The organism is Polyangiaceae bacterium, from assembly GCA_020633205.1.
Lineage (GTDB): Bacteria > Myxococcota_A > Polyangia > Polyangiales > Polyangiaceae > JAHBVY01.
This window is the reverse complement of sequence record JACKEB010000011.1, coordinates 1,027,843-1,085,513: the sequence shown is the minus strand read 5'-3', so window position 1 is coordinate 1,085,513 and position 57,671 is coordinate 1,027,843. Positions and strand designations below refer to the sequence as shown.

The window sequence follows — 57,671 nt, the reverse complement described above, 5'->3', positions numbered from 1 at the left end:
GCAAGCTCTCCGGCACGACTCAAGGAACTCACGAGCCAACGAGGCACCGATTTGCTCGGTGGCGCGACTCCCTGGGTCTCGAGCAGGCTGCTCACGAACTCGCGGAACACGACGGGAGCACCATCGGTCACGAAGTACACCTCGCCGCCGGCGCCTCGTTCGAGCGCTAGCTCGGCGGCGTGACACAGGTTGTCGATGTGCGTGGTCGAGGTGCGGTAGTTCCCACCATCGATCCACACCAATTTGCCGGTCTTCGCAGCGTCAATCAGCTGGGGTAGCGCGGTGGTGTCGTCGCGGCCCCAGACGAAGCGCGGGCGCAACACCACCACCTCGAAGCCGCCCACGCCTTGCGCCAGCGCGATTCGCTCGGCTTCGCCCTTGGTGCGTGAGTAGCCCCCTGCAGGGTGCTTCGGGAACGGGGTGCTCTCGTCTGCGTCAACCAAGGGGTGGCCGTCAAGAAGCACGGATTCTGTGCTGATGTGGAGTCCACGCTTCACGCCTGCCTCACGGGCACACCGGAAGACGTTTCGGGTACCCTGGAGGTTCACCCGCTCTTGCTCTGAGGTGCTCTCTCCGTGATTCGTGTCCGCCGCAGCGTGGATCATCCACTCACACCCTCGCATGGGCTGGCTCAGATCCGACTCGACCATATCCCCACGGAAGGGCTCTGCGCCGAGGCGCTCAACCACCTTGGCGGAGGCTTCGCTGCGCACCAGCGCCTTGACCGTTACTCCACGCTCAGTGAAGCAGCGAATCAAGTTGCGCCCGACATAGCCGCTGCCCCCGGTCAGGAACAGCTTCCCCTCGCCCCCGTTCTGTCCCCCCATGGGAGCTACTTGGTGCCGTACATGCGGTCGCCGGCGTCGCCGAGACCGGGCAGGATGTAGCCGTGATCGTTCAAGCGCTCGTCGATGGCGGGCGTGTAAATTGCCACGTCGGGGTGGTGCTCGTGGAAGGTCTTGATGCCCTCCGGGGCTGCTAGCAGGCAAGCGAACTTGATCGAGCGTGGCTTGGTCGCCTTGATGCGCTCCACGGCAGCAACCGCAGAGTTACCCGTGGCGAGCATCGGGTCCACGACGACGACGTCGCGGTCAGTCATTTCCGCAGGGACTTTGAAGTAGTACTCCACAGGCACCAGCGTCTTCGGATCGCGGTAGAGACCAATGTGGCCAACGCGCGCGGAGGGCACCGTCTCCAACATGCCATCGAGCATGCCGGTTCCGGCGCGCAACACCGAGACGAACACCAGCTTCTTTCCGTCGAGCACTGGCGACTGCATCTTCATCAGCGGCGTCTCGATCTCCTCCATCGTCGTCGCCATGTCTCGCGTCACTTCGTACGCCATCAACATCGAGAGCTCGCGGAGCAGCTGTCGGAACGAGCGCGTGCTCGTCTCCTTCTTTCTCATGATGGTGAGCTTGTGAAGGATCAGCGGGTGATTCAGTACGTTTACGTTTTCCATGTCAGCAGCTTTCAGTGGGTCTCACTCTACCTAAAAAACAGTTCCGTCACTCGCGAGGTTCAGCGGCGGCAGGCCTTGCCGCAGGTTCTGAGCTAGCCGACGCCCAGCCGCCCAGGTTCCTCCCTCGAGCACACACGGCAGCGGCAACTGTTCAGGAGTTACGCCCAGCTCCTCCCGTACGAGCTGCGCCACCTGATCGAGTAGGACGATGGTCGCGGCCCGCCACTCGATGATCAGCTCGCTGCCTGGCGCGTGGGCCTCTTTCAGGGCAGCGGGGTCACGCAACGACAGCACGCCGCCGTCAATGAAGAGCCCGCCGTTGCGGTACTCAGGCAGCCCGGTGAGGCGCTCAAGGGCTACGACCTGAACCCCGGCTCGCTCGAGAGGCACCACCAACGAGTAGCTCAGCCACTGGCTGAGCTTGTGGAAAGGAATGAGGCCATTCGCTGGATGAATGTGCTCGAGCGCTGGATGACGCCACACATCCCCAAGGGTCACTTCGCCAATGGACTCCCTCCCTGGCCAAATGCTCGAGAGCCCAGCCAGCACTGCCGCGAGGATCCGCTCTGCTGGTAGCTTGCCGTCTTCTGCCTGGGCGCGGAGGACGTCGAAGAGCCCACCCACGCGCCCCTCGGGGAAGAGCTCCGGGTGAGCTTCAACGGCACGCCCCAACGCATGCAGCAAACCGAGGCGACCGCCCACGCCCACCAGCGGATTCTCTGGACCAACCTGGAAGCCTTCTGTCAGCTGTGCTTCCGTAAGGTTTTGTAGGGCCCGCGCATCCGCGCGCTGCGGAGCGTCGGGGTTGAGGGAGAAGGCACCTGACGCAAACCAGTGCAGGCTCGCGATGGCCAAGCCCTCGGAGCGCGCGTACCGCTCGCCGCCCTCGGCGTCACCGAAGTCTGGCTCGAGATAGCTCCACTCGGGGCCAGCGCCGGCGTCGAGCAAAACGCTGGTCACGGTGAGATCGAACTCACGCCGCGCGCGCTCCTCCGGGCTCAGCTCCGCCGCGTCGAAGAGCCCTGAAAGGCGATCCCTCCCCCCCACCAAGAAATGATTCTCCCGCGCGTGATACGGGATCTTCAGGTCGGGGTAGTTGTCGCGGGTGACTTGCGCCACCAGACGCCCAACTGCTGGCAGCTTGTCTGGGTGGTACTCGAAGTGCTCCGAGTCACCGCGCGCCAGCCTGTCGAAGAGCAGGCCGGCGCGTTCGCGAATACTGCCGGGGTCGTTCAAGAAGCGGATGGCATCCGCGTCACTCGTCAAGCCCGCGCCCCTTGGCCTTGTTGAGCTCCGACTCGTCGGGCACTGTCGTCGGCGTGAAGTAGCCAGCCGCCATCTTCGCGTCCATCTCCACACGCGCATCCGCGGGGATCAGCTCGTCGGGGATGTTCACGCGCTCGGCGATCTGGATGCCGGTGTCGACAATCGCGTCGTACTTCATGTTGCTCATGGAGATGAAGCGTTGGATCTTCTTGATACCGAACCAGTGGAGTACGTCAGGCATCAGCTCCTGGAAGCGCATGTCCTGCACACCCGCGACGCACTCAGTGCGCTCGAAGTAGCGGGCGGCGTTGTCGCCGCCTTCCTGACGCTTACGCGCGTTGTAGACCAAGAACTTGGTCACCTCACCAAGGGCGCGCCCTTCCTTGCGGTAATACACCACGAGGCCGGTGCCGCCGGCTTGCGCCATGCGGATGGCCTCCTCGATACCGTGCGCGAGGTAGGGACGGCAGGTGCAGATGTCTGAACCAAACACGTCCGAGCCGTTGCACTCATCGTGCACACGGCACGCGAGGGGTACGCTGTCGTCGCTGAGCTTCTCCACGTCACCAAAGATGTATGCGGTCATGCCGCCAATCGGTGGCACGAAGACTTCGAGGTCGCCGCGAGTGACGAGTTCCGGGAACATGCCGCCGGTCTGCTCGAAGAGTGAACGGCGCAGATGCGCCTCGGTCACGCCAAAGCGCTCGGCGATACCCGGTAGGTACCAAACGGGCTCGAACGCCGCCTTGGTCACTGCGCAGTCACCGGCGCTCTTCAGCACCTTGCCGTCGGGCTTGAGCCGACCAGCGTCCACCGCCTCTTTGATCTCCGGCATGTGGAGGTGCGCCTTGGTCACCGCGATGGTGGGACGCACGTCGTAGCCTTCTTTGCGCTCGTCGGCGAACACCTCGGCGGCTAGCGCGCCCCAAGGGTCGATGGAGACGATCTTCTTTGGATCGCTCCACTGCGGATAGGGCCCGATGCGATCCGTTGGCGCGGTGTTGGTGAGGTCAGGCTGATGCTGCGGGTCGAGCGCGCCGGCGGCGACCGCTACCGCGCGGTAAATCGCATAGGCGCCGGAGTGGGTGCCGATCACGTTGCGCTTCGCCGGATCTGCCAGGCTCGCGTTGACGGGGCCGCGCTCTTTGGCGGTCGCTGCACCCCAGCTGATGGGCAACGGGGCCGGACCGTGGCTGTTCGGGTGCGAGGTGAGCTGAATGGGACGCATGTTCTTGGTCGTCATGATGTTCTTCTCTCTATTGCGGCGGTGAGTGACTGCGCGCTGCTGTTCTCAGCTCATCCAGTTGTGATCGGGCTGGAGCGCCCACTTGGTGGTGATCTTCTTGAGGCTCGTCCACAGCTCGACCCCGCCAGCGCCGGTGATATCGCCCTGGCCAAAGCGTGAAGCCTTGGTCCCGCCGAAGCTGAACGGCTCGCGAGGCACCGGCACGCCGATGTTTACGCCGATCATGCCCGTGGTCGCGCGTTCGGCGACGTAGCGAGCCACCGCGCCACGAGTCGTGAAGACACTGGTTGCGTTGCCGTACGGATTCTTGGCTTCGAGTTCCAGAGCCTCATCCAGGGTCTTGACCCGCACGATGGTCAGCACCGGGCCAAACAGCTCGGTCTCCGTGCACTCCTGCCCTGGTGTCGCGTGGTCGATGATCGTCGGACCGAGCCAGTAGCCGTTCGGGTACTCGCTCGGCGCCTTGATCCCGCGGCCGTCGAGGCGCAGCTTGGCGCCGTCGCTCTCGGCGCGACCGATGGCCTTGTTCAGGCGCTCCAGCGCGGCGCGGTCGATGATGGCGCCCATCTCCCGACCAAGCTCCAGACGCTTGGCGCGCTCGATGATCGCGTCGATCAGCTTGTCGACGTCACCCACCGCGACCATCACCGACGCAGCCATGCAGCGCTGACCAGCGCAACCCGTGAAGGAGCTGACGACGCCGTCGACGGTCACCGCGGGGTCGGCGTCCGGCACCACCAAGAGGTGATTCTTCGCGCCGCCGAGGCACAGAGCGCGTTTCCCCAGGGCAGTGGCCCGGGAGTAGACTGACTTGGCAACGCCGGAAGAGCCGACAAAGCCATAGGCCTTCACGTCGGGGTGATCTACCAGGGCCTCGACGGCGTCTCGGCCACCGTTGATCACGCTGTACACACCTGCAGGAAAGCCGGCTTCCACCATCAGCTCACCCATGCGCACTGCGGTGAGCGGCACCTTCTCGCTGGGCTTGTGCACGAAGCAGTTCCCCAGGGTAACGGCGATGGGGTACAGCCACATGGGCACCATCGCAGGGAAATTGAAGGGCGTGATGCCGGCAACCACGCCAAGAGGCTCGCGCCGAACCTCGCAAGTGACGCCTCGGCTCACCTCTTGAGCGCCGCCCAGGTCATTTTGCAGGCTGAGCGCGTACTCGAGCACCTCAACTCCCTTGAGCACTCCGGCACGACCTTCAGCCACCGTCTTGCCGCTCTCCAGGGCAGAGCGATTCGCAAGGTCATCGAGGTGCTTCAGTACGAGCTCGCGATAGCGGAACAGCAACGCCGTGCGTTCCTTGATCGGAGTGCGCGCCCAGTCGCTCGCCGCCGCCTTCGCGCCGGCGACTACCGCGTCGACTTCCCGTGCGGTAGACAGCGCAACTCGACCAACCGTCTGCGCGGTGTACGGACTTTCGACGTCCAGCCACTCCGTTTCAGGAGAGATCCAATGCCCTGCGACCAGGTTGCGGCACTCGATGGGAGATGCCGGCACCTGGACGCCCCAGTGCTTGTTATCGGTCATGCGTTGAGGCCTGTTGCTCCCACCCGCGGCTCAGGCCCGACGAGTGGGGAATCGGGGAGGCTTTCACGAGTCGTGTCCCATGTCGAGAAAGTGACGCCAGTTGGTCGCCGTCTACCCTTCGCCACCCCCACCCCCACGTGGGGCTTCTCCCTGCAATTTCAAGGCTTTTGAGAAGGTTTGCCGCAACGCAGCGCTGGCGTGAATGCGGTGTTCCGATGCGCGAGCGCCGCCTTTTCGGTCACGGGGCCCGCCCCGCTTCCCTCGCAGCGGAGCACCTCGAAGGCTCCCGTCTGTTTTTTTTGGGGGGGAGGCGCACTGCCTGCCGACAACAACAACCTCAAGGCGACGTCGCCCAAGCCTTCAGAGTCGCCAGGTGTCAATCGCGAGCACTCAAAGCTACAACGCGTCTTGCCGTGCGGAGTCGAAAGAGAAACCATGTCAGAGATGCGCCGTCTGCCCTTCGCCCTGCTGTTGATCACCTTGTCCCCAGCGTGCGGAGGCGCGAAGCCCCCCGCCAATTCACCCCAAGCCGCGGACGCACAGCCCGCAGTTCCGCACGGACCGGCCGGCAAGGGCACCAAGGACGACCCGGTTCAGCTCTGCCACATGAACGGCGGCCCCAGTCGTAGTGACTACCCGTATATCGCGAACTACCAGTGTGCTGACGGTTCGAAGCCCCTTGGCGGCGACTCAGGCGCCGGCGCAGAGGCTCGAGTAGGCAATGTGGGCCCCGGCCCCGACGGCCACATCATCGACCTCTATCGGGTTCCCTGCTCGGGCGCGCCGGTCGAGGTCTACGTGGACGCGTATCATTGCGGGCCTCACGTCAACGCGGAGGCCGGCGTGGATATCGATCACCTGTCTCGTGAGGAGCTCGCCGGCCTCGCGGCGTTGATTCGCCACTTGCACGAAGATCCCGTCAGCGAGAAGGCGAGCAACCGACGCAAGGCGGCTGCCGACTTCATCCTTGCCACCAACCAGCTGCACGTCGAACTCTGCGGTCCCTTGTTGCAGCTCCTGCCCCAGGAAGAGCGAGTTCCGTACTACGTCGGGGAGTTCCTGCTCTCGATGGGTGCCGCCGTGATCGAAGACGGGGGCGAGCATCCCGACCCGATAGAGATCAATATGCGTACCTTGGATGGTGTGCTCGTCTTCTATCAGGCCGTGTTGAAGCAAGTCGGTGAGGGCGAACGTCAGCCTTCCCTGGACGCCCTACTCGCCAAGTCGAAAGACCGCGCCGCCTTTCAGCAGTTCGTGACTGACACGCTGAACGGCTGTGGTGGCAGCAACCTGGGAGTGGAGCCGGGGAGCTGAGGGCTCAGCTCACGCGCTCTGCCAGGTAGACGATATCTTCACCGCGTTCGGCGCTGGGCGTCGGCAGAAGCAGATACGCCTCGCGTTCGATCACGATGGTCAAGCCAGGACCAGACCCGAGGCTCTCCCCAGCGCCCAGTCGCTCGAAGCTCGCGAAATCACGGGCCAGCTCGAAGTCATGAGTCGGCTTCACAACGCGCGCGAACAGCCTGAACACTTCGGCCTCGCTCGGCGGTAGCTCCCCGGCGAGTGACCCAATTGCCACCAGGAAACTGTCGAGGACGGCGTGAGCATACTCCATGGTGCTCGGCGCCTCGTGTTGCCCGCACTCGACAGAGACCGCAGGCTTGCCTTGGGAGACGAGCGAACCGATGCTGACTTGGTCCATCAACATCCCGGGCCCGTCCCAACCGTAGGTCACCTTGAAGCCTGTGGCTGCACCCAGACGCACCGCCTCCTTTGAGCCATCGCAGATGACGAACGGCGGCGTCGGCTGACTCGCCGAGTGGATGTCGAGCAGCGCGTCTGCACCGGTCACCAGTGGCTTGAGTTCTAGCGCTCGCTCGTGCTCGTACGTCCAGGCTTCACGAGCCAAGCTCTCTACGTATCCGTACGAAAACAAGCGATTGATATCCGTACCGCCGTCCGTGTAGCGCCGGCGCTGTTCGGTGGCACGCGGGTTACCATGCACGAACACCACGCTCCCAGAGAGCTGCCGCTCCACGAATGGAGATGGGTCACGACGCACGCTCTCGATCGCGGCGACGCCGCAGCGTTCGTTGCCGTGCAAGGCTGCGAGCACAACGGTGACCGGCGGCTCGAGCTCGCCGGAGCGACTCAGGATCCAAGCATCGGAGATTGTGGGGTGGGGACGAAACAAGGGAGCCTCGAGTGGGGAAGTCAGCGATCTAGCACGGAGCACGCGACGTCACACGTTGCGTTCGGCCTCGACGCAGAACCACCGCGCACGTCGGAGCGTGCCGTGTGCGTGAGCGCTAACCGCGCGTCTCGGCGTCGAGCACTGAGCGCACACGCTCCGCCCAACTTTCTGCTTCTGACGGCGTGCGGCCGACGCAAGTCATGCCGAGCTTTCCAAATTGCGACAGCGCGCCAAGCAAGTGGAAGATCGCTCCGGTCGCTTGCCCCGGCTCGAAATGGAGCTTGTGCTTCGATGCGATGTCTAACAAATCCGGAGGTAGGAGCCCCACGTACGCTGGTGACGTCAGGTTGTCGGTCGAGACGTAGTAGCGAGGCTCTCCACTAGGCGTGAGATAGAGCCCACTCTTCTGATCGTAGTCACCGTCGTTGGCGAGCTTGAGCAGCATGAACGGATGCGTCGTGCCAGTCATGCGTAGGTTGATCTCGATCGCGTAGTGCTTCCAGCGACCCGGCTCGGTCTCGACTGTGACGAAGTCCACGGCCACGCGCCCCACCACGCCGCGCTCGCGCAACACCGCGCCCACCTTGAGCGCGTCCTTCTGGATCCCGAGACGGTACGCCTCGCTCGCGGGAAAGATGCAGCCGAGGTACGTCTGACCGTCGACCGCCAGCTGCTGGTCGTGACTGCTCATCACCTCGAGATCGCCCTTGGGGTCGATGCGCAACTGCACGCTGGGGCTCTTCTTGTGGCGTCCCTCCACGTAGCCTTCGACGACGCCGCCAATCCGCTCCAGTGCCGAGAGGAAACGCGGCCAGGTTTCGTTGGCGCTGACGAACGTGAGCCGTTCCAGCGCTTCGCCCACTGCGTGCGCGCGCTCCTTGTGACTCGCGCCACCACTGCGCTTGGGCTTCACGTGGCCCAGCTCCTGGAGGCTCAGCGTCGCATTACCTTCGCCGCTGAAGCCGTCGTTCAGCTTCACCATCACCCGACGTGTAGTCGGGTGCTCTTCCCAGACACGCGAGACCGCCTCGGCGACTTCTTCCTGAGAGTGCAGGTTCTCTTCCCCGGGCGCCAAGGAGATCCCCGCCTCCTTGAAGATGCTGCGGGAGCCGCTCTTGGTCCCAAGCCAAAGCAACTTCGGGTCGACGCCGTAGAGCGGTATCCCGAGCCGCACGGCCAGCTCGCGCTCCGCGTCCGAGACGGCAAACGCGGTGAGGTGGGCACGCCCAGGATGAATCACCTGACGAATGCGCTCCATCATGCGCGGACGGGAGAGGATTTTTTGGGTGAGGGGAAGCGGCGTGGAGTCGTAGGTAGACAACATGGTGAGCCGCGCGCGGGCGTGCGCCGAGGGAATGCCGCCAACCAATCCCATGTGGTAATCAATAACCGCGGGGTGAATCGGCAGCGAGCTAACGAACACCATATGGGCCTCGGGGTGCCGCAGGAGCCCGAGGGTGAAGAGCATCCGCTCCTCGTAGTGGATCACGCCCTTGATCGTATCCAGCTGAAAGCCGTCGAGACTCAGAGACGGCACCACCACGATGTCACGAGGACCGCTGCCCCAGTCGTGCACGGTAAGCCAGCGCTCGGCCAGGGTCTGTTGCAGCTCGCCAAACCGCCGCTCGAAGTCTGGGCTCAAGCCACCAACTCGGGCGGCCTGATATTTTTCCACATGAGAATGCAGAGCACCTTCGCGAGTCTTGCCCTTGCGCGACGGTGCCTTGGCTTTGTCGGCTGGCTTGGGCCTCGGCTTGGCCTTCTCCCCTCGCTTGGCCGGAGCCTTAGCGGCTGGTTTCTTGTTGTTTGCCCTGCCTGCCTTCGGTCTCGCCCCCATGCAGCCTTCCACCATAGCAAAGCCGTTCGGGTTTCTATGCTGGAAAAGCCGAGGGCTTTCAGCTCGGTTCAAGCGCACGATGTGGGCAGACTTCTCACCTGCGCCTCTTTCGAGGTTTGGTCGATGGCAGGCGCTCCAGCACCTTGGCGGCCATCAGCTGGGCGCGTCCTTCGGTGATCTCTGGCGAGAGCTTCGCTAGGCGCTCGACCAGCGCGAGCCAGCGCGGCTCGGTCGCGATCAGCTGCTCCAGGTCGTCACGCTGGCTCAACGAGTGACACAGCACGAGCTCCCACTCGGTGCGTTGCTCTTCGTCGAACCCTGCCGTCGCTTCAGTAAACGTGGCGTGGCCGTGCTCCAGGTGCAGCACCGCCTGAGCCACGTGCTCGGCGTAGCCCGCTTTGATCGCACGCGGCAGATACGCTTCTGCCGCCTCGGCCACTTGGCATTTCGAGGCATATTCCCCAAGGATACGCGCTAGGTCCTCGGACTTCGCGCTGCCGGCGAGCTTGCCAAGCGCGGGCCAAACTTCGACGTCCTTGTGGGTCAGCAGCGAAAGGCAAAGGAGCTCGGCGAAGGCCAGCTCCGCAAAGCTCACTTGCTTCAGCTTTGCCAGCGGCTTCAATTCCTCGAGGATCAGTCGGTCTAGCCTCGGGGTCTCGAGTCGCCCAAGGCTCACTGCGCCCGCGGAGAACAGGTACTCATCCTCGGCGCTCATTCGCGTACCCTTTGGTTTGGCGGGGGCGAAGCGCTTCAAGCTGCCGAGGATGAGCTTCGCATCTTCTGGGTCGCTACTGAACGACAGCCCCCTCAGGGCGCTCTGCAGGCCAGCGTCATAGCGCCTGGCGCGACTGACCCAGCGACGGAGCAGTGGATAGGCGGCGTCGCGCAGCAGATCTCCGTATAGCTCCAGCGTCATTAGCTGCAGCTCTGTTTGATCGAACACGAGGCTGCTGCCTTTTGAGAGCGCCTCGAGCAGGGCGGCGCGCTTTGGGAACAGTTTCGCAAGGGTGCGCTGACCGCCTCGACTGGTCAGCACCTCGTAGTGATCCTTCGCGGTGACCTTGCGCAGCAGCGCTTCGTCGACCTCACTCACTTCGCGCAGCGCCTGATCGAAGTCTTTCAGCGCGGCTTTGCCCAGTGTCTTGCTCAGGCCACCGGTGGGGGCCTTGCGTTTCTCCGCGGCAACAGCGTCTTCCTGCGCTTGCATCACCTGGGGGAGCCGCCACCAGAGCTTCACTCTCGCCACTTCTACACGCTTCAGGCCGAAGCCATCCCCCGAGAGCACAGCCTCGAGCCCCCAAGGGTCAGGCCCGTGCTCCAACGTGACCAGGCCCCCGTCACCAAAGCCGCCAAACTTCCCCGCGCCGCGCATCAACGCGAAGATCCCTGCGCCAAACTCAGCGACCTGGCCCGCTTCGAGAACGCCGCGCCAGTGTATCTTCGAGGAAACGAACTCGCTGACGAAGAACAGCGATGTCTCACCCGACGCGAGCCAAGCCAGCGCCTCCGCCACGCTGCGTTCCCCAAACAGCTCCGGGTGCGGCGGCGCGAGCGGCTTTGGCCACTTTCCACCAGCGAGCAGCTCATTGGCGGAGGCCGCCTCCCAAAGTTGGCGTTTACGAGCGGGAAAGCTCAGCTTGGCGAACAGCGCGACGTCGTAGCTCACGCAGCGGAGGATACACCACCACGCAGCCTCCAAACGGGGCTTGGAACCGACAGATTGCCATCCCGAATATTTCCCTCATAATTGAGGGATGCGACTCGAAGCGACGATTCCTGATTCTCGTGGCAACGCGGTGCTCAAAGCGGCCGAAGAGCTGGGTCTGAGCCGTAGCCAATTGATCGACGAAGCACTCGCCCTGTTTCTCAAGGCCGTAACCGAAGCGAAGCGTGGGCGCCGCGTGGTCGTCGTGGACCCGGAGACGTCGGAGACCGTGATTGAATTATCGAGTCCAACCCTGACCGCCCTCGAATGGGCTCTGAATCCTCAGCCGCTCAAGCTCTCAGGAGCTGAGATCGCCAAGATGCAGGCCCTCGCAGAGTCGCCAGCGCCGCCGAATAAGCGGCTCAAGGCCGCAGGGAAGAGCTATGGCGCAGCGACCAAGCGCAAGCGACGCTCGGGATGACCTACGCCACCCGGCATATGGCGACAGCTGCCTACTCGCAGCGGCGCATCGGCACGCCGCGCTTTCCGATCCTCACGGGCAGATCCTTCAGCGTTCCGCCGACCCCGTTCAGAGGCGCCCAACCGAAGCTCAGCTCACCAGAGAGCTTGCCTTCATTGCCTTCGGTGGCTTCAACGTAGTCGGTGACGTGCAGCTTGAACCAGTAGGGCTCACCGGCTCTCCCGCCGTCGTCGTGCGCGTGTGCTGCGAGACGGGTGATGCAGGTGTCTGCCCCTAGCGGTGTCGTGAAGCGGATCCGTGTGGAGGTTCGCTGGTGATTCGAGAGCCGGAGCTCGTAGCCGGGGGGTCCTGCTTCGCTGAGATCAGGATACACCGCCAGCACGCTTGGCCGGTACCTCTCGGACCGACCGTTGATGAACCGGCTGAATCCGCGGGGTAGCGAACTCATGGGGTCGATGGGGGCTGTACACGGCTCCTCTCCCCCCCAATCCCCCACCTGAACCACCGTTTAGTTCCTCGTGGAAGTCGACCGGCACCAGGTACCCGTCCGCCATCAGGGACAGAGGCATGCAGGGTCCTACTCGCTCCAAACCCGTCCTAACGCCTGAGCCGCGCCTGCACGTCGCGCTGAGTTGGCAACCACAAGTCGCGCGCCAGGCCGAACAGCGCGAGCAAGCGACAGGTCGCGTAGGCCAAATCAACTTGAAACGGGAGCAGACCGCTCTTGATAGAGCGCGGAAACGCGTGGTGATTGTTGTGCCAAGCTTCGCCCAACGTCAGCGGAGCGAGCCACCAAGCGTTGGTGCTGTCGTCGCCGGTATCGAACGGCTGCGCACCGAAGCGATGCAGGACCGAATTCACACCATCGCCCGCGATGTAATACGTGAGCTGGGTGAGGTACAGGAACGGCAGCGCCCAGGCACCCCACAGGGCGTAGACGAAGAGCCAAGTGACCACCACATGGCCGATCACTAGCGCTGCGTACGGCGTCGGGCGGCCAAGCCAACGATAGTAGCCGTCGGCCTCGATGTCCCGCGCCAGGCGCACGTGCTCCTGATTGGTCTGGGGTCGCCAGAAGGCATCGAACAGCATGCGCAGCGGCCCAGCGAAACTGTACAGCACACACCACAGCAGGCGACTTGTGTAGATGTACCAGCCGGCGTGCGCGACCCACATCCCGTATTGCCGCGGGGAATGCGCATCTGCCGGTGCGTCCGTCACCGCGTGATGGTGGCGGTGGTTGCCAACCCACTGCACCGGGGTCCCAGCAGGCAAGGCTATCGTCACCAGCGGGTAGGCAACCCAGCGGCTGAGCTTCGCCGCGCGGTGAGTCAGCACGCGGTGGTAAACCAGGGTCACACCGAGCGCGACCCAATAGGTCATTACCCCGAGGAACAGCGCAAAGAAGCCCCAGTGCACCCCCAAGCCGGCTCGCGCTGTGTGCGCCGGCCAGAGCCACAGCCACAACAGCGCACCGAGCGAGACCCCCAGGTAGACCCCAGCGACCGCCGCCGGCCACACCCCAACGCCACTGAACCCGGCGCGCGCGGGCCAATCGGTGCCATGAGGCGGCGGCGGGTCGCTTGCTGGGCGTGACCACAGCGCCGCCTCCACGGGTGCAGGAGAGTACGTCTGCATGCTCACTCCGCTGCAGCCGGTGTCGAGGGCAACTCGGCGTCGAGGCGCTCGGTCTGCTTCGCCCTGGTGAGGGGAAACAGGCTCAGGAGCGCTGGGGTGAAGAGCAAATCGCAGAGCAACGCCAGGCCAATCAGCGACGCCCCGAGCACACCCAGCATGCGATTCATGTCGAAGCTCGAGAGGGTCAACGCCAAAAAGCCCACACCCAGCACGACGCTCGAGGTGACGAGCGCTCCGCCAAGCCCGTTCATCGCGCGCACCAGTGCATCACGCGGAGCGCCGCCGCGCTCCAATTCCTCGCGGTACCTTGCGAAGACGTGCACCGTGTCGTCCACACTCATGCCGAGTCCGATGCAGAAGGCCACGCCCGGCAGAGGATCGATCACGGCGCCCCGCAAGCTGTAGGCTGCGAGCACGCACACCGTGGGGATCACATTGGGCAAGATGCTGGCGAGGGCGATACGCGCGCTGCGGAACACCAAGCCAATGACCAGCACCACCGCAGCCAAGGCTCCGAGCACGCTCTCCATCAGTTCGCGGCTCAGCTTGTTCATCCCGTGATACGCGACGGGCGCCTCGCCCGTCATCGCGACCTCGATTCCGGTGCCGGAGAAGCGCTGCGCTGCCAGCCCCTCGATCTCCGACTGCAGCTGCACCACGTAGCGCGCCCCGCCATCCCGAGTGTTCGTGCGTAGCCGCACGTGACTGCAGTCGGCGCTGCCGAGCTCGCGCAGCAAGTCACCAGCATCGCTCGCTCCCGCATACTCGAAGAGCTGCTTCACTTCGGCTTCTCGCTTCGGGACGGCACGCTCACCCGTGGCGCGGAAGTTCAGCTCCTCGAGCGCCGCGCCCAAGCTGATCGCCTTGGGCATCTGGTACTTCTGCTCGAGGTCGTGTCCGAGCGCCGCCAGGCGGGCAAGGTTCTCCGGCTTCTCGAAGTCACCCTTGGCGCCGCGGAAGGATAGCTCGACGGGCACGATGCCTGCCATTCGCTCATCCAGCAGCTTGTTTCCGCGCGAAATAGGGTGCTCCGCGTTCAGGTTGTCGCTCAAGCGATAGTCGTACACCGCGCGACTGCTCGCTCCCGCCAGCACGACGAACGCCAGCGCGCCGGCCGCGGTGAAGTACCGCGCTCGCCGGGGCTCACTCACCCACTGCGTGGTGCGCCCAAGCCACGTGAGCGCCTTGTCCTCCTTGACCAAACGCGGCCGCACCATGCGATCGCCGAACAGACTCAGGCAAGCGGGCACCGCGGTCGATACCGCGAGGAACGAAATCATCACGCCCGCAGCCAAGTACAGTCCAAAACCGTGGAGCACCTTCACATCGGCGATCGCGAGCGACGCAAAGCCGATCGCGGTGGTCACGCTGGTGAGGAGCCCCGCCTGGGTCACGTGCAGGCTCGCCACCCGCGCGGCGTCATGCTGCTCGAGCCCCAGCGCGCGCTCGTGCTGAAAGCGATGATAGAGGTGCACCGCCGCGGCGACCGTCACCACCATCAACAGCACTGGGTAGATGATCGTGATCTGGTTCAGGTTGTCTCCGCACAGACCGATCACGCCAGCGGTCGCCACGATCGCGACGCCGATCGTCAGCTGCGCCACCACCACGCCGAGCACCCGGCGGAAGAAACCAAACAACAGCAGCGCCAGTGCGGCGGTCGTCAGCGGCGCCAGCTTCAAGAGGTCGCCCTGCATGCTGGCTATCGCACCCAAGCGAGTGAACGGGATCCCCGCGTAGCTGTGCTGCACGGGAATACCGGCGGCACGGATCGCTTCGTCCACATCCTCGCGGAATTGATCTGCCGGCCCGACCAGCTTCTCGTAGGAGTCGATCTCCGGGCGCAGCTCCGCGGCGATCACGAAATGCTTGCCGTCGCTGCTCATCAGTCGGCCGCCGCCGATCAACGACGCGTCCAGCGTCTTCACCCGCTCGTCGAAAGGCCTCTCCGGCGCGTTGGGACCCAACGCGGGGGCCAAGAAGGTCGAACCGAACTCGTCGCTCCAGATCACGGGCGTGACCGCGGCGGAGTCGACGCGCCGCATCTCCGCCTTGTTCGCTTCGCGCTCCGAGATCTCAGCTAGAAGCGTCCCAAACTTTGGGTCTTCTGGATGTTCGGGTGACAACACGACGAGCAACAGCCCGTCGTCAGCGCCAAACTGCTTGCGGTAGCTCTCGCGCAGCTCCGCTTCCGCACCATCCACGGAAAACAATTGAGCGAAGTTGTTGTCGATGCGGACATTGCGCGCGCAGTAGCCAAGCCCAACGGTGAACAGCAACACGAGCAGCAGCGCGTGCTTGGGGTAGCTGGTCGCCGCGGCGACGAAGCGTGCGACGAGGCCATTGCCCGCCACCTGATGTGCATCCAATCGACTCATAGCGTCCCCCTTGTTTGTGCAGGCACGCCGTCCCGCAGCTGACGCAAGCGGAAGTAGGCGTACTCATGAACCAGGATGTGCCAGTGCAAGTCACGCGGCGCGTCGCCCGTCGGCGAGCCAAGCCAAGTCGGGAAGCGGCACGGCACCCAGGAGCGGAACACCGGATCTCCAGTCAGGTTGGAGAGGATGCCCATCAGGCTCTCATCCAGCTGAAAGGAGTTGATCGCACGCTCCGTGGTGCGCTCGTCAAGGCACACCGCGATCCAAACCGCAGTCGCGTAGAGCGACGTCATCAAGTCCAGCGCGAAGAACTTCGGCGGTTCGATGTCGAACTCCGGCAGGTCCAAATCGGAGAAGTCGAGCGCTGAGAGCTCACGCCGCGTCCACACGTCCGCACGCGGCGCCTCGCCCAAGTCGAGCAGCAAGTTGAAGGTGTTCACGTCATGACGGATCACCGCGTTGCGGCCGTTCACGTGCCCGAGCTCTTCCGCACGGATCGGAAACAGGTCACACTCTGGCACGTCTCCGCCACCGGCGTTGCGGGCGATGAAGTTCACGAGCTGCGACTCGATCACGAAGTGGCGCAGAATCACCCGCTGGGCTTCCGCGCTGACGAAATGCTTGCCGAACCACACGCTGCCCCAGCTCAACAGGCGCTCGCTCGCGAGCTGAAACGGCAGGATGCGCTTGACGATCAACGTCACGTGGATCGCCAGCAGGCAGAACAAGCGAAACGTCGGGAACAGGTACTTGCGCGTCCAGCGCGAGAGATCGCGCGCCATCGCCACACGCAGCTCTCGGTCGATGGGCAGCGCCGGGTCCGCCGCGATGGTGTCGTACAGGCTCGGGTTGTCGCGGTCCCGGATCGCGCTCGGTCGCGGCAAGCGCTTGGTGCGAACCACCGGTGGCTTCTGCGTGGCCGCGGCTAGCGCGTCCGCTTCCGCATCGACTCCCACGAGCCCGTTCATCACACGTTCCCCAGCTCTTCGAGCTGCAGGCAGTAGAGCCGCGCGACGGTGCGCGCCGTCTTCACCAGGCGCTTGGCCACCGTTTCCGTGATGAAAGGCAGGCTCAGCACCATCCGCAGCTTGTTGTAGTGATTCTCGTCGTTCTGCCCGTGATAAAGCAGGAAGTTCACGCCGGCGCGCTCTAGACCGAGGCTCGCCTGGAGGCGTGTGGCCCACAGCCCAGCCTTGGCGGAACCGAGGCCCTCGATGATGAACATGGCGCCGAACAGGTCGAGCGGGTCGGGCTGGGCAGCGCGCTGAAACATGAAGGCGCTGAACGCCTCACTCCCGACGTTTTTCTCTGCGGATTCGATGTCTGCGCGCTTGCCGCCGAGGGCGACGTAGTCATCCTCGAGCATCTGGTAGTCGCGATGCTCCTCGGCGGCGTGGGTGATCAGCGCCGAGCGGATGATGAACAGCTCCTGGCTCATGCTGGACGCCGTGAGGGCGATCCAGCGACCGCCGTCGATCACCTGCTGACGCAGGTTCAGGAGCAGCGCGGCGTACTGTTCCCGCGTGACGCTGCCATCCTCAACGGCGCGCACCACCGGCACGCGGTTCAGGCGCGCTACGAACTCATCCCACACGAACGCCAGCTCGATCGCGAGGTAGCGCGTCACCGGGTTCGGCGTGTCCGCAAAGCTCGCACCGAGCGGGGACTGCTCGAGCACGCGCTGCACTTCGATGTCACCGCGGCTCTTGGTTTGGGGGGGAGACAAAACGGCGTTCATATTTTCCTCCGTGGAATAAGCTGGGTGGCGCTCACACGGCGCCGAAACTCACTGCGGCGCTAGAAGGCACGGCGGCTGAGAAGTCGCCTGCGCCTGCTCTAGAACTCACTCGGCGGCCAGCTCAGCGGCCGCACCGTCCACGACAGTGAACAAGCCGTAAGAGACGGTGAAGCGCCCGGACTCGGGAACCATCGTCAGCACGCGCTGCCCCGGCTTCAGCATGCCGCTGTTCAACGCCTCTTCGAGCATGATGTAGATCGAGGCGGAGCCGGTGTTGCCCTTGTGCTTGAGATTCGTGAACCATTTGTCTTCGGTGATCCCGAAAGGCTCGAGGTAGCGCAGCAGCCGCGTGAAGAAGAAGTACGACGAGAGGTGCGGCATGAACCAGTCGACGCCACCCGGGTCGAGCTTTCCGCGCGAAATCAGCTTCTGGATCTCGGCAGGGACGATATCCATGATGCCTTGCTCGAGGAGCTTCGTGTCCTGACGCACCAAGAGCAGACCATCCCGCTCAGCCTGGCTGATGTCTGGATACGAGAGGTACGTCGCGCCCACGCGCGGCCCGCTCGGGCGCGACGTCCCGAGGTACATGCAGGTCTCGTACTTGTGGGCGTACGACGTGTTGGTCACCCACTCGACGCGCAACGAGAGCCCGGAGCGCGCCGGTTGCCCCTCGAGCACCACGGCGCCCGCTCCGTCGGACAACATCCAGCGCAAGAAGTCGGCGTTGAAGTACTGAAACGAGGCGTCCGTCTCCGAGCGCTCCGGGGCGAGCTCGCTCTCCTTCTCGAATCGACTGCCGCGCATCATCGCGGAGGCGAGCTCCGACGCACCGGCCACAGCGACCTCGTGGTCCCCGGTGCGCACGGCATTATAAGCCGCGCGGAAAGCCGTCATCCCGGAGGCACAAACTCCAGAGGCAGATACGCACTCCATCGGCGCACCGCCCAGGCGGCCGTGAACCATCGACGCAAAGCCGGGCATCAGCGTGTCGCCAAGCGTCGTGCCCAAGCTGAGCATCTGAACGGACTCGAGATCGATCCCGCGCCGCGCAACGGCAGCTCGCACTGCCTCCGCCGCGAGCTCCTCGTTGAGGTGGGTCTGGCGCCCGGCCTCGTCGATCGCATAGTGCCGTCCCTCGATCCCATTGGCCTTGAGCACCCGACGCCGGTAGCGGCTCTGCTGACCGCCGACGAGCCCAAGGCGCGTCTCCATCTGCTCGTTGTTGATGGGCTGCCCTGGAAGGAAGGCTCCCGCGGCGGTGATGTAGACGTCCCTTAGGAATGCGTTGGACATGCTCCGACCTCGTGTTCATCGCCGGTCAACTGACCGGGCTCGACCGGCCGACTGAACCGTGCGGAATCAACATACGATCCCGCAGGCGCAGTTCGGCCTTCACGAGCGCGCCAGCGCGCATCGTGTTTCTAGAATGATTCAAGGTAGATAGCGCCGAGCGATGGGGAAGAGCCGCGAGCTCGAGGCGCAATGATGCGGTGCGGCGTACCCTGCGTACGGTAGCCGCCCATGTAAGCAACGCAAGTGAAATTTACGCGGCGCGTCTATGAAGTAACACTCCGCAAGTGGCATCTGGCGCCATCCGAAACGCGGACGCAGCCAGGTGCACACACAAGGTCGCGCGACCGATGAATCTCGCAACACTCGGGTAACCTGCGATGCTCTTCCGACGTGGAGCCGAAACAAACTCGTTTCCGCACGCAAGCAACACGTCAAGCGATGAAGCGCCTCCTGATCATCTACCACTCCCAGACCGGTCGCACCGCACGGATGGCCCAGGCTTGCCAGCGAGGAGCCGTACTCGAAGTCAATGTGGAGACGCGCCTCGTGTGCGCGAAAGAAGCGGTGCTGGAAGATCTCCAGAGCGCAGACGCGCTGCTCTTCGGCACACCCGAGAACTTTGGCTACATGTCGGGGGCGTTGAAGGACTTCTTCGACCGCACCTACCGTCAGGCTCAGGGCAAGCTGCGTCCCCTTCCCTATGCCATCTTCATCAGCTGCGAGACCGACGGCACAGGGGCGGTGCGAAACATCGAACGCATCTGCCGCGGATACGGTTTCCGGGCGGTGGCAGAGCCCATCATCGCTCGCAAGGAAGTCGTGACAGCGGAGGACGAGCTGCGCTGCGAAGAGCTGGGTCAAACACTCGCAGCAGGCCTCGACCTGGGGATCTTCTAGCGCCCCGACCGAGGAACGTAGTCAGCGCCGTCGGGGTGCTACGCCCGAGCCGCTCACTTCACGTCGGAACAACAGCGAAAGCCGAGGTGGAAGTTCCGATGACTGTCTGCAGCGTCGACCTTCGTCGCGTGCCACGCGGGCGCTCGGTAGCGGCAGTCATCCGGATGCGCCTCGAAGTTCTCGAAGATGAACCAGCTGCCCTTCATCTCAGTCTCTCCGAGGCCGCCACGACTCGCGAGCTCTTCAGGCGCCAAAGGCATGTTCATGTGCTCCGCGGCGTTTCCGTGTTGATCATAGACACCGAAAGCGCTCACACACTCTGGGAATGCGCCAGTGGGATAAGTGTTGCTCCCGCACTCTGACCAGCTCCCAGAACCACACTTCTTGTTCTTGAAGGAGCCCGTTGCGCACTTCTTGTGGTTCTTCTCGCTGCCGTACGCCCAGACCTTCTCGCTGTACTTGTTGTTGAACCACTGCATCAGCATGCGGCGGTCGCCGAAAGCGTACTCGACCTCCAGCGGCCTAAGCGAACCGGCGCAGGCGCCTTCCCACTCGTGAGCGTCACACAGGCGTTTCCCTACGGCTTTACAGATCTTGTCGGCCTCGCTCGCCCGGGCGTAGACGACGGGGTACTCGCAAGCGATGTTCGGGAACTCGTACTGATCGATGCACACCGTCGCGGCGTCGGCGCTCGAGGGCACCGAGCTGAGACCTGCAACTCCGGCTTCAGGCAACGCCCCGCCATCGGCCAGGTTCTTCACCTCGAGCGCCTCTCGTGCGTAAACCGGCACCATGTTGGGGTGACCGCAGCGCGGATCCGCGGGCGCGAGGTGCGACGCCTTCCGGCGGATGTCCATGCACTCCGAGCGCTTCATCGGGTGCTGCGTCGGCTTGGGGTTGCCCTGACCGATGAGCTCTGATTCCGCGAAGATTCGCTTCACGGTCTCCAGCTGGTCCGGCGGGTAGTAGGGCGCCATGCGCTTGAAGAGCTGCTCGCGCTGGGCGGCAAGCGTTTCAGGGAGGCTGTCATCGACCTCGGTCTCGACGTAGATGCCGACTTTGGACGCGGCGACATCGGCGCCAGCGTCCACGATGGAGTTGCCTTGTGTCGACGCAGACTCGCTCGGCGCCGGTGCGGAGACCTGCAGTGTTGGCTCGGGTATCGTGGCGGGCGGTGCCTGACGGCGCACGACGTAAGCCGCACCCAGAGCCGTGACCCCTAACCCCAAACCCAAAATCCAATACGCGCGACGCATCTCTAGACGTGCCGCGGGTAGCACGCATCGCGACACGTGCAAAACGCTGGACCCCGACGAACGCGTTCCCCAGCGGTGTCGGAAGCGTACGTCGGGGCGCCCAGCGCGGTGTCAGGCAGCCAGATCACGCTTGAGCGCGTCGTAGTCCGTGGACGTCAGAACCGGGGCGAGCTGGTCCAAGAATTCCTGGAACGCTTCAGGGGGCATGCCCTGCTGGGGCCCCTGTAGCAGAACAACGCGCTCGCTCGGGTTCATCGCGGGCAGCATCAAGCTGAGAAAACGCATCATCTCCGCCGGCGGAATGGACCCCACCAACTCTGCCTCGAGCGCCTGCAGCTCAGCCGCGCTGTAGTGAAGATCCAACGCGGGCTGGATCTCGGTCTCTTCCTGAAGCATGTGCTCCAAGTTCTCACCAACGAACGCGGAAAACTCATGGTAGAGGGCCCTCGCGAGCGCCTGACGTTGGCCGGGCATCGCCTGCACTAGCTGTTCCGCGCGGTTACGCAAGGCGTCCGACGCCACGGCGTGGTGGTGATGTTCCCGCTCGAGGCGCTGGGCCAGCTCTGGGAGCTTTGCGCGAATCGCGGGGTGCAAAAACTCCTCTTCGTGGGCGATATGTAGCCCGACCAGATCGAGGATCTCTTCGACGCGCTCCGCAACGGCGTCCACTTCGCAGGTCCGCTCAACATTCAGGTTGCCCAGCTTGCACAACAGCTCACTGAGCCCCAGGCGTAGGCCCTTGTGAGGCGCGCTGTAGAGGTCGACGACGGGAACGTAAGGGGTGTGGTTGTCGAGAATATGCATGGTGTGCTCCTGAAGGTTACTTGCGCCACTCGGCGCAGACCGGAGCATGGCTCCCGACGCCATCTAAGCCCCCTAACTCGCCCCTAGCGATTCTTAAGCACTTCTTAAGCGGCCGAAACGGCCGCTTGAACATCAATAGTTTCAAGCGCTTAACAGGCCGACCCCGGAAAAAATGTGAGCAGTACGCGCGCTGGCTTCAGGCTTCTTCGGACAGTTCGAAGGCATCATCTATTTCTACCCGGAAATGCCCCCGGGAGCTCACCGGGAGCCGAATGGTCGGGCAGCGCTGCTCGAGTCGCTTGCGTAGCAGGGTTAGGCGGCTCTCAAGGTTGTCACGCACCGCGGGTAGGCCGAGGGAAGCATCGAGACGCAGCTCACGGTTGCTGAACTCCGTACGCCCCGTTTCCTTCACGATGCTCAAGAGCTTCCAGAGGATGCGCCCGGGGACATTGCGGACGAGATACTGATCGTCGAGGAACACGCAGTCATCGTGGGCGATATAGCGGAAGCGCAACACTGCCCGGTGAGGCTGAGCCGCAGCGCCGACTGAGGCAGACAAAGGTCTGACGCGCTCCAGCGCTAGCGCGACTTGGTTCGCGACAATCTCTAGAAATGTCTCGTCCCACTCGTCGAAGGCCAGACGCTGCTTGCTCTCGACGGCGATCACGCCGACGAGGCGATCGCCAACCACCAAGGGCAGTGCCATCTGCGACTGCGCGTTGGGCAAACCCGGCAAAGGCAACTCCGGGCACCCAAGTCCGAGGCCCCGTTGTTGCTCGAGAGCGCTGCGAATGGCACGACCGTAGCGCAAATCATTTTCCACGCCAGAAATTCTCAAGGCGCGTCGCTCCTGAGCGACTACCCCGATCAATCCTTCTCCGATCTTGACCTCGGCGCCCACACACTGTTCCGGGTAGCCGCGTGCGGCCGCAGCGCGCAGGCCGCTTTCCTCAACCAACAGCACCATCGTGTGCTGAAAACCGAACGCCACCTCGAGGGACGCAAGCAACTCGCCAAGGAGCGCGTCTAAGCTGTTCGCGTTGCACACCCGCTGGGAGATCACCTGCAACCCACGCAGCTCGCTGCGAGGACCACCGGGGTCATCCAGCTCCACCTGCTCGGGCACATCAATGTAGGCATCGAGGCGGTTGCAGCTCAGCACACGGTAGATATCTGCGGAGCGCAAGCGAAACACGCCTGTCATCCCGATGTGCGTGGCGATCGCTTGAATGCGCATCGCGATACTGTCAAACAGCGCCCCCTCGGCCTCCTCCCGCTCGTACTCCAGAGCCAACCGGTAGGCTTCGAAGGTCACCGGATCATACACGATGACCGTTGCCGCAGGGTTTTGTAGAACGTTCTGCTTCGTCTTGTTGAAGAACTGACAAGAGAGCGCAACGTGCGTTTCGTCAATGCTGTGCACATGGCTCAGGTAGGTAACATTCGGCGTGCCGTCGGCGCTAACGGTGCCCAGAATCGAGGGAATGATGCCCTGAAAGCAGCGCGCGGGCGGTCCGCATGTGCGGCTCATGCTGGCTCCATGGGTCGTCCTGCCGCTGGCCCGGGCGTCTGGTCGAAACCCTCGTCGAACTCGATACTCAATGCGACGCTTGGGCTGATCCGCATGCGGCGGGTGACCGACCGAGGCAGCCCGGTCATCGCGACCTGCTCAGCAAATGCCACGCGGTAACGTTCGAGTTCCGGTTGCTGCTGTGGAGTCACGTCACGCACCTCGAGCACCCGCCCTTTGAGCTGCACCGTGCGATGATCGTGGATGCGAGAGAACGCCACGGCGATACGCCCGTTCGCACGAATGTTGTCCAGCGTGCGAGCACTCAACGCGGCGTTCAGGAACAACGTGATGGATTGCCGATCCGCTGCGACGAGCGCGCCCAACCCCCGCAACACCTCGGGCCTGAGTTCGGCATCGCGGGTGGCCAGGATCATGGAGACGCCGCTCTCGAGGAACTCGACGAGATCTTCGGGAAGGGCGACGGGCATGGCGACGACGATACCGCTTAGCTGGCGAGGGGAAGAAAGCCGAGGATATAGTGCGAACCGGTGGCTGCCCAGGACCCAATACCCGCGCTGCGCCTGGCTGAGGTCGCGATCGACTTCGGACGGGGCCCCGTGCTCACGGGGGTGAACCTGGGCGTTGCGCCGGGCGAACTCGTGGTTCTGCTCGGCGCTTCGGGCTCTGGAAAGAGCAGCCTCCTCAGGCTGTTCAATCGTCTGGCTGAGCCGTCCGCCGGTCAAGTCGAGTTCGCGGGCAAGCCGCTCGCAGAGTACGAGCCTCGGGCATTGCGGCGGCGCGTGGCACTGATCACTCAAGCGCCAGTGATGTTTCCGGGCAGTGTCCGAGACAACCTGGGCATGGTGCCTCGCGGATACGATCCACCCACCGAGCACGCCATGGCCCAAGAACTCGCTGCGCTTGGCCTGCATGAAGACCTGCTCGAGCAAGACGCAAGTCGGCTCTCGGGTGGCGAAAAGCAGCGGGTGAGCCTAGCGCGAAGCCTGCTCATGACCCCGGAGGTCCTGCTGCTGGACGAGCCCACCAGCGCTCTCGACCCGCACCACGAGGCAAAGGTCGCACAGCTGATCGCGGACCTGCGGGCACGCAGCCGGCTGACGTGTGTGGTGGTGACCCACTCGGAACGCCTGGCGACGCAACTCGGCGGACGCTGGGTGTTGATCCGTGGCGGACGTCTACTGGAGCAACCCGACGACGGCGCGCTGATGGAGTTCTTCTCGGGGAGTGAGACTTGAGCGGCGCCACTGACCTGAAGGGCGCCGACCGATGAAAGGCGCGCTGGACATCCACTGGCTGCGCCTCGCGACGCTCCTGGTATTGCTCGCGCTGGTGTTTCTCGTTTCCGCGCGCATGCGGCTAGATCTAGGCAAAAAGATCGGCCTAGCCGCGCTCCGTGGCAGCATCCAGCTGGTCGCCGTGGGCTACGCGCTGACCGCGGTGTTCAGCATTCACAACCCGCTCTTGGTACTCGCGACGCTGGGCTTGATGCTCAGCGTCGCAGCGCGCACCGCTGCCTCGCGCATCTCAAGGCGCTTCCGCGGGGTTGCGTGGCTCGCAGCGCTGGGCCTCATCGTTGGCACCAGCGTTAGCCTCGGTTTCTCCACGGCGGTCGTGGTCGATATCCACCCCTGGTACTCCCCCCAGTACCTGATCCCCATCGGCGGGATGCTGCTCGGCAACTCGATGAACGGCGTGAGCCTCGCCGCGGAGCGCTTCATGGAAGAGCTAGACGTGCGTCGCGCCGAGGTAGAAACGCTGCTGAGCCTCGGCTTCAGCGGCCCGGAGGCGCTGCACCCGTTGCTCAAACGGAGTCTCCGCGCGGCAATGATCCCGACGCTCAACAGCCTCACCGTCGCCGGCGTGGTGCAGCTGCCCGGCATGATGACAGGCCAAATCCTGGGCGGCGTCTCCCCACTGGTCGCCGTCAAATACCAGCTCTTGATCTACGTCGCCCTGACCACCAGCGTGAGCCTGGCAACCCTCGTCTTCCTGTTGGTTCTGCGCAATCGCCAGCTCACCGCAGCCCACCAGCTCATCCCCCCGCCCGAGCCAAAACCCGTCGCTTCCCGAGGCGGAGGCGGTGGTGGCGGCGGAGGACGGCGACATCGAGAGGCCTAGGCAGTCCGGTCAGCTTTCCGGGCTAGGCCTCCTCTCGGTCGTTGCTGGAAGCTCATTGCTGTTCGCGGATTGACCGCCAAGGACGCCAAGGATTTCGGGAATGCATCATATGGCGCCTGCCCGCCGCGACTTCAGCCCCATGATACCGGGGGGGGCCTGAGGTTGGGTCGCTCTCAGGTGTCCTCAGGGACTTGCCGCGCGGATTCGGGCTAGGCCCAGCAAGTTCAGCGCTGACGGTGCCTACACGCCCCGCCAGAAATACACCAGGAGCATCCCCCAGAAAATCTTGGCGTCCTTGGCGCCCTTGGCGGTTCCCTCAAAAATCGGAACCTCGCCTGCTAACAAGCGCCCACCACGACTTCAAGACGACAGTACAACTCTCTTCACACCCAACGATAGCCGCAACACGTTGAAGGTGATCAGCAAGCCCAATGGAAGCCCAGTCGCTTTCAGATAGGAGATGACCTGCGCGACATGGATGGGGGCAATTGTCTCGACTACCTTGATCTCCACCACGAGGCGGGAGTCGACAAGCAGATCGATGCGGCCAGTCCCGATCGGATTGCCCTTGTACATCACCCCCACAGGCACTTGTTGTGCGTACCGAATCCCCCGCAACCGCAACTCGACACACATTGCGCGCTCGTAGACCGCTTCCAGAAACCCCGGACCGAGTCGCCTGTGAACCTCTAGTGCAGAACCGATGACCCGGTGGCAGAGCTCGTCCAACCGGCCACCAGGCTCTGGTCTAGCAGGATTCGAAGTGCGTTGGTCGCGGGGGTTCACAGCGAACGTATCGACCGATGGCGCCGCCAATTTCCAGAAGTCTCGCAGAGGAGGTAGAATCTAGATGGGGCGTCCCCGCAAGTATCGAACACATCCGGGCTCAAGTTATTGCCGCACGGATTCGTGCCTACTCGAACGTTCAGCACTGAGGGTAGCTTAACGTCCCCACACTTCTACGTTCAGAGCACTCCCAAAATCTTGGCGTCCTTGGCGCCCTTGGCGGTTCCCCAATACCGACCGGAAATGCGTTCCGCCGAACCAGTCAACCATCACTCCAGCCCGGTTGCTCCGCCAACAACTCCAGGAACAGCTCCGCGGCCCTGCCCAGGGGGCGCGCGCGACGCCACGACAGGTGCGGGATGAAGCGATGCTCTTCGGCTTCTTCGAAGGGGAGGAGCAGCAACTGCTTTTGCTCGAGCGCGTCCTCGATCAGGTGCTGAGGCATCCAACCGAAGCCGATGCCCGAGACGAGCGCCTCGAGCTTCGCGTGAAAGTCGCCGAGGCGGAGCACATGTGGGCTGCCAAGCGACAAGCGCCCTAGCGCGGAAGCGTTGGTCACAGTGCCTGAGTCTTCCACCATCAGCTCCACGTGTTGCGCAAGCTCGGCACGAGTCCGCTTCGCTTGCTTCTTGGAGCGGGGGTGCACTGGCGCAAGAGGATGCGTCGGGCTGACCACCAGCCGCATGCAGAGGGGTGCCAGCGGGCGCGCAACGTGTCGCGCATCGCCAGCGAAGTCGAGCACGAACATCAAGTCGCCTCGCTGATCGTTGAAGCGCTCCCTCACCCCCGAGAGATACTCCACGTGCAAGTCGACGCGCGTCGGCAGGCCCCGCTGCACGAGCCCTTTCATTGCCGCGAGGATCGGCTTCAGGTCCAGCGCCCCATCGACGACGATGGTCAGGCTCGGCTCCCAGGCGTCGCGCAGCGCCAGGGCGACGCGATCAAAGTGGCGCGCACGCTCTAGCAACTGCTCCGCCTCCAGCAGCAAGCGTTGCCCCGCGGTAGTGAGCACAGCGCGGTGACCGCTACGGTCGAACAGCGCAAATCCGACGCGCTCTTCCAGCCCCTTGACGCCGTAGCTCACGGCGCTGGTTGCGCGGTGCAGGCGCTTGCCCGCAGCGGCGAAGCTCCCTGTGGACGCGATGGCCTGGAGCACTCGCAACTGGTCCAGATTGACGAAGTCTCCCGGTTCAGGGGCGGATTCTGCAGTCTTTTTCACGGGTTCGGGGGTGAGGGGCGCTTTCAAGCGCCGCAGCTTGTTCTAATAAACCGTACAACTTCTATCAGAAACTTGAATTTTCATGAACGGTCTCTGGGCCGTAATCTGCGCCCATGCACTACACTCGGGGGCGGGTCACCCGTCAGGCGCACGTGGATATCCCCAGCGGTACCGTTGAGGAGGAGTTCGGTCGCCGCGGGTTCTTTGGGCGCGCGGCGCACCTCTATCGCAGCACCCCGCCGGTGAACTGGACGTCGGTGAGCGAGGGTCTGCGCCCGCGCGCCATGAACCTTCGCGAGCTGAAGGGCTTGAACGCCGGGGAAGGCACCCCCAGCGAGTGGCTCGACTCACGCATCGCCGTGCTGGAGAACGCCGACGCGCGCATTGCCTTCAGCCGCTTGAGCGGCGAGATGCAGCACTGCTTCCGCAACGCCGACGCTGACGAGCTACTCTTCATTCATGGTGGTCGCGGCACACTGCTCAGCGACTTCGGCGCTCTGGATTACGAGACCGGTGACTACGTGCTGGTTCCTCGCGGTACTACTTACCGCTTGTCACCGAAGGACCTGACCCACTGTCTGGTCCTCGAGAGCCGGAGTGAGCTCGAGCTCCCGCAGAAGGGACTGCTCGGGCACCATGCCTTGTTCGACCCGGCGTTGATCGACGTGCCTGACCCGGAGCGCTTACCCGCCCTCGCCAACTCGGGCAACGAGCGAGACTGGGACGTCGTCGTTCAGCGTGGTGGCGAGCAACACCTCATCCGCTACCCGTACGATCCGCTGAACACCGTGGGCTGGAAGGGCGACCTCAGCGTCTGGCGGATCAACGTGAAGGACATCCGGCCGGTGCTGAGCGACCGCTATCACCTGCCACCATCGGCTCACGCAACGTTCCTGAGTGACTCCCTCGTCGTTTGCACCTTCCTGCCCCGCCCCTTGGAGGTCGGCGATCCGAACGCCCTGCGCGTGCCCTTTTACCACGCGAACATCGATTACGATGAGGTGCTGTTCTACCACTCAGGTGACTTCTTCAGTCGCCAGGGCATTTCCCCAGGGATGTTGACGTTCCACCCTCAGGGGATCCACCACGGTCCTCAGCCGGGCGCAATCAAGGCCAGTGAAGGCAAGACGCGCACGGAAGAGGTCGCCGTGATGATCGATACCCTACGCCCCTTGCGAGTATGCGACGGCGCTCAATCCGCCGAGCGCGTGGACTACTGGAAGAGCTGGATGACGCCATGAACCAAGCAAACGATCAGAACCCCCTAGGCCTAAACGGCATCGCCTTCGTCGAGTACGCAAGCCCGTCGCCTGAAGGCGAAGCAGAGCTGAACCGCCTCTTCGGTAGCCTGGGCTTCTCGAAGCTCAATCGGCACCCGAGCCTCAACATCCTCGACTACGTGCAACATAACGTGCACTTCCTGGTAAACCGCGAGGCAACGAGCCACGCTAACGACTTCGCCAAAGCCCACGGAGGGTGCGTCTCCGCGCTCGGTTGGTGGGTCAAGGACGCGGAGCTAGCGCTGGCGCGCGCCGTCGAGCGCGGTGCGAAAGCCTACACGGGCCCCATCGCGTATCATGGTGCCAGGGCGATCTACGGCATCGGCGGCTCGCTCATCTACCTGGTGGAGGAGCGAGTGGGGCGGCGCTGGAACGACGACTTCCTTGCTCTGGAGCAGCCAGAACACCACCCGAGCCGCGGCTTTTACCGCGTGGATCACCTGACCAACAACGTGCACAAAGGCACGATGCAAGAGTGGGCGAGCTTCTACAAGGAGGTGTTCGGCTTCACGGAGGTGCGCTACTTCGACATCCGCGGGCAGAAGACCGGACTCACCTCCTACGCGCTGCGATCGCCTTGCGGTCAGTTCTGCATCCCGATCAACGAAGGCGACGAGTCGAAGTCTCAGATCGAGGAGTATCTGCGGGAGTACGCGGGCCCCGGCGTGCAACACATTGCGCTCCTGAGCGATGACCTGCTCAGCAGCCTGCAGGGCCTCGAGGAGGCGGGCGTGCCGACCTTGGATATCGACAGCGAGTACTACGAAAACGTCTTCGAACGCGTTCCTGGGGTCACCGAAGATCACGCACGCATCGCCGCGCTCAAGGTGCTGGTGGACGGCGACGACGACGGGTACCTGTTACAGATCTTCACGCGCAACGTGATCGGTCCGATCTTCTTCGAGATGATTCAGCGGCGGAATCACCTGTCTTTCGGCGAAGGGAACTTCTCGGCGTTGTTTCGGTCCATCGAGCGCGACCAAGAGCGCCGCGGCGTACTCTGAGACAGCTACGCCTGCCGCGCTAGCATGGCCGACTGAAAGCTTCAGTCGGCTTTTGCGCGTTCGATCCGCTCGGCGACGTCACTCTTTTTCAGCACCAGACTAAAGCTCACGGTGCCTGGGTCATCAGCGGCTGTCACCAGGGGAGAGATGGCCCCCGCGAGGCGCCCAACGGACCACTCGCTGTCGACGCCGACCACCACCTCGCACACTCGTCGCGCATCCCGCGCGGCGGTGAGCCGAGCGCACCCAAAGTTCCGCAACCCAGCGCCCACCACGCTAAAGAGCTTCGACTTCTCTGGAGCTTCCACTGGCCCCACCAGTGTGCCTGCGTCGGGATCGTAGAGGTACCGCCAGACGTCCGGGCGCTCTCGCTCCGGGAGCGTACTCCAGTCGCTCGCGAGGCGCAGGCTCAGCGTACGTAGCCCCGCACTGCGCGCGAGCGCGTCTTCACGAACCACGCGAGTGTCTCGCAACAGCAGGCCAAAAGGTTCGAGCGCCTTGCCTCCGAGCTGCTTCTCCAGCGCGCCGAGCTGCAGATCGACCTTTGCCGCGAGGATCAATCCGGGACGCTTCAAGCCCTGGACATTGATACGCCGCGGCCCACCTTCGTGCTCATCCGGCTCGTCATCAGGCTCTGCCGGTGGTGCATCTTTGGGCTGAGTCGCAGCAAGCAGGCTGGGAGCGAAATCTTGCGGCTTCCAGCGGGGCGGCTCGAGCCATGCGTTGCGGTCACGCCCGACGATCCAGATCGGCGCGTTGGGGATCCAGGGCTGTCCTTCTAGCTCCACCCGCGGCAAGTTCAGGTTGCGGTCACTGAGCACGCCTTCCAGCTCAGCGAGTTGATGCTCGGAGGCCTGAACGAAGCGCTCCCCCCCAAAACATGCAAGCCAAACCCCGGCGACTAGCGCGACTTGTTTGCCACGTGAGGCCAAGCGCCTGCGCAAGGACCACAACAGCAGCACAATTGCAGCCCCCGAAGCAGAGCTGTCAAGAACGACCAGTCGCGAGCGGCTCGCTAGCTCGAGCCCGCCACGCAGTCCCGGCTCATACAATGCCTCGTGAGATAAATTCTGGATCGGAACGCTAACTTCCGCGCGGAGCCAAGAGGCGACCACGAACACCAATGGCACCCACACCGCGAAGCCAAGCGCTGCACCCCGCACCATCAGCACAGCGAGCAACAGCACGCTGACGATGGCCAAGACGTCCTCGAGATTCCAGCTCAGCCCGAGCATGATGCGACCAAACGCCAGGGATACCGCCCAGGTCAGCACGGCGACCCAAGCCTGGGGTGACACCGGAAGCTCTCGCCGTGCGTGGACCCTGGAACCGATCAACTCGAGCCCAAGGGCGCCAATCGCAGCCATGCCAGCTCCAATGAACATGATGGCGCGCGCATCGCCGGCGACCTCTCGGTACCCGAGTATCATCGAGGAGACTTCGCTCAGACCTCGAACGAGGCCGAAATCCCGCGAATGCTGCTGGAGGGCATACCCCACGGAAATAAGCGGCAACAGCAACCAGCCGTACCAGAGCTTGGTCGCGTCGTCCCGCCCACGCCAGAAGGCCACGGCAAACGCGATGAGCGGCGCGACCAGCCACAGCCAAAACGGAGCGACCCAGCTCAGAGGATGAGACAGCCCGTAAGCCGTGCAAGCCAGAAGGGTGGCGAGGCCGATGCCCAACTCGACCCGCCCAAGCTCGGCGCTGGGCAGGTCTTGCTCGGGTTCAGGCCCCGCGCGCACTACCCGCGGCTCCGAAGCGGCCGGCTCTGAAGGGACCAGCTCTGAGGCAACCGGATCTGAGTCGGACGGATCTGAAGCGGGTGCTGCGTCGCTACTTTCCGGAGGCATCTGCCCCGGAGAGGAAGGCGGCGTAGGCGTCGAGGTTCGTCTCGCGGCCGAGGAATGCGTGCACCAGCTCGTTCTCGTCTTCCCCGGCGCCCTGGGACAACACCAGCTTGCGCCAATCATCGGCGACCTTGGTGTTCATGAAGCCTTCCTTCTGGAAGCGCGTCAGCACGTCGCGCGCGATCGCGAGCGCCCACTGGTAGCCGTAGTAGCCCGCGTCGTAACCCATTAGGTGGCCGAACGTCGCCTGGAAGTGCGTTTCCGGGAGGTAACCGAAGCTCTGAGTCTTCTTCATTACTTCGGTGAACACCTTGTCGGTGTCGACCGGCGTCGGTTGGTGGTGATACTCGAAGTCGAGCGTCGCCAGGGAGATCTGCCGCTCAGTGTGCAGCGCGAAGCCGAACGAGCGGCTCTTCGTCATCGCGTTGAACAGCTTGTCAGGGATCTTTTCGCCGGTTTCGTAGTGCTTGGCGAAGAGGTCCAGTGTCTCCCGGCGCCATGCCCACTCCTCGAGCATTTGTGAAGGTGCCTCCACGAAGTCGCGCACGGTGTTCGTGCCGGAGTAGGTGGCGAGCGGCTGCTGCGTCAGCACGTGATGCAGAGCGTGGCCGAACTCATGGAAGAAGGTGGTGACCTGATCATGGGTCATCAACCCCGGCTGACCCGGCTCACTCTTGGGGAAGTTGCACACCAGGGCTGAGATCGGTGTGACGTAGCTGCCGTCGTCCAGGCGCTTGCCACCGCGGATCTCGAACATCGCCGCGTGCTTGTACTTACCGTCACGTGGGTACAGGTCGAGGTAGATGCGGCCGAGCTTCTTGCCCTCGTCCGTTACCTCGAGGATGCGCACGTCCTCGTGCCACACGGCCCCCTTTTCCGCCGGGATTTCCTTGAATTCGACCCCGTAGAGCTTCGAGAGGATGGTGAAGAGCCCCTTCGCCACCGACTCGACCTCGAAGTAGTTCGAGAGCTGCTTGGCGTCGAACCCGTACTTCTTGTTCGCCAGCCGACCGACGAGGTAAAGCCGGTCCTGATTCGGCACCACGGCGCCCTTTCCGCCGATCTTGTGCCACTCGGCGAGCAGCTCCGCGTATTCGCGCTTGCCAGGCTTGGCGACCGTCTTGGCGGCGTTCTTCAAGAACTCCTGCACCTTGGCCGCGCTCTTCGCCATGCGGGGCTCGATGGCGTAGTCAGCCCAGGTGTCGTAGCCGAGGAGCTTGGCCTTCTTCTCCCGCAGCACCAGCACGCGCTCCAAGATCGGCACGTTGGCTTTTGCCGCACGGTTATCAAACTCGAAGGTCAGGGCCTTGGCGACGCTGCGGTCGTCTGCGTAGGTGATGACGGGGAAGTAGTCCGGGTAGTCCGTCGTGAGCTCGACCAGGCCATCAGCGCCGGGCTTGTGCTGCTCGATGAAGCTCTCGGGCAGGCCCTTCAGCTGATCCGGCTTGACCTTGATGGTGCCCTTGGCCTCACTCAGGTTGGTGCCAAAGTCCTGGCTCAGCTTGCTCAGCTCCTCGTTCAGCTTACGCAGCTCGTCCTGCTCCGCCTTGGGGAGAAACAGCCCATTGCGCTTGAAGTCACGCAACAGTTCCTCGAGCAGGCGCTTGCGGGTGCCCTCGAGCGCCGGGTGCTTGTCGGCATAGCGCCGCACGACGCCGGCGAACTCCGCGTCGAGCATCATGTCAGTGTAGAACTCGTCCACCTTCGGCCGACACTCACCCGCCGCTTCGCGCACCGCCTTGTCTGGGTGGCCCACGTTCATCAAATCAGGGAAACCAGCGCCAACGCTCAGCTCGAGGGAGATTTGATCCACCTTGGCCAAGGTGTTGTCCCAGGTCAGTTCCGTTTCCGCGTGGAGTGCCTTGACCTCTCCCAGCAGACGCTTGGCCCGCCCCAAATGACGGTCGCAGAGCTCAACGACGCCCTTCGCGGTCATCCCCTCGGCGACGGGGTCCACCTCCGGGGTCGGCACCTCGGGGGCGGCTTGGGGGACAGAAGAAGCAGAAGGCATGGCGGTCATGGCCGGAGGCTCCGAAGGCTGAGGGGTGGCGCTTGGGGTGCACGCCCCCAGCGCGATGGCAAACACTAGCGTCCAGCGGGCGGACGTCGGCAGAGGCCTACGCGAAGCTGAGGCGGAGGCAAGCTTGGACTCTCGCATGGGCGGGACCATTCCCCAGCACCTGCGCGCTGGCAAGCCAGTTCGCGGCCAAAAAGTGCTACGGATGGGCCGGGGTGACTGAACCAACGGGCACAGCTTCCGATGCAGAATCCGCGGCCGCGGCCCGTGGGGGCACTGCGAGCGACAGCACCCATCAGCCAGCGAGACCTGCGCCGCGCGGACGAAGCGATGTGGCCGTGGACGCCTTTCGCGGGCTCGTGGTGGTGATGATGTTCGCGGTTCACGCGAGGCGCATCCAGACCGGGCGGGGCAACGGAGCGCTAGAGCATGCAGCCGACGCCGCGCTGCGTTTCCTGATGCGCGTGGAGCCCTACATCGCCGCGTCGTTCCTCTACTTGGTCGGCTTCAGCTTGGTGCTGTCCTGGTCGGCAGCGGAAGCCCGAGCACCGTCAGCACAGCGGCCGTTGCTGGCCCGGCGCTGGCGTGCGCGCATGTTCAAGCGAGCGGGCTGGCTGTACGCGCTGAGTATCGGACTCTGCTTGCCCCAGTTCGGCTTGCAGTTTCCAGCGACGTTCGTTTCCTCGGGGATTCTGTCCGTGATCGCGTTGGCGATCGTCTGCTGCACGGCTCTCTTGACCTTTTCGGGGGGGAGGCGCCTTGCTTGGCCCTTGTGTGCACTGGTGCTGCTGGTCACGAGCGCGCTGCACTTCGCGGGTGTCGGTGTTTCCGGCATCAACGCCGGCCCGGGCGGAACGTTTCCGCTATTAGCAGCATCACTCTTGGGCATGTTGAGCGGGCCTGCGCCGACAGACTCTTCGCCGCGACCAGCAGGCGGGTCGCCGCTGGAAGCAGCTCAGCTACGTTCACCTTGGACGCTCCTGTGTTTGGCCATCGCGGGCTTCGAGCTGTTCCGCGGCGGCTGGAGTGCGCCGTGGACCGACACCTTCAGTAGTCACTATCGAGACTATGGTCCGCTCGCCGCTGGGTATTGGTTGGAGCACGGTCCTGTTCTACCCACCAGCTGGGTCGCCGCTGGCTTCTGGAACCACACGTCGCTTGGGTTAGTCGGCTGCGTGTTGGCCATTTGGTTCACACATCAACTACTCCACGCGCTGTTCAATCCATCCCACGGCCGAAAAGCACGCATCGAATACAAACCGTTCATCCTGTGCGCGCTTGGTGAACATGCGTTGCTCGCCTACATCGCGCACCTGATCGCACTTGGCCTGGTGGAAATGTTCGATGCGACAACCGACATGGTAGTCGCGCCTACCACGAGTATCGGAACGTGGATCGTGGTCGCCGCGCTGGTTTTGCTGAGTCTGTTGCTCGCATCGCTGGTGAAGCGGGTGTTTCGGCGTAGACTGAGCAGTAGTCCACCATGACCCAAATCGGAGAAGCAGTAGAACTCGAAGACGTCGAGCGCGCAGCTCGCGTGCTGATCACCAGTTGCCTTACGTTGAGTCCAGAACAGGACTTGGTGGTGATCAGCGATCACGCCGTGCCCAACGTCGCCGAAGCTATCGCACGCGTCGCGCGCAACCTCGGATGCCGCGTGATTTGGTTCCGCCTTGCGGAGCACGGCGTGCGGCCGTTCAAGCTGCTCCCCAATGCGTTGCAGAGTGCCCTCGCAGAGGCCCATGCCAGTGTGTTCGTCGCGAGCGCTCCGCACAACGAGCTCGGGATGCGTCAGCACTTGCTGCACTTGGTGAAGCAGCACGGCCTGAAGCACGCGCACATGCCGAGCATCAGCTCGTTGGCTTTCTCGCGTGGTCTACGCTTGGACTACCGAGAGGTGGAAAGCGCAGGCCGCCGTGTTCTGGACAAACTCAACGGCGTCAGGGCGCTCCAAGTCACGTCGCCAGCGGGCACCAACTTGGAGGTCCTACTGCCTCCCCGGGCCCGTTGGTTCCCGCAGCTTGGTGTGCTCGAGCCGGGTCGCTGGGGCAACCTCCCCGCGGGGGCTCTGTACGCCAGCCCTGAGCACGTGAGCGGCCGCTTGGTCGCGAATGCAAGCGTGGGAGAGTACTTCGGCGCTCGCCATGGGCTGCTGCAAGACACTCCGGTTCACCTGGTGCTCGAGCAAGGTCGAGTCACGCGCCTCACCTGTCCGGCGGCGCCCGAGCTGCAGCGCGACATGGTGCGCATGCTGGCGTGCTCAGAGAACTCGAGCCGAGTCGGCCTGATCTGCATCGGGGTCAACCCGAGTATCCACACGGCAACAGGCGAGGCGCTGGTCGACCAGAACCTGCCGGGCTTGCACCTTTCGATTGGCGACCCAGCTGCCAAGGTAACCGGCGCCGGATGGAGTGCGCCGACGGCGTTCGCTGCGTGCCAAGCCTTCTCCAGCGTGCTGACCGAAGGTATGCCGCTGATCGAACGTGGACAGCTGCTTACACCGAACTAGTGTCCTGCCTCCGTAAAGCTCTCCGCTCGTTTAGGGGATGGGTGCGCGCGCGCTGAGATCAGTTCTTCGCGAGCGGGTACTCGCTCATGCCGCGACTCGCGAGGTCTTCGAGCACCTCAGCCGAAAGGGGCTTGTCGAGCACCAACACTCGATTTGCCGCGAGGTAACTTCGGACGCGGTCGGTGAACGCTCCGCCGCTGCAGAAATGGACGCGGGAAAGATACTCTGGGAGTTCGGCTCGCACGCGTTCGCGGAACTCGACGCCATCCACAGCGGGCATCATCAAGTCGCAGAGCACCAGATCGACGTCCGGGTCTGTCCTTAGCCGCTTCAGAGCTTCCTCCCCCCCTGGCGCGGTCAACACGTCGAACCGCCGCTTGAGCAGGCGCTCCTGAGATTTGAGCAGCAAGGGCTCGTCATCGACCAGCAACACCTTCAGGCGTCGCGTGGGTTGGACCGGCGCACATCCAGATGCTGGGCTCACCTTGAGTCCTGTCTCGATCGGCACGCGGATGCGAAAGCAAGCACCACGCTCCGTCTCCACGAGCTGAATGCCGCCGCCGTGAGCCCGCATGATCTCGGCGCATAGCGAGAGGCCGAGCCCAGTACCGCGGTCAGGCGTCTTGGTGGTGACGAAGGGTTGAAACAACTGGTCGCGGATCTGCTGCGGTACCCCTGGCCCGTTGTCGCGAACCTCGATCGCGATTTCGCGGCGTTCCAGTCGGCTCGTCACGGTCACTTGCGCTTCGTCAGCGGCGACGGTCCGCTCGACCGCGTGGGCGGCATTGATGAGCAGGTTGACCAGAACCTGAGTCAATTTCCCTTCGGAACCAGCGACTCGAGGAAGTGGCCGCAAATCGAGGCGCAAGGCGGCGCGGTGGCGCAGCTCATTCGTTGCAAGCTTGGCGGCGACCCGCACGACCTCATTCAGATCCACCCAGGTGGCCTCTTGCTGGTCGAGGCGACTGAACGACTTGAGATCGCGAGTCGTGGCCAGGATGCGCTGGATACCGTCCAACGAATCCATGACCATCGGCATGAACTCGTCACGCCACGGTTCCGTTGGCGCGGCGCCCTCCAGCAACGCGCGCAGCGCTTGCAAGTTCGTCACGACGTAGGCTGCCGGGTTGTTGATCTCATGCGCGATGCTCGCCGCCATTTGTCCAATGGTCGCGAGCCGGTCCGCATGAAGCAATCGAGCCTGTGCGGAGGTAAGCTCCTCGTTCTTGCGCTCCAGCTCCTCCTGGTAACGCACGCTCTCACTGACATCGCGGAACACATCGACCATGCGCTTGCCGTTCAGAGTCTCGTACACGGTGATGGTGTACTCACCCCAGAATACCTCGCCGCTCTTGCGCCGCATGAGCAGCCGGCCCGCAGCGCGCCCTTCAGCGTGAAGCCGCGCGGATACGGCGTCTACCTGTTCCGCTTGGGAAGGATCCTGAAGCATGCGACCCGTGAATTGGGCTAGCTCCTCTCGAGAGTAGCCGAACAGCTCGCAAGCGGCGTCGTTCGCGTAGAGGCACAGCGCGGAGTCCCAATCGAACACCATGATCGCCTCCCGCGTCGTATCCAGCAGCGCGCGATAGCTCGCCTCCGAGGCGACCAAGCGCTGCTGGATGGATTCGAGCTCTCGATTGACGGAGATGACGAAATCGTAGGACTCGAGCGCCTCACGGGTCGCAATGTAGAAGAGGCGTTCCCCCAGGGAATCATCGCAGCGCGCCTTCACGCGGGTGACGATCGTCTCGCCGCTCTTGGTTCGGTGGTGTCCCTCGAGGTCGACTACCTCTCCGTCCGCCATCAAACGCCAAATTTGCCGGACTTTTGCCTCGTCCAGGCCGACCTCGATGTCGAACACCCTGAGCTGCATCAGCTCCGCCTGGGTGTATCCGAGCACCGAGCAGAAGCGCTGGTTCACGTAGCGCAGCACACCTTCGGTGTCGTGCACCATCAAGCCCTCGGAGGCGTGCTCCAGGAGCGCGGTCAGCTGCTCGACTTTTGTCTCCCCCAAGACGAGCCTCGTTGGTTCGGTGTTTGGAGCGTGTTCGCGCACCAGCGCGCTGCGTGCTCGACTTAATCTAACCGATGAACCAGGCGCAGTACCACCGGCCAGCGCACGTCATCTCGCGCCTGGCGCGGATCGTACCCGTAGCCAATTGCGTCCATGCGTTCAGCGGAGATCCTCTGCTTGTGGAAAAGGTAGCCAAAGATCGCATCCGCCCGCGCTTGGGCCTGGAGCATCTCCCGACGCAGGCTTTGCGTGTTCGTACCTGGGTCCTGACTGGAATACACTTCGACGCGCAGCATCTGCCACCCAGGGTGGGCGCGCATCGCAGCGGCGACCTGGTCGAGTTCCCTGCGGCTTTCGCCGGGTGGAAATGCGTAGCGCGGATGGTACGCGAGACTGACTGAAACACGCAGCAAGTCGCTTCCACAAGCTGGCGCTGGCGGCGGTGGCTCGACGCACTCCGCCGCCGGAACGTTCGACGCACTCGCCGTCGGCGGAGCCGTTGGCTGCTCTGGTGTTGGGGTTGGGGGATCGGGTGCAAACACTCCCACCGCCTCGCGCTCGACCTTCGGTTGTAAGGGCGCAGCCGAGCAAGCCAGCAGCAACCAAGCAAGGCTCGCGGAAATCACCCGAAGAGCCAAAGCCAGCGTCGGTGGATCATTCTGAGCTGAGTGCATTCGAGTCGACATGGCACCGCGTTGCGGAGCGACTTCCCCCAACCTGCTCTGCCGAGCCCGTTCCCCACGCTGCCGGCTTTCTGTTAGCGTCTCTCCCTCCGGAGGTCGAGCAATGAGCTCAGAAGGTGGTGGAATGCTGCGTCGTTTGTTGGTGCTGGCCGTCTCTTTGATGCTGACCAGCTTCGCGCTGAACGCGAGTGCCGTTGGGTCCGTGCAGTGGAAGAACACGCACCCCAAGGAAGTCGGAACTGGATCGTGGCATTTGGAGGTCACCGTCAGCCTGCCGAAGGCACCCGACGTGGCCCACATCCCAGTCAAGTTCGAGTTCCAGCAGAAGGTGTACTACGAGCGCAACCTGCTGGACGGCAAAGATGGCCCGCAGCTGCGCAAGGTACCGATCCAGAACAAGCAGGCGCAGATCGAGAGCGTCACCATCGGCTTCTTGGATCCGGGCAAGGGCACGATTCAAAAGCGCACCCGCTTCACCTTCAAGATCACCCGCGGCCACGGCTACGAAGCGGGCGAGTACACCGTCACCCTGCGCGACGGCAGCACGGGTCAGACCATCGGGCGCCCCACCAAGCTCGTCCTCGAAGGCGAGAACCCCGTCGTCGACCGCCGCTCCATCTCCTTCGTCGATCAAGCCGACAAGAAGAAGAAGGAGCAGATGAAGGGCGTCGACAAGGACGGCAACATCAAGGACGGCGACGAAAAGGACGCGACCAAGACGGGTGACCCCGCTCAAGACGACATGGACGTGGCCGATCCCGGCGTTGGCAAGAAGGACTGGGACCCGGTCTACGGCGCGCCCGTAGACGGCGATGCACCGCCGCTGAAAGAGGACGCCGATGGTCCCCAGCCCATCAAGGAGAAGCCCGGTGGTTGCGGTTGCAGCGTTCCCGGCAGCCAGCGTGGTGTTCCAGTGAGCGGGCTGTTGTTCGCAGCTGGTCTGGTGTTGGCCCTTACTCGTCGACGTCGGAGCTGAACCAAGATGCCGAAGCTGAGGGGGGCCCTGACCGCGGCAGCGTTCACAGTCGGTCTGACGTCCGTCTGCTCTAACGCAGACGCGAAAACACCACGCGATTACTTCCTGAACCCGCCGCCTGCCGGCACGGATCTACTGCTCGACGGCTACACCGTCGGCGCCCAACTCAGCCTGGAGAACCGCGCTCACCTCGAAGAAGGCATGAGCATGCTCTACAGTCGGGTGAGCGGTATCTTCAGCTACCCATACAAGGAAGCCAGCGCAAACCTCGACGTACGCGTGTTCTTGTTCACGCTAGGCGGTTCCGCGGGGATTCGTGACGTACACCGCGACCACACGTTGATTCCTGGACAAGACTTCAACGGCGACGGGCTGTTCGATGACAAGGACGTCAACACCCGAGACGTCCGCAACGACCGCGAATCGGACAAGATCTACGGCTCCCAGACCTTCCCGTTCTGGGAGGGCCGGCTGCGCCTGGTGATCCCTCTCGAGTCATTCTTCTGGATGCACACCGGGACGATCCGCGGGGAATACCGCAACGACAACTCGTTCGACTGGTTCCACGCGTTCCCCCACGACGGCGGCACGCTGTACCGCTACGACAGCACGTTCTTCTTCCGGCATCGCGACTTCGGCGCCGTAGGCCCGACGATTCGCTACATCGACACGCCCCGCGACGGCGGCCGCGACGATCGCTTCCAGTACGGATTGGTCTACGGATCGCGCCCAGGAATCATCAAGGGCACCGACCTCTTCCTACTCCAAACTTTGTTCCAGTTTGGCGACGACGAGTTCGGCCTCCACGCCTACCGTGTGCCGATGTATTTCCTCGCGGTTTATCGCGCCGCGCTACCGCTGTAAGCCCACAGCCGGGCCCAGCTCAAGCGCACCATTTCCGCGCGACAATTCATATCTAGATCCAAGCTGCTCCGCTAGCGGTATCAGGCCAAGCGTCCGCAACTCGCATTGGCAGCTGGCACAGGATGCCGCGTTCCCATATGAGAACGCGAGCAAAGTTCGCGATCGGGGACAGCGCTTGCGGGTGCACGTGCACGCCGCTAGAGCCTCGTTGTCGCGACCACCGCGACTCGATTTTCGGGCTCCCGTCCGACCGATCGTCCGCATCTGAATCCGCAGGGAGAAGGGCACTTAACTGCGGACCCAAAAAAGCGGGGCCAATCGGCTGGTTCAGACCCGAAAGTCGTGGAACCAAAACAAGAACGGAACACGCGAAAATGAACGGACTGCGAATGATGTCTCTGGCTGGGCTGATGTGTGCACTGTCGGCCTGCGTTGCCGATGCAGGTGAGGAATACGACGACTCGAGTGTCAGCGAGACGTCTGACGAATTGGAAAACGGCGACGTTCTGGTGCCCAGCTCCATCGAGCTGGTCGCCGATGTGGAGGGCCGCGAAGAGGTGGTGCACACGCCAAACGGGTTGGTGTACTCGGCCACGCGCTCAGCGACGTCCGGTCAGACGACCGTGACGAATCGCAGCAACGCGACCGTCACTGTCCCGGTGATGGACATCACCGTTTACTGCCTAAACGAGCCGAATGTGTACCGCTCCGTCGTGAACCTCAAGCTTGCGCCCGGAGCGAGCCGCAGTCTTTCGTATGCCTGCAATGACCATCGCACGGTGCGGACTACCCATGTCGTGGCGTCCCTCGCCGGGATTCGCTCCAGCGGCACGTTCAACGGATATTCCACGACGACCGGGTCTCCCTACTCCGTAAGGATCGCTGATACTGAAGCAGATCTGCGATTTTCGGGAGTCGTCGTAGGGAATCAAGTGACGCTCGCAGGTCATCGCAAGGAGTCAGCCAGCCGCGGCAACTGGTACGTGACGTCCCTAACGAATCACAGCGACGTCACGCAGACTTTCCGGAGAGTACAGACGCAGGCGGTGTGCAATGGCGTGACCAAGTTCAAAACCTTGAACAACGTGACCGTAGCACCCGGTCAGGAAGTCACCGCCACAGTCAGCTGCAACAAGGAGCCCATGGGTCTCGCGGACTCTGTGCTCTACAATCGACTCTAGTCATCGAGAGAATTTGCCGCGGGGAATCGCTCCCCGCGGCAAAGCTGTCTCGACCGACTATGTCGGTACCGGAACAGCCCGCTTGTCGCGCGCCACGCTGCCGCTCGAACTCCAAGGTCTCTCCTTGGGGTAAGAGGCGCACCGTCGCCGTTGTTTCGAACCCGAGGCAATGGGCCAAAGCCCCGAGCCGTGTCCCAGAAACCTAAGGCAATGGGCCAAACGACTGAGTGAGTCAGTTAGTTCCGGGACTGGCGGGAGACAGGTTCCACAGCCAGTTGTCGAGCAGCACGAGGGAGTCGTAGAACGCGTCGCTGGTGTCCCAGATCGCGATCCGCAGCTCCATGACCTCGCCAGGCACTACGTTGCCTGCGGTGGTCAACCAGCCCGTACCACCACCAGCCAGATCGCTGGAGTTGGGCGGCGTTCCACAGCCACCATCCACTACGTCGAAGCCGGTACCCGTCAGCAGGTTCGGTCCGGAGATGCAGCTCGCCATTCCAGCTACGCCACTCTCGCAACCTGTGGGGCCAGCGTCGCAGACGCTGAACAGGTTCGTACCAGTGGAGAGGTTCACCCCGATGGGGAAGCGCTGAAAACTTGGCGCGATGTACACCGCCAGGTTCTTGTCAGCGGGGTTGCTGGTCGCCTTGGAGTCAACCAGGGCGACAACGAAGTCGTTGAACTCGCTGCACACGTACTCCGGAAACTCCGAGCTCAAGAACAGCTGATTGAAGCTGAATGACCGCGCGTTGCTGGGTACGCGCATGCGCAGCGTCAACATCACTGGGTCCATCGCTCTGTTTCCCTGCGGTTCCGGGCACCCGGGAGAGTTCGGCAGGCTGTTGCCGTTCGCGGCATACCAATCGGAGGGGAACTGGCTCTGCTTCTGGTTCTCGACGCCGGGCTGGAAGGGCTGAAACGCCGGAGCCGTGTCGTTCGGGTCCGCGGCGGCGCCCGTGCTGAGGACCGCGAAGCGCTGACCGCGGATGGGGAAGAGATTGTCCCCAAACTGCTCATGGATCGCACGGGCGCGTGGGTTCGGCGTGCCTGATCCGTTGGCCAAGGTGAGCTTAGCGCTGATCACGCCCCACTTGCGCTCCGGCAGGGGCATCGTCTCCTGAGTGAACTGACACAGGTCCATGGCGCGGGCGTAGTCGAGCGGCTCGGCCGAGTTGGTGTCGGTGACCGTCGGATCACAGGGAGGATCTACCTCGTCGAAGAGCCCGTCACAGTCGTCGTCAACGGCGTTGCCGATGTACTCGATGGCACCCGGGTTGACGAGCTCCGGAGTGGTACTGCAGCCACCCGCCTTGTCGCAGCAGTCGCCGTCCGCGACCAACCAGCCGTCGCCGTCGCAGTCCGTGGTCGCACTGTCGCAATTGCCACCCGAGCCGCCGCTACCGCTGCTACCGCTGCTGCCGCCGACACCCCCGTTGCCCGCGCTACCGCTGCTGCCCGCGTTGCCGCCGTTCCCAGCGCTCCCCGCGTTGCCACCGCTCCCGGCGCTGCCCGCGTTGCCGCCGTTGCCACCGTTGCCGCCATTCCCTGCGTTCCCCGCGGAACCGGCGTCGCCTGCAGAACCTGCATTACCGCCGTTCGCACCGGAGCCTGCGCTCCCACCGCTCGCCGCGGTGCCAGCACTTCCGCCGTTCACGGTGCCAGCGTTGCCGCCGTTGGGAGCGCCGCCGTTCGCGCTACCGCCAGTGGTGGAGCCACCAAAGTTGCCGGTTCCGCCGTTGGTCGAGCCAGCGGCCCCGCCGTTGCTCGGGACGCAGAAGCCATCCTGCAGCTCGGTTCCTGGACCACAATCAATCCCGTCCAGCCCCGGCTCGCTGCGTCCGCCTCCGCAAGCGGAGACCAGACCCAAGAGCAACCACCAACGCGTCTTCATCACCCACTCCGTTACGTCATCCGGCCGGGGGCTTGCAACTCGCAACGGATAGCCAGAGCGAGTGCCGAGTATTGGCGATTAGGGAATGCCGTTGCCGCGCATGGTGATCGGACGACGCTCGGTGTCATTCTCGAAACTCAGGATGACGACGTCTTCGTGTTCTCCCTGACGGCCCGGCGCGAACGCGATGCCGAAGGAGCGCGACGCGCCCTGGGGGATCGTGAGATCCGCCGAGACGATGAAGCTGAAGCCAGGAGAACCCATCAGCTGTCCCAAGCCGTAGAGCGATACGTCCTGGGCACACTCGTTCACCATCTCGACCTCATGTACGTCGAAGTCGCTGATGCTGACCGCACCGAAGTCCACCTCAGCGCGTGGTTTGATGGTGAGACAGTCCCCGAGGGGGGTGACGACGTTCTGTGCAACACCCACGCCGGTGATATCCAGCGGCTCAGAAATCCCCAGGTCGCTACGCGCCTGCAAGCGCAGGTCATCCCCAGCAATGCCAGGCAAATCGATGCTGAAACTGCCGTCATCTGCGACTGGAGCGTCTGCCCGCGTGTCAGCTGTTTCGAGATTGTAAATGCGGAGCTGGGCTGCGGTGCCAGTGACCGCGCCGGGCGTACCGGCGACGCGCAGACCGTCCGCGGTTGTCTCGATGGTGATGAGCGACTGCTGAAAGCCGGGCGTTGCCTCGGCTGGTGGTTCGGGCTGTGGACTGATGCTGCAACCCAACAGTGTCAGCGAAGCCGCTAGCCACCAGCCTGCCCAGCGAGTGGCCGGAGGGCGCGCGGTGGAGTTCGGCATGGCTGTCGCACCTTCGCAAGAACCGATCCCATCACGCGCCGCCGCCGCGCCTGCCCCAGCGCTCGACGCAACGCGCACCATCAACGCTGTTTTAGCGGTGTTGGCGGCGACTCCTGGTGATGGCGGACTGCTTCTCATGGCAACCAGCTCTGCTTCAAACTGTCTCAACCAGTATCATGGTGTATCATGGGATGCCAGTATGGACCCGCGTTATGAGACCCAACAGTCCCTGAGCAAAGGGGACATCGCCGAAGCCTGGTTGGCTATCGACCGTTTGTCCGGCGCAGAGGTGGTTCTCAAACAAGTCCGTCGAGCTGACCACGTGGACGTGTTGCGTAGGGAGTTTGAAGCCTTACGCGGTCTTGCGCACCCCAATCTGGTCGAAGTTCTCGACTTCGTTTTCAGCCCCCAGAGCGAGCGCCTGCCTTGCCTCGTCACCCGCTTCGTTCCGGGTGTCAGCTTGGTGGAGTTCGCGCGCAGCGCGCCGCTTAGCGAGAGCCTCGCCGTCGTGGCGGATGCGGTAGCTGCCCTCCACCAGCTTCATTCCGCAGGGATACGTCATGGCGACTTCAAGCCCGGGAACATCTTGGTCACCCCGGAAGGCCGCGGCGTTCTAATCGACCTGAGCTGCACATCGCTTCTCGGCGAGACCCTCAGCGAAGTTTCAGGCACCCCAGGCTACTTGGCACCTGAGTTCGCCCGAGGGCGCGCCGACCATCGCGCCGACTTCTACGCGGTTGGCATCAGCTTGAGGGATCTGGCGGAACTCCGAGGGGAAGCGCTACCTGAAGAGATGCGCAAGCTCGCCGAGCGGTTGACGCGCTCGGACCCGCGCACGCGCCCTGGGGACGCAGCTGAACTGCTCGAAGCCCTTGGACGTCAGTCGCTGGCCCCTCACCCGCTGCTCGTCCCCAAAACGCTGCTAGGCCGCGAGCGAGAGCTCTCGTTTCTAGAGCACTGGCTAGAGCAGCTCGTGAGCGGAGGAGCGAAGACGCGGAACCTGGTGCTCTCTGGCCCGCCTGGGAGTGGGCGCTCGCGATTGCTCCGAGAGTTCAAGTGGATCGCAGGGCAACGAGTGCAAGTGCTCGACACCTCCGGCAGCAGGCCCGGAGCGGTTTTTGAGCTGTTGGGGATCGCAAGCCGCCGACCACCGCCGCACACGCTGGCGGAAGTGCTGGGGCGCGTCGAGTCGCTCTCCAACGCAGACGCACCACTCCTGCTGTTGATGGACGACGCCAGCCGCCTCGCGCCATCCGATCGGCAGGCATGGCTGGCGCTGTGCCGAAGCCTGGAGCCGACGGCAGCCCTTGGCGTGGTCAGCGTCGAGAACTCCCCAATCAACAAGGTCGACCACGAGCCTAGCTTCGAGGAACTCACACTCGGCGCGCTTCCATCGCGCGCTGTGTTCAGCTGGCTCAAAGATCAGCTGCCACGCTCTCGAGTGGAGCGCGCGATACAGCTGACCGCCGGCTTGCCCGCTCAACTCGAGACCCTGGTCAGCCTGCTCGCAAGTGGTGCGCTGACGGAAGACGATCTCGCTCGAGGCGATTTGGACCTCTTGGGGAGTCAGGCCGAAGACCGCTTCCGAGGCTTATCGCCCGAGCAGCTGCGAACCCTCGCACTGGCGTCCCTCGCCCCAGAAGATGCGGGCAACCTCGACCCCCGAGCGCTGTCAGAACTCGTCCGCGCAGGGTTGCTGACCCGGCGGGGTAGTAACTACGAGCCACTGCATGGCTTTGCGGCACTCGCCCTAAAACATTGCCCCACGGAAATACAAAAGGCGATCCATCGCGAGATCGCGGGGCACAACCTAGAGCGCGTTGATAGCGCCGGTCAGGGAGCGGTAGCGGCGGCAGCCAAGCACCTGGCGGAGGCCGGTGACCTGGGGAGAGCCGCGGAGCTGGTGTCCCAGCACGAACAGGATGTCGTCAGGAACCCGAGCGAGTGGCTGCCAGCGGCGCAGGTGCTTGTGGGTAGCTCACCGAGCGCGCTGCGCGAGGTAGGCGCCAGTAGCCTGCTACGTGTGGAGCAGCTGCTGCGTAGCGCAGGGCGGCCGCGTGAAGCCCTCGCAATGACCGCGCGCCTGCTACGCATCCGCCCCGACGCTCGCCCCGAACTCCGTCTCCGCGCGGCAGCGGCGTTTCTGCAACTGGGCAATGTGAAACGCTGTGAGCGCTACCTCCGACTCATCGACGCCCACAAGGAACTAAGGCCGCAAGCGTTGGAGATCCTCACGCGTGCTCGCGTGCGGGCCGGGCAACACCAAGAGGCCGAGCGTCTGGCTCGCGAGGCACTCGAAGCCCTCGGCAAGAACGGAGATCCGCTGCTGGTCGCCAGCTTGGAGTCGACGCTTGGCGTTGCACTGAGTTACCTTGGGGAAACTACCGCGGCCGATGACATGCTAAAGCGCGCAGCTACTGCGTTCGCCCGCAGCGCGCGGCCCAAGGACCAACTGCGCGCAATTTCCTACCGCGCACTCAACGCCTATCGCGCCGGACGTACAGCTCAGGCCGCCACCGAGTATCGCCAGGTACTCGAGGTCGCAGAACAACACGGCTTGGGGGAGAACATCGCTAACGCCGCGCTCAACTACGGCGTGGCCTGTCACCAAGCGGGCGAGCTCGGCGCTGCCCTGGACTCCTATCAACGCGGCCTGCGCCTGGGGATTGCTCTGGGACAAGTGAGCGTAACCGTCGCACTCACTTTCAACCTCGCGAAGCTCTACACGGACGTGGGGGCGACAGACCGCGCCAGCCTGCACGTGAAGCAACTGGAGGCGCGCGCCAAGCAGCAACGACTGGAGTTTTGGGTAATCGCCGCGGCCACCCTGCGAGGCGAGCTCGCGCTGGCGCGCTCCGAGTTCGATGCCGCACGGCAAGCATTTGGCGAGGCATTGACTGGCTTCAGTCAGGCAGCCACCCGCCGCGAACAAGCAGAGGTGGAGCTGCACCTGGCCGAGACGGAACTTGCCGCATGGAGCGGGGGATTGGGTGAGGCGCCCCTCGGGGCCAGCGAAGTCCACCCAGCAGAAGCGCATATCGCGAAGGCGCGAGACCTGCTCCAGCCTCTGGACGCACCAGATGTGCTTGCCAAGCTGCATCTCTCCGAAGCGAAGCTCAGCCTGGCGCAGAGCGACGCGCGCGCGGCAACCACTCGCATCGAGCAAGTCCTGCCCACCATCCGCGAGGCAGGCCAGCTCGCGATGCTCGCAGAGGCCGAGAGCCTGCTCGCCCAAGCATGGGAGGCCGCGGGAGCGAGCACCCTCGCACAGCGCGCGCGCGAGTCTGCGCGCGAGAGTTGGGAGCGCGTCGCGGCGTCGCTTCCGCGCGGTTTACGCTCGACCTTCTGGGGTCACGGCTCCCGCAGTCGTATCGCCCCCCAAACGCGCCACGCCAGCGTGGAAGGCCGCGCGAGCAAGCTCGAGCGCCTGCTCGCAGTGAATCGCAAGCTCAACTCCTCGGTGACGACCCAGGAGGTGCTTGCGGTGGCCATCGACTCAGCGATTGAGCTCACGGGAGCCGAACGCGGCTTCGTGCTGCTCGCGGAGGGTGCGACGGCTGGTGGCGAGGCCAAGAAGTTCAGCGTCGTGGTGGCGCGCAATGTCGACCGTGAGCGCATCGGGCGCAGCCACCTGAAGTTCAGCCGTAGTATCGCCGAACAGGCGGTGAAGAGCGGGGAACCGGTGCTCACCGTGGACGCTTCCAGCGACCCCCGCTTCGTCTCGAACCAATCCGTGCACGCGATGCAGCTCAAGAGCGTTGTGTGCGTCCCGATTCGTTCCCCTGAGCGCACCCTGGGAGCTCTTTACCTCGACAACCGTTTCCGCCCGGCAAATTTCGATGAGGCCGACATGGGGCTGTTGCTTGCGTTCGCGGACCAAGTCGCGATCGCGTTGCGTAACGCACAGCTCCACGACGAGTTGCGACTCCAGGCAGACGCCCTGCTCAAACGCACCCAGGAACTCGAAGCTGAACGCGCTCGGGTGGCGGAGCTGGCTGAGGGTCAAGCGCGCGAAATCGATCGGCTGACCGACGAGGTGAAGAGCCGCCAGGCGGCGCTCGAGTCGCGCTACGACTACGGCCAAATCGTCGGCAAGAGTCCCGCGATGGAGCGCCTGTTCGCCAAGTTGGATCGGGTCATCGACACGAACGCCAGCGTCATCATCGAAGGCGAGAGTGGCACCGGTAAGGAGCTGGTCGCACGCGCGGTGCACTTCAACAGTCCGCGCAAGCAGGCGCCGTTCGTCGCCATCAACTGTTCGGCGGTGCCGGCCTCGCTCTTGGAGAGCGAGCTCTTCGGCCATGTGCGTGGCGCTTTCACCGGCGCCGACCGGGACCGAGAGGGACTCCTCGCAGCCGCCAAGGGCGGCACCGTATTCCTCGACGAGATCGGCGAGACGCCCCTGGAGATGCAAGCGAAGCTGCTGCGCGCGCTCGAAGATCACGAGGTGCGCCCCGTCGGGGCACAGCATAGCGTGAAGGTGGATTTCCGCCTGGTATGCGCCACGAACAGGCACCTACGGGACGAGGTCGCGGCAGGTCGTTTCCGCGAAGATCTGTTCTATCGCATCAGCGTAGTCGAGATTCAGCTGCCGGCGCTGCGGGACCGCGAAGGTGATGTGTTGCTCGTCGCGGAGCGCTTGCTCGAGCGGATCTGCGGCGATATCGATCGCGAGCCACCAGCACTCGGAAAGGACGCCGTCAAGGCGCTGCTCGGCTACAGCTGGCCGGGCAACGTGCGGGAGCTCGAGAACGTACTCACCAACGCCGTACTGCTCGGCGCGGGTGACCAGCTAAGGGCGGCCGACCTCCACCTGCCCGGAGGCAAGAAGAGCGAGCGCAAGGCCAAGAGCCGGCGCGAGTTCGAGGCGACGGAAGTGGACCGCATCTCCGAGGCACTGGCGCAACACCGCTGGAATGTCAGCGCGGTGTCCCGCGCACTGAAGATCCCGCGCGCAACCCTGTACCGCAAGCTCAAGCGCTACGGACTCACTCCCAGCGCTGGCTGAAGCTCAGACGTCAGCCAGCGCCTCGCAGAGCTCCCTCACCCCCTGATCCAAATCTTGGGGCTCCGTGAGGAGACTCAGCACGATGCTTGCCGGGAACCCGAGATCGTAGAAGTAGCCGGGTTGCACCAGTACCCCCCGCTGCAACAGACGCATCGCCCAGTCCTCGTCATCCCGCGTGCCCGGAAGGCGCACGCAGGCGTACCAGCCCCCCGTGGCTCGGAGCAGACTGGCAGAGGTGCTCTGAAGCGCCTGCCGAATGCTCGCGTAGTTCTGTTGCACGCGTTCCGCTATGCTAGCGCGTATTGGCGTTGCCGCACGGATTAGCTCGTTCAACGCAAGCTGAACCGGCGTGTTCACCGAGAGGAAGGTGTCGCAAATCAGCTCGAGACGCTGGCGGGTGGCCTCGCGAAAGTCTTCCGGTCCCCCCAGGATCATCCAGCCGAGCTTGAGCTGAGGCAGCGCGAGTTCCTTGGATAGGCCCCCGAGTACGACTCGAGGCACGCTGGGGTCGCAGTCGAGCGCGCTCGGCAGCAGCTGGTCGGTGAGCGGGTAGCTCGCGAAGACCTCGTCGCTGACCACGACCCCCGCCGACGCCGCCAGGCGCGCGAGCTCCTCGTGAGAGAGGCAGCTGCCCGTCGGGTTGTTGGGGCTGACCGCAAGCGCAAGCTTGATCCGCATGGAAACGCATTCTGAGTGACTCGGCAGCGCGTTCGCCGCAAGGTGCCAGTCCCCATCGTAAGTCAGTTCATAAGGCTCGAGTTCCACCGACTCGAGCCTCGCCAGGTGTTCGAACAGCGGGTAGCTGGGCGTGGGAGCGAGCACGCGATCTCCCGGATCGCAGAACAGCTTGAAGAGGAACGCGTAGGCCTCGCTCGTGCTAGCTGTGAGCACGACGTCTTCCGCTCGCACGGCGAACCCTCGGGCGTTGTAGAGGTCGGCGACCGAGCGGCGGGTGGCGTGTTCGCCCAGCGCGCGCGGGACGTACATGTTACCGCGCGGATCGCTCAGCCCCTGCAGCAATCGCTCCGGAAACTCGATACCGGCGCGGGTCGGGTTGGACAGGGTGAGGTCTAGACGAATGCCACCGTGTGCCTGCGCCTCGGCGACTGCGAGCGCCCAAGAGCTCGGCGAGGCCTCGCCAGAGACGCGTGTGGAGAAGCTCGGCCGAGTCATACCCCGGCTTCTGCCTGGGAAACGCGCCGGCCGCCACATCTTCGCCACATTTGGCGCAGACAGGCGGGGCGTCGCCACATTTGTTCCGCCACATCGCCGCGCCGCCTCCCTCGAGGCGCCGCATCCGGCGTCTAGAAAGAACAGGGTTGGCGGAGGGAGACCGCCCCACGCGCAGAGCCTGCGCGAGGCACGACGGAGGATGACATGGTGGTAGGAACGGTGGACTGCGCTCCACAGAGCGGCACAACGAACAGTGAGACGGCGCCAGGCGCCTTCCCTGGCATTCCGAAGATCCCCACGGCAAAGCGCGAAGCCCCGGCGGGCTGGGCTACGCGCCTGATCGCGCTCGACGAAAAGGCGAGCGGGCGGGAGATCGCGCGCCGAGTGTGCATTGGGCTTGGGCTTTCGAGCTTGTATGGGGTCGCGCTTGGCGCACGAGTCGGCGCGCAGAGCCTGTTTCAGCACGCGGTTGGCGTACCGCTGGGCTTGATTCTGGTGGCGCTGGTCGGCGCACCATCGGTGTTCGTCTTCTTGTCGATGTGCCGCGCTCCGATCGACGGACACGCCATCGCTGGCAGCGTCGCACGCAGCGTCGCGAGCGCAGGCGTTCTGCTCGCGGGGCTGGCGCCCGCCGCGGCACTCTTCGTGGTGAGCAGCGAGTCTTCCGGCGCGGCAGCTGGAGCGGTCACCGTCGGCCTTTGGCTGGGCGGCGGGGTGGCGCTCCTGCGCATGCTCGCAGATGTGTTGCGCCAAGGCTTTGCTGGCAAGGCGGAGTCCGCGCTGGGCGCAATGGCCGTTGCAGGCGGCTTCGCGCTGTTCGCGATTGCCTTGGCAACTCGAGTCTGGGGAGCGCTGCTGCCCATCCTGGGAGGTGCGTGATGAGCGCCGCGATCCTGTCCGCGCTGCTGCGTGACCCCGCGGAAATAGCCGAGCGTTGCGATCGCCCTGAGGGGCTGCGAGAGCTCGCGCTGACTTCCGTGGCCTGTCTCGGCGTGGGTGCAGCGGTGTTTGGAGGCGTGCTTGGGAGCTTTCGTGGAGGAGCGCAGATCGCCTTCTCTGCGCTCAAGTTGCCGATGGCGCTGTTTGCGACGTTGGTCGTGTGCGTGCCAGCGTTCCACGCATTGGTTGTGGGCTTTGGAGGACGCCGGAGCTTCTCTAGTGTCGCCGCATTGACCCTCGCCGCCGCAGCGCGCGCCGCGCTCGTGCTCCTGGCGTGCGCGCCGGTGCTGTGGCTCGCCGTTGATCGGGGGCTCGGCTACCACGCGTCGGTGCTGACTGCTGTGTTGATGTACCTCACGTCGGGCCTCGCGGCGCTGGGCATCATCTGGCGAGGACTGGAAGGGTCCTGGCGCGCACTGGCGACTGCCATGACCTGCGGCATCGTGTTTTTTGGAGTGCTCGGGCAAACCGCATGGATGCTGCGACCGTTCTTCGGGCGGCCGTCGCAAGATAGCGTGCCCTTCGTGCGCGCCCGTGAAGGCACCTTCGCCGACTCGGTGTTCACCAGCAGCAAGTCTGCCGTGGGGATCTACGGACGAAGTCGAGCACTCAGCGCGAATGCGACCGACGACTGGGAGGAGCAAGCGACGCGTGGAGCCCAAAGGCTGCCAGCAACCCGCGGCCCTGCAACCCACGGCACTGCAACCGAGGCCGCAACGGACCCCGAAGCGCGTATCCGTCAGGAAGTGCAGGACCTCACCCCCAAGACCCTCGACGTCGGGCCTGGGACCGAGGTGGCAAAGCCCGAAACCGACACGCCGCAGCCGGTGATCGAACCGGCGATCCCTGTGGCCGATGACGGCACGCCATCGCAAGCGGCGTACGGAGCGACACCATGAGGCTGCTCGACCTGTCGCTGCTCTACTTGGCGGCTGGGGTCGCCTGCGCAGTGGCGCTCTACCGCCGAGCGGAGCGAAAGGATCGGACGGCGCTCGTGAACGCACTCACGGCGATCCCGCTGTGGCCGCTGTGGGCGCCCATCGCGTGGACAGCGAAGAAGGAGCCTCCACGCTACGACTTGCAGGCCTACGAAGTCGTCACACGCATTCGGGTCGCACTCGAAGAAGGCGTCGGATCCGTGACCGGTTCACCTCTCGAGCGCCTGCTCAACGCGCAGTCCGCGCAGAGCATCTTGGACGAGGTGAACCGGGTGGCGGCGCGACACCAGGAGCTGGTGGAGCTGCTCCACCGCGATGCGTTCCACCTGGGCACCGCCGAACGCAAGCTCGAGCAGCTGGAGCGTCAGGGCGCCCCCTCGCGCCTCCGGGCCTCCGCGCGCTTGCACCTCGAGAACGTGCGGCGCCTCTACCAGCTAGCGGAGCGCGACGCGCGGGCGCTGGAGGAACTGGCGGAGCTCGTCTCCGCGTTACGCACCCAGCTGGTCCTGGTGCGGCTAAGCGGTTCGTCCGCCGAAGGAGTCGGTGATATCGTGAGCGAGCTTTGGGCGCGCATCGAAGGCCTGAGCGAAGCCAGCGAAGACTATACTCCGAGCCCACCCCCAGCAGACGACGCGGACCTGAGCCACGGTGAAGCTCCAGCCGCATAACCATACGGAAGCAGCGCTTGAGTTCGAAGCACATCCTGGTCGTTGATGACGAAGCGCGTATCCGCGAGGTGGTTCAGTACGCGTTGAGCCGCGAAGGCTTCCGCGTCAGCGTCGCTGAAGACGGGCAGCGCGCGCTGGAGCTCGCGGAGCGCGATCCACCGGAGCTCGTCGTGCTCGACGTCATGCTCCCAGAGATCGACGGCCTGGAGGTTTGCCGTCAACTCAAGCGCCGCTCTCGGGTGCCGGTGCTCTTCTTGTCCGCGCGGGGCGAAGAAGTGGATCGCATCGTAGGGCTCGAGCTCGGGGGAGACGACTACCTGACCAAGCCGTTCTCGCCTCGAGAGCTCGTGGCCCGCGTGCGAGCCGTGCTGCGTCGCTTCGAAGATGCCCTGGCCATGGCCAAACAAATGGCGAGTGAAGCGCCCAGGAGCCAGGAGGCGTCAGCTGACGCCGAGGCGACCGAGCGCTCCGAAAACCGCGGAACGAAGGTCGAGCACGCGCACATCGCCATCGACTTCGAACGCCACGAAGTGCGCTTCGCTGGCGCCCGCGTCGATCTAACACCCACGGAGTTTGGCGTGCTGGCCGCGCTGCTCGAGCGCCCAGGCATCGTGCTCAGCCGCGCGCAGCTGATGGATCGCGGCTACGCCGACAGCGCGCTCGTGACCGAACGCACCATCGACACGCATATCAGGCGCATCCGCAAGAAGTTCAAGGAGCTCGGCTTCGACCCAATCACCACGGTTCACGGCGTCGGGTACAAGGCCGCGGAGGCCTGATGCTTCCGGACGGTAACGGCGAGAGCGCGCAGTCGTCGTCGAGTTCCACGCGCGCTACGGGTTTTGGCGTGCGGGAGTGGCTCACGAACAAGCTTGGGCGGATCTGGCTGCGCTTGCTCCTGATCAACGTCACCGTCGTGCTAGTGCCCGTAGCTGGCCTCGAGTTCGCGCGCATCTACGAACGCCAGCTGCTGAGCGCTCTCGAGCGCGACATGAATGACCAAGCCGCGCTCACGCGCGCGCTGCTCGAGGAGGACCTCAGAAACAGCATCGAGCTAGGAGACGCCCGGCACCGGGCGATCTTGGAGACAGCGGCCAAACGCACGCGCACGCGCGTGCGGATCCTGGACGCTGAAGGCGTGGTCTTGATCGACTCACATCGCGATGGACCTCCAGAGGGCCCCGAACCTGAGCCCCCCCACTGGGTCGATGTCTCCACGCGAGAACAGGGCTACCGCGTGCTCCGCAGCGGCGCCAAGACGACCTGGCCAGACATCCCCGAGCGGAGCGAGGTCGTGGCTGCTCGCAAGGGCAAAGACGCCGCTCAAACGCGCCTCGCCCACCGACCCCAAGCCGTCTTTCTGTTTGCCACGACCCCGGTGATGTCACCTGCCACCCCAGACGAGGTGGCGGGCGTGGTCTACGTCACGCGCTCCACGCGACCGGTGCTGCTCGAGCTGTATCGTATCCGCGCGGGATTGTTCAAGGTGCTGACGGTTGCTCTGGTGTTGAGCACCGGCATTACCTTGCTGCTCGCTTTCTCTATCTCGCGGCCGCTCAGTCGGCTGTCACGCGCAGCGAAACGCATCGCCGCGGGTGAGCGCGGAGTCGCCTTGCCCGTCGGTGGCAGCGGAGAGATCCGCGAGCTCTCCCATAGCTTCCGCACGATGACCGAGGAGCTCGACTCGCGCCTCAACTACATCTCCGAGTTTGCGGCTGACGTAGCCCACGAGTTCAAGTCACCGCTGACCTCGATTCGCGGCGCCGCTGAGCTGTTGGCTGAGGGTGCACACGAGGACCCCGACGCGCGGGAACGCTTCCTCAACAACATCCTGCTGGATACTCAGCGCCTGGACCGACTGGTGAGTCGCTTGCTGCTCTTGAGCCGCATCGAGTCACGGGTGGAAGGCATGACGCTCGTCGACCTGCACTCGCTGCTCGAACGCGTCTGCAAGCGACTGAACGCTCATGAAGCAGACGACTCCTCTACGCACAAGGTGGAGCTCTACTTCCAGGCGCGACACACCTGGGTGCGCGGCCGAGAAGAAGATCTGGAGACGGCGTTCACGAACCTGATCGAGAACGCGCAGCGCTACTCCCCAAAGGACCAGCCGGTGATCGTCACCGCCCACGAGTTTCCTCGCGGCATCGTGGTGAGCGTGGCAGATCAAGGCCCAGGCGTACCTGAAGCACGCCGCGACAAGATCTTCGAACGCTTTTACACCACCGAGGCCGAACAAGGCGGCACCGGCCTCGGGCTGGCAATCGTGGACACCGTCGCGCGAGCCCACGGCGGCAAAGTGACGCTCGAGTCCGAGGTGGGGCAAGGTGCGCGGTTCAGTGTTTGGTTACCGCGCGAAAATAAAGCGTCTGGCTCCCGCTAGCCGTTGACACGCCAGGCACGCTTCGATTAGTGAGCGCGCCCCTATGCGAAGCAGCGTTGTGCTCTTGTTGTGCCTCGGTGTGAGTCTGCTCGGATGTAAGCAACTCCAAAGTTCGAAAGAAGGCGAAGCGAAGGGCCCAGCGAACAGTGAGAACGCCGGTGAGCAAAGCCTCGATACGCCGAACCTCGCAGCGTGTAGCACCCTATCCTGGGACCGTTTCAAGCTGATCGGGGACGCCAAACTCCAGGGTGCGACGCTCAGCCTGCTCCAGCAGCAAAGTCAGGTGAGCGCTGCCTGGCTGCCAACCGAGCTGAGCGTAGAGGACCTTCAGTTGTCCTTGGTGCTGGAGCAGGGCGGCGACGTCAAACGATACGCTGACGGCATCGCCTTCACTTTCCTCGAGGGTGAAGTCCCCAGCGAGCCTGGAGCGGGCGGACCCTCCCTAGGCGTCCCCACTCTACCAATCGTTGCCGCGGGGATTCATTTTCCAATGGAGGAGCCACACCTCTTCCTCGAGTTGTGGCAGGGCAAGGAAGGCGTCCCGTATATGGATGAGCCAAGCTCGCGAGCGAAGGTGCAGCGCAGTGCTGGCGCGAAGCTGGTGCGCTTGCGAGTCCACCAGGGCGATGTCGCCCTAGCCCTGCACGCGAGTACGGACCCCGCGTCAACTGCGACTGTGACGCGCGCGAAACTTGGATTAAACGGAGCGCGCAAGCTGGGCATCACCGGCGCAACAGGCGTCTACAGCGCACAGATTGCGGTTCGCGATATCAAGCTCTTCAGCGGCAAGTGCCAATAGGCTGTCCTTGAGCGGCGCTGGCCGCTGGAGTAGACCGGGCGTCGTGGAAGCCTTCCATGAGATTGCCGCCTTCATCCGCCAACACGAAGTAGGCCGCAGGGCCCACCTCGAGACTCCGTTCGGTCGACGGCTGATTTTCTATGCAGATTTGACCGCGACGGGTCGCTACCTGCACTTCATCGAAGCTTGGATGCGCCGCGTCAGGCCGTTCTACGCAAACACCCACACTGCGGTGAGCTCCACGGGCCGCATCGTGACCACCTTGCGAGAGAACGCGCGGGCTGTGGTGCGTCGCACGTTGAACGCGGGTCCGGAAGATGAAGTATTGTTCACTGGCCCTGGTGCGACGGCAGCGATCAACAAGTTGATCGGCCTCCTCGGCTGGAACCTGCCAGAGCCCCTCGAGCGTCGCTTCGGCTGGTCCGCTGCAATCCAGGACGAAGAGCGCCCGGTGGTCTTCATCGGTCCCTACGAACATCACAGCAACGAGCTTCCGTGGGTCGAGTCGATCGCGGAAGTCGTGGAAATCGCCCTGGACGACGCAGGGCGCATTGACCTCGATCACCTCGAGCAACAGCTCAAGAAGTACGCGGACCGCCCGTTCAAGCTCGGCTCCTTCTCTGCCGCGAGCAACGTGACTGGTGTGCTGTCGGACGTGCCGGCCGTCGCGCGGCTACTGCATCGCTTTGGCGCGTTCGCGTGCTTCGACTACGCCGCGGCGGGACCCTACGTGCCCATCGATATGCATCCCCAGGGAGACGAGGATGCGCGCATCGACGCGCTGTTCTTGTCGACGCACAAGTTCATCGGAGGGCCCCAGGCCTCGGGTATCCTCGCGGCAAATCGCGCGTTGTTCATCACCCGCATCCCGGAAAAGCCCGGCGGCGGCACGGTGGACTACGTGGCGGGCGCGGGAAAAGACGCCATTGACTACGTCAGCCATCTCGCGGAGCGAGAGGAAGCCGGTACGCCAGCCATCATGGGCGACGTGCGCGCAGGCACGGCGTTCTTGGTGAAGGAGATGATCGGTCCCGAGCGGATCCGCGAGCATGAGATCGAACTCGCAAAGCAGGCCATCGAGCGCCTCTCGGCCCACCCCAAGATCCAAGTCCTTGGTCCGGCGACGACGGAGCGTCTGGCGATCATCAGCTTCAACATCACCGGTTTGCATCACGACCTGGTGTCAGCCTTGCTGGACCACCTGTTCGGCATCCAGAATCGCGCCGGCTGTGCGTGCGCTGGGCCCTACGGGCACCGCCTGTTGAGCATCGACCGCGCGCACTCGGAGCGTTTCCGCACGCTAATACAGAAACACGTCATCGGTATCAAGCCGGGCTGGGTACGCGTGACGCTACC

Annotated in this window: 47 protein-coding genes (2 of these 47 only partly in view); 20 read left to right on the top strand and 27 right to left on the bottom strand. The window is 64.1% G+C overall.

The features are described from left to right. The 5 genes in view from H6718_11310 to mmsA are tightly spaced (at most 48 nt apart) and all read right to left on the bottom strand, a layout consistent with a single transcriptional unit that may run on beyond the window. Window positions 1-827, bottom strand: the 5' portion of a protein-coding gene (locus H6718_11310) for an NAD-dependent epimerase/dehydratase family protein (GenBank protein ID MCB9585978.1). Its footprint begins 172 nt before the window's first position; the window shows 827 of its 999 coding nt (coding positions 1-827); it begins with the start codon at window positions 825-827; the stop codon falls past the left edge of the window. 5 nt (window positions 828-832) lie between these two features. After that, on the bottom strand, window positions 833-1,462 hold the full coding sequence (gene upp, locus H6718_11305) for a uracil phosphoribosyltransferase (protein MCB9585977.1): 630 nt from the start codon (window positions 1,460-1,462) through the stop codon (window positions 833-835). A 30-nt stretch (window positions 1,463-1,492) separates the two neighbouring features. Beyond that, window positions 1,493-2,827 (bottom strand): URC4/urg3 family protein, encoded by a 1,335-nt coding sequence (locus H6718_11300; GenBank protein MCB9585976.1) that lies wholly within the window; start codon window positions 2,825-2,827, stop codon window positions 1,493-1,495. Then, window positions 2,718-3,971 carry a GTP cyclohydrolase II gene (locus H6718_11295; protein ID MCB9585975.1) on the bottom strand — a complete coding sequence of 418 codons (1,254 nt, stop codon included), beginning with the start codon at window positions 3,969-3,971 and terminating at the stop codon, window positions 2,718-2,720. Before H6718_11295 ends, H6718_11300 begins: the two co-directional genes overlap by 110 nt. A 48-nt stretch (window positions 3,972-4,019) precedes the next feature. Next, window positions 4,020-5,510 (bottom strand): CoA-acylating methylmalonate-semialdehyde dehydrogenase, encoded by a 1,491-nt coding sequence (gene mmsA, locus H6718_11290; protein MCB9585974.1) that lies wholly within the window; start codon window positions 5,508-5,510, stop codon window positions 4,020-4,022. Window positions 5,511-5,945: 435 nt separating this feature from the next. Here mmsA and H6718_11285 point away from each other — a divergent pair, with 435 nt between their 5' ends. Next, window positions 5,946-6,824 (top strand): hypothetical protein, encoded by an 879-nt coding sequence (locus H6718_11285; GenBank protein MCB9585973.1) that lies wholly within the window; start codon window positions 5,946-5,948, stop codon window positions 6,822-6,824. A 4-nt stretch (window positions 6,825-6,828) separates the two neighbouring features. Here H6718_11285 and H6718_11280 read toward each other — a convergent pair whose 3' ends face one another. The 3 genes from H6718_11280 to H6718_11270 all read right to left on the bottom strand — a co-directional run bounded on the left by H6718_11280 (window position 6,829) and on the right by H6718_11270 (window position 11,207). After that, window positions 6,829-7,704, bottom strand: a complete 876-nt coding sequence (locus H6718_11280; protein ID MCB9585972.1) for a succinylglutamate desuccinylase/aspartoacylase family protein — start codon at window positions 7,702-7,704, stop codon at window positions 6,829-6,831. Between the two features lie 115 nt (window positions 7,705-7,819). After that, window positions 7,820-9,541 (bottom strand): carboxylate-amine ligase, encoded by a 1,722-nt coding sequence (locus H6718_11275; GenBank protein MCB9585971.1) that lies wholly within the window; start codon window positions 9,539-9,541, stop codon window positions 7,820-7,822. A 94-nt stretch (window positions 9,542-9,635) separates the two neighbouring features. Beyond that, entirely contained in the window at window positions 9,636-11,207 is a 1,572-nt protein-coding gene (locus H6718_11270; GenBank protein MCB9585970.1) for a hypothetical protein, read from the bottom strand. Between the two features lie 88 nt (window positions 11,208-11,295). Here H6718_11270 and H6718_11265 point away from each other — a divergent pair, with 88 nt between their 5' ends. Beyond that, window positions 11,296-11,667 (top strand): hypothetical protein, encoded by a 372-nt coding sequence (locus H6718_11265; GenBank protein MCB9585969.1) that lies wholly within the window; start codon window positions 11,296-11,298, stop codon window positions 11,665-11,667. Between the two features lie 31 nt (window positions 11,668-11,698). On the opposite strand, the gene H6718_11260 is transcribed toward H6718_11265, so the two are convergent. The 6 genes from H6718_11260 to H6718_11235 all read right to left on the bottom strand — a co-directional run bounded on the left by H6718_11260 (window position 11,699) and on the right by H6718_11235 (window position 18,717). Continuing rightward, entirely contained in the window at window positions 11,699-12,115 is a 417-nt protein-coding gene (locus tag H6718_11260; protein ID MCB9585968.1) for a hypothetical protein, read from the bottom strand. Between the two features lie 149 nt (window positions 12,116-12,264). Further along, complete coding sequence (locus H6718_11255) at window positions 12,265-13,305, bottom strand: fatty acid desaturase (protein MCB9585967.1); 1,041 nt, start codon at window positions 13,303-13,305, stop codon at window positions 12,265-12,267. A 2-nt stretch (window positions 13,306-13,307) separates the two neighbouring features. Next, window positions 13,308-15,683 carry an MMPL family transporter gene (locus tag H6718_11250; protein ID MCB9585966.1) on the bottom strand — a complete coding sequence of 792 codons (2,376 nt, stop codon included), beginning with the start codon at window positions 15,681-15,683 and terminating at the stop codon, window positions 13,308-13,310. Continuing rightward, entirely contained in the window at window positions 15,680-16,651 is a 972-nt protein-coding gene (locus tag H6718_11245; GenBank protein ID MCB9585965.1) for a hypothetical protein, read from the bottom strand. Before H6718_11245 ends, H6718_11250 begins: the two co-directional genes overlap by 4 nt. Further along, on the bottom strand, window positions 16,651-17,421 hold the full coding sequence (locus H6718_11240; GenBank protein ID MCB9585964.1) for a hypothetical protein: 771 nt from the start codon (window positions 17,419-17,421) through the stop codon (window positions 16,651-16,653). Before H6718_11240 ends, H6718_11245 begins: the two co-directional genes overlap by 1 nt. Window positions 17,422-17,526: 105 nt before the next feature. Beyond that, entirely contained in the window at window positions 17,527-18,717 is a 1,191-nt protein-coding gene (locus H6718_11235) for a 3-oxoacyl-ACP synthase (protein MCB9585963.1), read from the bottom strand. 438 nt (window positions 18,718-19,155) lie between these two features. On the opposite strand from H6718_11235, the gene H6718_11230 reads away from it, so the two are divergent. After that, entirely contained in the window at window positions 19,156-19,614 is a 459-nt protein-coding gene (locus tag H6718_11230) for an NAD(P)H-dependent oxidoreductase (protein ID MCB9585962.1), read from the top strand. Window positions 19,615-19,667: 53 nt separating this feature from the next. Here the strand turns inward: H6718_11230 and H6718_11225 are convergent, their stop codons facing one another. The 4 genes from H6718_11225 to H6718_11210 form a co-directional block, all read right to left on the bottom strand. Continuing rightward, window positions 19,668-20,870: an SUMF1/EgtB/PvdO family nonheme iron enzyme gene (locus H6718_11225; GenBank protein MCB9585961.1), complete on the bottom strand. Its 1,203-nt coding sequence runs from the start codon at window positions 20,868-20,870 to the stop codon at window positions 19,668-19,670. Window positions 20,871-20,981: 111 nt separating this feature from the next. Next, window positions 20,982-21,674, bottom strand: coding sequence for a hemerythrin domain-containing protein (locus tag H6718_11220; protein MCB9585960.1), 693 nt, complete (start codon window positions 21,672-21,674; stop codon window positions 20,982-20,984). Between the two features lie 196 nt (window positions 21,675-21,870). Continuing rightward, entirely contained in the window at window positions 21,871-23,205 is a 1,335-nt protein-coding gene (locus H6718_11215; protein MCB9585959.1) for a GAF domain-containing protein, read from the bottom strand. After that, window positions 23,202-23,675, bottom strand: a complete 474-nt coding sequence (locus H6718_11210; protein ID MCB9585958.1) for a pyridoxamine 5'-phosphate oxidase family protein — start codon at window positions 23,673-23,675, stop codon at window positions 23,202-23,204. The genes H6718_11215 and H6718_11210 overlap by 4 nt, the downstream gene beginning before the upstream one ends. A 60-nt stretch (window positions 23,676-23,735) precedes the next feature. Between H6718_11210 and H6718_11205 the strand changes: the two genes are divergently transcribed. Further along, the gene (locus tag H6718_11205; protein ID MCB9585957.1) at window positions 23,736-24,443 is read left to right on the top strand and encodes an ATP-binding cassette domain-containing protein; all 708 of its coding nucleotides are present in this window, start codon (window positions 23,736-23,738) and stop codon (window positions 24,441-24,443) included. A 31-nt stretch (window positions 24,444-24,474) separates the two neighbouring features. Further along, window positions 24,475-25,326, top strand: coding sequence for an iron export ABC transporter permease subunit FetB (gene fetB / locus H6718_11200; protein ID MCB9585956.1), 852 nt, complete (start codon window positions 24,475-24,477; stop codon window positions 25,324-25,326). A gap of 360 nt (window positions 25,327-25,686) precedes the next feature. Here the strand turns inward: fetB and H6718_11195 are convergent, their stop codons facing one another. Beyond that, entirely contained in the window at window positions 25,687-26,112 is a 426-nt protein-coding gene (locus tag H6718_11195) for a GxxExxY protein (protein MCB9585955.1), read from the bottom strand. Between the two features lie 262 nt (window positions 26,113-26,374). Further along, entirely contained in the window at window positions 26,375-27,331 is a 957-nt protein-coding gene (locus H6718_11190; protein MCB9585954.1) for a LysR family transcriptional regulator, read from the bottom strand. 113 nt (window positions 27,332-27,444) lie between these two features. Here H6718_11190 and H6718_11185 point away from each other — a divergent pair, with 113 nt between their 5' ends. Both H6718_11185 and hppD read left to right on the top strand, forming a co-directional pair. Then, a complete protein-coding gene (locus H6718_11185) occupies window positions 27,445-28,572 on the top strand; it encodes a homogentisate 1,2-dioxygenase (GenBank protein MCB9585953.1) in 1,128 nt (375 codons plus the stop codon). Beyond that, complete coding sequence (hppD, locus tag H6718_11180) at window positions 28,569-29,615, top strand: 4-hydroxyphenylpyruvate dioxygenase (GenBank protein MCB9585952.1); 1,047 nt, start codon at window positions 28,569-28,571, stop codon at window positions 29,613-29,615. Before H6718_11185 ends, hppD begins: the two co-directional genes overlap by 4 nt. Before the next feature lie 41 nt (window positions 29,616-29,656). Here hppD and H6718_11175 read toward each other — a convergent pair whose 3' ends face one another. Both H6718_11175 and H6718_11170 read right to left on the bottom strand, forming a co-directional pair. Further along, entirely contained in the window at window positions 29,657-31,360 is a 1,704-nt protein-coding gene (locus tag H6718_11175) for a hypothetical protein (protein ID MCB9585951.1), read from the bottom strand. A gap of 91 nt (window positions 31,361-31,451) precedes the next feature. Beyond that, window positions 31,452-33,623 carry an oligopeptidase A gene (locus H6718_11170; protein MCB9585950.1) on the bottom strand — a complete coding sequence of 724 codons (2,172 nt, stop codon included), beginning with the start codon at window positions 33,621-33,623 and terminating at the stop codon, window positions 31,452-31,454. Window positions 33,624-33,820: 197 nt separating this feature from the next. Here H6718_11170 and H6718_11165 point away from each other — a divergent pair, with 197 nt between their 5' ends. Further along, window positions 33,821-34,969, top strand: a complete 1,149-nt coding sequence (locus H6718_11165) for a DUF1624 domain-containing protein (GenBank protein MCB9585949.1) — start codon at window positions 33,821-33,823, stop codon at window positions 34,967-34,969. Further along, window positions 34,966-35,991, top strand: coding sequence for an aminopeptidase (locus H6718_11160; GenBank protein ID MCB9585948.1), 1,026 nt, complete (start codon window positions 34,966-34,968; stop codon window positions 35,989-35,991). The genes H6718_11165 and H6718_11160 overlap by 4 nt, the downstream gene beginning before the upstream one ends. A 58-nt stretch (window positions 35,992-36,049) precedes the next feature. Here H6718_11160 and H6718_11155 read toward each other — a convergent pair whose 3' ends face one another. Both H6718_11155 and H6718_11150 read right to left on the bottom strand, forming a co-directional pair. After that, window positions 36,050-38,005, bottom strand: coding sequence for a PAS domain S-box protein (locus tag H6718_11155; GenBank protein ID MCB9585947.1), 1,956 nt, complete (start codon window positions 38,003-38,005; stop codon window positions 36,050-36,052). 62 nt (window positions 38,006-38,067) lie between these two features. After that, a complete protein-coding gene (locus H6718_11150) occupies window positions 38,068-38,691 on the bottom strand; it encodes a hypothetical protein (GenBank protein MCB9585946.1) in 624 nt (207 codons plus the stop codon). Window positions 38,692-38,791: 100 nt separating this feature from the next. On the opposite strand from H6718_11150, the gene H6718_11145 reads away from it, so the two are divergent. From H6718_11145 to H6718_11135, 3 genes are all read left to right on the top strand, one after another. After that, window positions 38,792-39,664 carry a hypothetical protein gene (locus H6718_11145; protein MCB9585945.1) on the top strand — a complete coding sequence of 291 codons (873 nt, stop codon included), beginning with the start codon at window positions 38,792-38,794 and terminating at the stop codon, window positions 39,662-39,664. Window positions 39,665-39,670: 6 nt separating this feature from the next. Next, on the top strand, window positions 39,671-40,528 hold the full coding sequence (locus H6718_11140; GenBank protein ID MCB9585944.1) for a hypothetical protein: 858 nt from the start codon (window positions 39,671-39,673) through the stop codon (window positions 40,526-40,528). A gap of 374 nt (window positions 40,529-40,902) precedes the next feature. Further along, the gene (locus tag H6718_11135) at window positions 40,903-41,709 is read left to right on the top strand and encodes a hypothetical protein (GenBank protein MCB9585943.1); all 807 of its coding nucleotides are present in this window, start codon (window positions 40,903-40,905) and stop codon (window positions 41,707-41,709) included. Between the two features lie 232 nt (window positions 41,710-41,941). Here the strand turns inward: H6718_11135 and H6718_11130 are convergent, their stop codons facing one another. Continuing rightward, window positions 41,942-43,600 (bottom strand): choice-of-anchor L domain-containing protein, encoded by a 1,659-nt coding sequence (locus H6718_11130; protein MCB9585942.1) that lies wholly within the window; start codon window positions 43,598-43,600, stop codon window positions 41,942-41,944. Window positions 43,601-43,678: 78 nt separating this feature from the next. Beyond that, window positions 43,679-44,407 carry a hypothetical protein gene (locus H6718_11125; GenBank protein ID MCB9585941.1) on the bottom strand — a complete coding sequence of 243 codons (729 nt, stop codon included), beginning with the start codon at window positions 44,405-44,407 and terminating at the stop codon, window positions 43,679-43,681. Between the two features lie 199 nt (window positions 44,408-44,606). Here H6718_11125 and H6718_11120 point away from each other — a divergent pair, with 199 nt between their 5' ends. Continuing rightward, complete coding sequence (locus tag H6718_11120; GenBank protein MCB9585940.1) at window positions 44,607-49,415, top strand: sigma 54-interacting transcriptional regulator; 4,809 nt, start codon at window positions 44,607-44,609, stop codon at window positions 49,413-49,415. Window positions 49,416-49,418: 3 nt separating this feature from the next. Here the strand turns inward: H6718_11120 and H6718_11115 are convergent, their stop codons facing one another. Then, the gene (locus H6718_11115; GenBank protein ID MCB9585939.1) at window positions 49,419-50,588 is read right to left on the bottom strand and encodes a pyridoxal phosphate-dependent aminotransferase; all 1,170 of its coding nucleotides are present in this window, start codon (window positions 50,586-50,588) and stop codon (window positions 49,419-49,421) included. Between the two features lie 204 nt (window positions 50,589-50,792). Here H6718_11115 and H6718_11110 point away from each other — a divergent pair, with 204 nt between their 5' ends. The 7 genes in view from H6718_11110 to H6718_11080 are tightly spaced (at most 43 nt apart) and all read left to right on the top strand, a layout consistent with a single transcriptional unit that may run on beyond the window. Beyond that, window positions 50,793-51,467, top strand: a complete 675-nt coding sequence (locus H6718_11110; protein ID MCB9585938.1) for a hypothetical protein — start codon at window positions 50,793-50,795, stop codon at window positions 51,465-51,467. Continuing rightward, the gene (locus H6718_11105; protein ID MCB9585937.1) at window positions 51,467-52,426 is read left to right on the top strand and encodes a hypothetical protein; all 960 of its coding nucleotides are present in this window, start codon (window positions 51,467-51,469) and stop codon (window positions 52,424-52,426) included. The genes H6718_11110 and H6718_11105 overlap by 1 nt, the downstream gene beginning before the upstream one ends. After that, entirely contained in the window at window positions 52,423-53,133 is a 711-nt protein-coding gene (locus H6718_11100; GenBank protein ID MCB9585936.1) for a hypothetical protein, read from the top strand. The genes H6718_11105 and H6718_11100 overlap by 4 nt, the downstream gene beginning before the upstream one ends. 17 nt (window positions 53,134-53,150) lie before the next feature. Then, a complete protein-coding gene (locus H6718_11095; GenBank protein MCB9585935.1) occupies window positions 53,151-53,912 on the top strand; it encodes a response regulator transcription factor in 762 nt (253 codons plus the stop codon). Further along, window positions 53,912-55,516 carry a HAMP domain-containing protein gene (locus tag H6718_11090; GenBank protein MCB9585934.1) on the top strand — a complete coding sequence of 535 codons (1,605 nt, stop codon included), beginning with the start codon at window positions 53,912-53,914 and terminating at the stop codon, window positions 55,514-55,516. The genes H6718_11095 and H6718_11090 overlap by 1 nt, the downstream gene beginning before the upstream one ends. Before the next feature lie 43 nt (window positions 55,517-55,559). Beyond that, window positions 55,560-56,315, top strand: coding sequence for a hypothetical protein (locus H6718_11085; protein MCB9585933.1), 756 nt, complete (start codon window positions 55,560-55,562; stop codon window positions 56,313-56,315). 43 nt (window positions 56,316-56,358) lie between these two features. Then, window positions 56,359-57,671, top strand: partial view of an aminotransferase class V-fold PLP-dependent enzyme gene (locus tag H6718_11080; protein MCB9585932.1) — the 5' portion only. It continues 412 nt past the right edge of the window; the window shows 1,313 of its 1,725 coding nt (coding positions 1-1,313); its start codon is at window positions 56,359-56,361; the stop codon falls past the right edge of the window.

Bases quoted from the DNA above. Each gene is read 5' to 3' on its own strand.
- H6718_11115 (MCB9585939.1), bottom strand. From the start codon at position 50,588: ATGACTCGGCCGAGCTTCTCCACACGCGTCTCTGGCGAGGCCTCGCCG.
- H6718_11245 (MCB9585965.1), bottom strand. From the start codon at position 16,651: ATGAACGGGCTCGTGGGAGTCGATGCGGAAGCGGACGCGCTAGCCGCG.
- H6718_11265 (MCB9585969.1), top strand. From the start codon at position 11,296: ATGCGACTCGAAGCGACGATTCCTGATTCTCGTGGCAACGCGGTGCTC.
- H6718_11160 (MCB9585948.1), top strand. From the start codon at position 34,966: ATGACCCAAATCGGAGAAGCAGTAGAACTCGAAGACGTCGAGCGCGCA.
- H6718_11250 (MCB9585966.1), bottom strand. From the start codon at position 15,683: ATGAGTCGATTGGATGCACATCAGGTGGCGGGCAATGGCCTCGTCGCA.
- H6718_11105 (MCB9585937.1), top strand. From the start codon at position 51,467: ATGAGCGCCGCGATCCTGTCCGCGCTGCTGCGTGACCCCGCGGAAATA.
- H6718_11255 (MCB9585967.1), bottom strand. From the start codon at position 13,305: ATGCAGACGTACTCTCCTGCACCCGTGGAGGCGGCGCTGTGGTCACGC.
- H6718_11125 (MCB9585941.1), bottom strand. From the start codon at position 44,407: ATGCCGAACTCCACCGCGCGCCCTCCGGCCACTCGCTGGGCAGGCTGG.
- mmsA (MCB9585974.1), bottom strand. From the start codon at position 5,510: ATGACCGATAACAAGCACTGGGGCGTCCAGGTGCCGGCATCTCCCATC.
- H6718_11110 (MCB9585938.1), top strand. From the start codon at position 50,793: ATGGTGGTAGGAACGGTGGACTGCGCTCCACAGAGCGGCACAACGAAC.
- H6718_11225 (MCB9585961.1), bottom strand. From the start codon at position 20,870: ATGCGTCGCGCGTATTGGATTTTGGGTTTGGGGTTAGGGGTCACGGCT.
- upp (MCB9585977.1), bottom strand. From the start codon at position 1,462: ATGGAAAACGTAAACGTACTGAATCACCCGCTGATCCTTCACAAGCTC.
- fetB (MCB9585956.1), top strand. From the start codon at position 24,475: ATGAAAGGCGCGCTGGACATCCACTGGCTGCGCCTCGCGACGCTCCTG.
- H6718_11170 (MCB9585950.1), bottom strand. From the start codon at position 33,623: ATGCGAGAGTCCAAGCTTGCCTCCGCCTCAGCTTCGCGTAGGCCTCTG.
- H6718_11120 (MCB9585940.1), top strand. From the start codon at position 44,607: ATGGACCCGCGTTATGAGACCCAACAGTCCCTGAGCAAAGGGGACATC.
- H6718_11140 (MCB9585944.1), top strand. From the start codon at position 39,671: ATGCCGAAGCTGAGGGGGGCCCTGACCGCGGCAGCGTTCACAGTCGGT.
- H6718_11135 (MCB9585943.1), top strand. From the start codon at position 40,903: ATGAACGGACTGCGAATGATGTCTCTGGCTGGGCTGATGTGTGCACTG.
- H6718_11185 (MCB9585953.1), top strand. From the start codon at position 27,445: ATGCACTACACTCGGGGGCGGGTCACCCGTCAGGCGCACGTGGATATC.
- H6718_11210 (MCB9585958.1), bottom strand. From the start codon at position 23,675: ATGCCCGTCGCCCTTCCCGAAGATCTCGTCGAGTTCCTCGAGAGCGGC.
- H6718_11235 (MCB9585963.1), bottom strand. From the start codon at position 18,717: ATGTCCAACGCATTCCTAAGGGACGTCTACATCACCGCCGCGGGAGCC.
- H6718_11300 (MCB9585976.1), bottom strand. From the start codon at position 2,827: ATGCGCGTGTGGAGATGGACGCGAAGATGGCGGCTGGCTACTTCACGC.
- H6718_11145 (MCB9585945.1), top strand. From the start codon at position 38,792: ATGAGCTCAGAAGGTGGTGGAATGCTGCGTCGTTTGTTGGTGCTGGCC.
- H6718_11150 (MCB9585946.1), bottom strand. From the start codon at position 38,691: ATGTCGACTCGAATGCACTCAGCTCAGAATGATCCACCGACGCTGGCT.
- H6718_11295 (MCB9585975.1), bottom strand. From the start codon at position 3,971: ATGACGACCAAGAACATGCGTCCCATTCAGCTCACCTCGCACCCGAAC.
- H6718_11260 (MCB9585968.1), bottom strand. From the start codon at position 12,115: ATGAGTTCGCTACCCCGCGGATTCAGCCGGTTCATCAACGGTCGGTCC.
- H6718_11100 (MCB9585936.1), top strand. From the start codon at position 52,423: ATGAGGCTGCTCGACCTGTCGCTGCTCTACTTGGCGGCTGGGGTCGCC.
- H6718_11085 (MCB9585933.1), top strand. From the start codon at position 55,560: ATGCGAAGCAGCGTTGTGCTCTTGTTGTGCCTCGGTGTGAGTCTGCTC.
- H6718_11220 (MCB9585960.1), bottom strand. From the start codon at position 21,674: ATGCATATTCTCGACAACCACACCCCTTACGTTCCCGTCGTCGACCTC.
- H6718_11240 (MCB9585964.1), bottom strand. From the start codon at position 17,421: ATGAACGCCGTTTTGTCTCCCCCCCAAACCAAGAGCCGCGGTGACATC.
- H6718_11130 (MCB9585942.1), bottom strand. From the start codon at position 43,600: ATGAAGACGCGTTGGTGGTTGCTCTTGGGTCTGGTCTCCGCTTGCGGA.
- H6718_11230 (MCB9585962.1), top strand. From the start codon at position 19,156: ATGAAGCGCCTCCTGATCATCTACCACTCCCAGACCGGTCGCACCGCA.
- H6718_11285 (MCB9585973.1), top strand. From the start codon at position 5,946: ATGTCAGAGATGCGCCGTCTGCCCTTCGCCCTGCTGTTGATCACCTTG.
- H6718_11215 (MCB9585959.1), bottom strand. From the start codon at position 23,205: ATGAGCCGCACATGCGGACCGCCCGCGCGCTGCTTTCAGGGCATCATT.
- hppD (MCB9585952.1), top strand. From the start codon at position 28,569: ATGAACCAAGCAAACGATCAGAACCCCCTAGGCCTAAACGGCATCGCC.
- H6718_11090 (MCB9585934.1), top strand. From the start codon at position 53,912: ATGCTTCCGGACGGTAACGGCGAGAGCGCGCAGTCGTCGTCGAGTTCC.
- H6718_11275 (MCB9585971.1), bottom strand. From the start codon at position 9,541: ATGGGGGCGAGACCGAAGGCAGGCAGGGCAAACAACAAGAAACCAGCC.